Source organism: Providencia lanzhouensis (assembly GCF_050469745.1).
GTDB classification, from domain to species: domain Bacteria; phylum Pseudomonadota; class Gammaproteobacteria; order Enterobacterales; family Enterobacteriaceae; genus Providencia; species Providencia lanzhouensis.
Genome location: NZ_CP174123.1, coordinates 2,478,828 through 2,536,498 on the forward strand (window position 1 = coordinate 2,478,828; position 57,671 = coordinate 2,536,498).

At 40.9% G+C, this 57,671-nt stretch carries 55 protein-coding genes, 2 tRNA genes and 2 pseudogenes (2 of these 59 cut by a window edge); 19 read left to right on the forward strand and 40 right to left on the reverse strand.

Features of this window, described 5'->3' with window-relative positions; all coding sequences use genetic code 11:
• Together ACIH2S_RS11750 and ACIH2S_RS11755 are read left to right on the forward strand one after the other, a co-directional pair.
• A protein-coding gene (locus ACIH2S_RS11750) for a sensor histidine kinase (protein WP_036952933.1) crosses the window boundary here: on the forward strand, positions 1 to 1,051 show its 3' portion. Its footprint begins 317 nt before the window's first position; 1,051 of the gene's 1,368 nt are visible here — the last part of the coding sequence; its start codon lies beyond the left edge, outside the window; it ends in the stop codon at positions 1,049 to 1,051.
• 125 nt (positions 1,052 to 1,176) lie between these two features.
• Positions 1,177 to 1,752: a cysteine hydrolase family protein gene (locus ACIH2S_RS11755; protein ID WP_108477916.1), complete on the forward strand. Its 576-nt coding sequence runs from the start codon at positions 1,177 to 1,179 to the stop codon at positions 1,750 to 1,752.
• Positions 1,753 to 2,088: 336 nt separating this feature from the next.
• Here ACIH2S_RS11755 and ACIH2S_RS11760 read toward each other — a convergent pair whose 3' ends face one another.
• Positions 2,089 to 2,604, reverse strand: a complete 516-nt coding sequence (locus tag ACIH2S_RS11760; RefSeq protein WP_036952927.1) for an anti-virulence regulator CigR family protein — start codon at positions 2,602 to 2,604, stop codon at positions 2,089 to 2,091.
• Between the two features lie 175 nt (positions 2,605 to 2,779).
• On the opposite strand from ACIH2S_RS11760, the gene ACIH2S_RS11765 reads away from it, so the two are divergent.
• The 5 genes and pseudogenes from ACIH2S_RS11765 to ACIH2S_RS11785 all read left to right on the forward strand — a co-directional run bounded on the left by ACIH2S_RS11765 (position 2,780) and on the right by ACIH2S_RS11785 (position 8,890).
• The gene (locus tag ACIH2S_RS11765; protein ID WP_036952924.1) at positions 2,780 to 4,030 is read left to right on the forward strand and encodes a mechanosensitive ion channel family protein; all 1,251 of its coding nucleotides are present in this window, start codon (positions 2,780 to 2,782) and stop codon (positions 4,028 to 4,030) included.
• 308 nt (positions 4,031 to 4,338) lie between these two features.
• Positions 4,339 to 6,759: pseudogene (locus tag ACIH2S_RS11770) on the forward strand (DMSO/selenate family reductase complex A subunit).
• Positions 6,760 to 6,770: 11 nt separating this feature from the next.
• Entirely contained in the window at positions 6,771 to 7,388 is a 618-nt protein-coding gene (locus tag ACIH2S_RS11775) for a DMSO/selenate family reductase complex B subunit (RefSeq protein ID WP_036952921.1), read from the forward strand.
• Position 7,389: 1 nt separating this feature from the next.
• Complete coding sequence (locus ACIH2S_RS11780) at positions 7,390 to 8,166, forward strand: dimethyl sulfoxide reductase anchor subunit family protein (protein ID WP_108477915.1); 777 nt, start codon at positions 7,390 to 7,392, stop codon at positions 8,164 to 8,166.
• A 124-nt stretch (positions 8,167 to 8,290) separates the two neighbouring features.
• Positions 8,291 to 8,890 (forward strand): TorD/DmsD family molecular chaperone, encoded by a 600-nt coding sequence (locus ACIH2S_RS11785; RefSeq protein WP_108477914.1) that lies wholly within the window; start codon positions 8,291 to 8,293, stop codon positions 8,888 to 8,890.
• 61 nt (positions 8,891 to 8,951) lie between these two features.
• On the opposite strand, the gene ACIH2S_RS11790 is transcribed toward ACIH2S_RS11785, so the two are convergent.
• The gene (locus ACIH2S_RS11790; RefSeq protein ID WP_036952909.1) at positions 8,952 to 9,494 is read right to left on the reverse strand and encodes a DUF924 family protein; all 543 of its coding nucleotides are present in this window, start codon (positions 9,492 to 9,494) and stop codon (positions 8,952 to 8,954) included.
• Between the two features lie 464 nt (positions 9,495 to 9,958).
• Here ACIH2S_RS11790 and ACIH2S_RS11795 point away from each other — a divergent pair, with 464 nt between their 5' ends.
• The gene (locus tag ACIH2S_RS11795; protein ID WP_036952907.1) at positions 9,959 to 10,234 is read left to right on the forward strand and encodes a hypothetical protein; all 276 of its coding nucleotides are present in this window, start codon (positions 9,959 to 9,961) and stop codon (positions 10,232 to 10,234) included.
• Between the two features lie 68 nt (positions 10,235 to 10,302).
• Here ACIH2S_RS11795 and ACIH2S_RS11800 read toward each other — a convergent pair whose 3' ends face one another.
• The 5 genes from ACIH2S_RS11800 to ACIH2S_RS11820 are packed head-to-tail and all read right to left on the reverse strand — an operon-like array spanning position 10,303 to position 16,493.
• Positions 10,303 to 12,045 (reverse strand): acetyl/propionyl/methylcrotonyl-CoA carboxylase subunit alpha, encoded by a 1,743-nt coding sequence (locus tag ACIH2S_RS11800; protein ID WP_430247489.1) that lies wholly within the window; start codon positions 12,043 to 12,045, stop codon positions 10,303 to 10,305.
• Positions 12,032 to 13,636, reverse strand: coding sequence for an urea amidolyase family protein (locus ACIH2S_RS11805; protein WP_321146735.1), 1,605 nt, complete (start codon positions 13,634 to 13,636; stop codon positions 12,032 to 12,034). The genes ACIH2S_RS11800 and ACIH2S_RS11805 overlap by 14 nt, the downstream gene beginning before the upstream one ends.
• 8 nt (positions 13,637 to 13,644) lie before the next feature.
• The gene (locus ACIH2S_RS11810) at positions 13,645 to 14,451 is read right to left on the reverse strand and encodes a putative hydro-lyase (protein WP_430247490.1); all 807 of its coding nucleotides are present in this window, start codon (positions 14,449 to 14,451) and stop codon (positions 13,645 to 13,647) included.
• On the reverse strand, positions 14,448 to 15,227 hold the full coding sequence (locus ACIH2S_RS11815) for a LamB/YcsF family protein (protein ID WP_430247491.1): 780 nt from the start codon (positions 15,225 to 15,227) through the stop codon (positions 14,448 to 14,450). The genes ACIH2S_RS11810 and ACIH2S_RS11815 overlap by 4 nt, the downstream gene beginning before the upstream one ends.
• Before the next feature lie 27 nt (positions 15,228 to 15,254).
• Positions 15,255 to 16,493, reverse strand: coding sequence for an NRAMP family divalent metal transporter (locus ACIH2S_RS11820; protein WP_430247493.1), 1,239 nt, complete (start codon positions 16,491 to 16,493; stop codon positions 15,255 to 15,257).
• A gap of 429 nt (positions 16,494 to 16,922) precedes the next feature.
• Here ACIH2S_RS11820 and ACIH2S_RS11825 point away from each other — a divergent pair, with 429 nt between their 5' ends.
• Both ACIH2S_RS11825 and gltP read left to right on the forward strand, forming a co-directional pair.
• Positions 16,923 to 17,585 (forward strand): GntR family transcriptional regulator, encoded by a 663-nt coding sequence (locus tag ACIH2S_RS11825; protein WP_108477913.1) that lies wholly within the window; start codon positions 16,923 to 16,925, stop codon positions 17,583 to 17,585.
• Positions 17,586 to 17,980: 395 nt separating this feature from the next.
• On the forward strand, positions 17,981 to 19,288 hold the full coding sequence (gene gltP / locus ACIH2S_RS11830) for a glutamate/aspartate:proton symporter GltP (protein WP_036952889.1): 1,308 nt from the start codon (positions 17,981 to 17,983) through the stop codon (positions 19,286 to 19,288).
• A gap of 439 nt (positions 19,289 to 19,727) precedes the next feature.
• On the opposite strand, the gene ACIH2S_RS11835 is transcribed toward gltP, so the two are convergent.
• From ACIH2S_RS11835 to ACIH2S_RS11955, 25 genes are all read right to left on the reverse strand, one after another.
• The gene (locus tag ACIH2S_RS11835) at positions 19,728 to 20,015 is read right to left on the reverse strand and encodes a putative quinol monooxygenase (RefSeq protein WP_108477912.1); all 288 of its coding nucleotides are present in this window, start codon (positions 20,013 to 20,015) and stop codon (positions 19,728 to 19,730) included.
• Between the two features lie 70 nt (positions 20,016 to 20,085).
• The gene (locus ACIH2S_RS11840; protein ID WP_165906929.1) at positions 20,086 to 20,250 is read right to left on the reverse strand and encodes a hypothetical protein; all 165 of its coding nucleotides are present in this window, start codon (positions 20,248 to 20,250) and stop codon (positions 20,086 to 20,088) included.
• A 217-nt stretch (positions 20,251 to 20,467) separates the two neighbouring features.
• Positions 20,468 to 21,826: a phage baseplate protein gene (locus ACIH2S_RS11845; RefSeq protein ID WP_349487891.1), complete on the reverse strand. Its 1,359-nt coding sequence runs from the start codon at positions 21,824 to 21,826 to the stop codon at positions 20,468 to 20,470.
• A 5-nt stretch (positions 21,827 to 21,831) separates the two neighbouring features.
• Positions 21,832 to 22,491 (reverse strand): DUF2612 domain-containing protein, encoded by a 660-nt coding sequence (locus ACIH2S_RS11850; RefSeq protein WP_036952877.1) that lies wholly within the window; start codon positions 22,489 to 22,491, stop codon positions 21,832 to 21,834.
• Complete coding sequence (locus tag ACIH2S_RS11855) at positions 22,488 to 23,675, reverse strand: baseplate J/gp47 family protein (RefSeq protein WP_132495398.1); 1,188 nt, start codon at positions 23,673 to 23,675, stop codon at positions 22,488 to 22,490. The genes ACIH2S_RS11850 and ACIH2S_RS11855 overlap by 4 nt, the downstream gene beginning before the upstream one ends.
• The gene (locus ACIH2S_RS11860; protein WP_036952872.1) at positions 23,668 to 24,012 is read right to left on the reverse strand and encodes a phage related-protein; all 345 of its coding nucleotides are present in this window, start codon (positions 24,010 to 24,012) and stop codon (positions 23,668 to 23,670) included. Before ACIH2S_RS11860 ends, ACIH2S_RS11855 begins: the two co-directional genes overlap by 8 nt.
• Positions 24,009 to 24,701 (reverse strand): Gp138 family membrane-puncturing spike protein, encoded by a 693-nt coding sequence (locus ACIH2S_RS11865; RefSeq protein ID WP_036952870.1) that lies wholly within the window; start codon positions 24,699 to 24,701, stop codon positions 24,009 to 24,011. Before ACIH2S_RS11865 ends, ACIH2S_RS11860 begins: the two co-directional genes overlap by 4 nt.
• A gap of 3 nt (positions 24,702 to 24,704) precedes the next feature.
• A complete protein-coding gene (locus tag ACIH2S_RS11870; protein WP_036953392.1) occupies positions 24,705 to 25,520 on the reverse strand; it encodes a baseplate hub protein in 816 nt (271 codons plus the stop codon).
• Entirely contained in the window at positions 25,513 to 25,809 is a 297-nt protein-coding gene (locus ACIH2S_RS11875) for a phage baseplate plug family protein (protein WP_036952868.1), read from the reverse strand. The genes ACIH2S_RS11870 and ACIH2S_RS11875 overlap by 8 nt, the downstream gene beginning before the upstream one ends.
• A gap of 17 nt (positions 25,810 to 25,826) precedes the next feature.
• On the reverse strand, positions 25,827 to 26,357 hold the full coding sequence (locus tag ACIH2S_RS11880; RefSeq protein ID WP_036952866.1) for a phage baseplate protein: 531 nt from the start codon (positions 26,355 to 26,357) through the stop codon (positions 25,827 to 25,829).
• Positions 26,354 to 28,486: a hypothetical protein gene (locus ACIH2S_RS11885; RefSeq protein WP_132495402.1), complete on the reverse strand. Its 2,133-nt coding sequence runs from the start codon at positions 28,484 to 28,486 to the stop codon at positions 26,354 to 26,356. Before ACIH2S_RS11885 ends, ACIH2S_RS11880 begins: the two co-directional genes overlap by 4 nt.
• Before the next feature lie 82 nt (positions 28,487 to 28,568).
• Entirely contained in the window at positions 28,569 to 29,027 is a 459-nt protein-coding gene (locus ACIH2S_RS11890; RefSeq protein WP_132495404.1) for a hypothetical protein, read from the reverse strand.
• Between the two features lie 51 nt (positions 29,028 to 29,078).
• On the reverse strand, positions 29,079 to 29,531 hold the full coding sequence (locus ACIH2S_RS11895; RefSeq protein ID WP_036952859.1) for a phage tail fiber protein: 453 nt from the start codon (positions 29,529 to 29,531) through the stop codon (positions 29,079 to 29,081).
• Between the two features lie 10 nt (positions 29,532 to 29,541).
• Positions 29,542 to 31,029 (reverse strand): DUF3383 domain-containing protein, encoded by a 1,488-nt coding sequence (locus tag ACIH2S_RS11900; RefSeq protein WP_036952856.1) that lies wholly within the window; start codon positions 31,027 to 31,029, stop codon positions 29,542 to 29,544.
• A 9-nt stretch (positions 31,030 to 31,038) separates the two neighbouring features.
• The gene (locus tag ACIH2S_RS11905) at positions 31,039 to 31,554 is read right to left on the reverse strand and encodes a phage gateway protein (RefSeq protein WP_154636844.1); all 516 of its coding nucleotides are present in this window, start codon (positions 31,552 to 31,554) and stop codon (positions 31,039 to 31,041) included.
• A complete protein-coding gene (locus tag ACIH2S_RS11910; protein WP_036952850.1) occupies positions 31,544 to 31,912 on the reverse strand; it encodes a phage collar protein in 369 nt (122 codons plus the stop codon). Before ACIH2S_RS11910 ends, ACIH2S_RS11905 begins: the two co-directional genes overlap by 11 nt.
• Positions 31,913 to 31,987: 75 nt before the next feature.
• The gene (locus ACIH2S_RS11915; protein ID WP_349487893.1) at positions 31,988 to 32,395 is read right to left on the reverse strand and encodes a DUF4054 domain-containing protein; all 408 of its coding nucleotides are present in this window, start codon (positions 32,393 to 32,395) and stop codon (positions 31,988 to 31,990) included.
• Between the two features lie 5 nt (positions 32,396 to 32,400).
• Complete coding sequence (locus tag ACIH2S_RS11920) at positions 32,401 to 32,739, reverse strand: hypothetical protein (RefSeq protein ID WP_036952848.1); 339 nt, start codon at positions 32,737 to 32,739, stop codon at positions 32,401 to 32,403.
• 111 nt (positions 32,740 to 32,850) lie between these two features.
• A complete protein-coding gene (locus ACIH2S_RS11925; RefSeq protein ID WP_036952846.1) occupies positions 32,851 to 33,279 on the reverse strand; it encodes a lysis protein in 429 nt (142 codons plus the stop codon).
• Positions 33,266 to 33,448 (reverse strand): hypothetical protein, encoded by a 183-nt coding sequence (locus ACIH2S_RS11930; protein WP_036952843.1) that lies wholly within the window; start codon positions 33,446 to 33,448, stop codon positions 33,266 to 33,268. Before ACIH2S_RS11930 ends, ACIH2S_RS11925 begins: the two co-directional genes overlap by 14 nt.
• Positions 33,430 to 33,900 (reverse strand): lysozyme, encoded by a 471-nt coding sequence (locus tag ACIH2S_RS11935; protein WP_036952840.1) that lies wholly within the window; start codon positions 33,898 to 33,900, stop codon positions 33,430 to 33,432. Before ACIH2S_RS11935 ends, ACIH2S_RS11930 begins: the two co-directional genes overlap by 19 nt.
• Complete coding sequence (locus ACIH2S_RS11940) at positions 33,900 to 34,169, reverse strand: HP1 family phage holin (RefSeq protein ID WP_036952838.1); 270 nt, start codon at positions 34,167 to 34,169, stop codon at positions 33,900 to 33,902. Before ACIH2S_RS11940 ends, ACIH2S_RS11935 begins: the two co-directional genes overlap by 1 nt.
• 210 nt (positions 34,170 to 34,379) lie before the next feature.
• Positions 34,380 to 34,814 carry an antiterminator Q family protein gene (locus ACIH2S_RS11945; protein ID WP_036952836.1) on the reverse strand — a complete coding sequence of 145 codons (435 nt, stop codon included), beginning with the start codon at positions 34,812 to 34,814 and terminating at the stop codon, positions 34,380 to 34,382.
• Between the two features lie 266 nt (positions 34,815 to 35,080).
• Positions 35,081 to 37,339 carry a VapE domain-containing protein gene (locus ACIH2S_RS11950; RefSeq protein WP_132495408.1) on the reverse strand — a complete coding sequence of 753 codons (2,259 nt, stop codon included), beginning with the start codon at positions 37,337 to 37,339 and terminating at the stop codon, positions 35,081 to 35,083.
• Positions 37,340 to 37,342: 3 nt separating this feature from the next.
• The gene (locus ACIH2S_RS11955; RefSeq protein WP_132495410.1) at positions 37,343 to 37,555 is read right to left on the reverse strand and encodes a helix-turn-helix domain-containing protein; all 213 of its coding nucleotides are present in this window, start codon (positions 37,553 to 37,555) and stop codon (positions 37,343 to 37,345) included.
• Positions 37,556 to 37,668: 113 nt separating this feature from the next.
• Between ACIH2S_RS11955 and ACIH2S_RS11960 the strand changes: the two genes are divergently transcribed.
• Together ACIH2S_RS11960 and ACIH2S_RS11965 are read left to right on the forward strand one after the other, a co-directional pair.
• Positions 37,669 to 38,292: a LexA family protein gene (locus tag ACIH2S_RS11960; RefSeq protein ID WP_036952830.1), complete on the forward strand. Its 624-nt coding sequence runs from the start codon at positions 37,669 to 37,671 to the stop codon at positions 38,290 to 38,292.
• 674 nt (positions 38,293 to 38,966) lie between these two features.
• Positions 38,967 to 39,305 carry a hypothetical protein gene (locus ACIH2S_RS11965; RefSeq protein WP_036952828.1) on the forward strand — a complete coding sequence of 113 codons (339 nt, stop codon included), beginning with the start codon at positions 38,967 to 38,969 and terminating at the stop codon, positions 39,303 to 39,305.
• A 228-nt stretch (positions 39,306 to 39,533) separates the two neighbouring features.
• On the opposite strand, the gene ACIH2S_RS11970 is transcribed toward ACIH2S_RS11965, so the two are convergent.
• Positions 39,534 to 40,181, reverse strand: coding sequence for a hypothetical protein (locus ACIH2S_RS11970; protein ID WP_132495412.1), 648 nt, complete (start codon positions 40,179 to 40,181; stop codon positions 39,534 to 39,536).
• A 22-nt stretch (positions 40,182 to 40,203) separates the two neighbouring features.
• Here ACIH2S_RS11970 and ACIH2S_RS11975 point away from each other — a divergent pair, with 22 nt between their 5' ends.
• Positions 40,204 to 42,261 carry a DNA polymerase gene (locus tag ACIH2S_RS11975; RefSeq protein WP_036952825.1) on the forward strand — a complete coding sequence of 686 codons (2,058 nt, stop codon included), beginning with the start codon at positions 40,204 to 40,206 and terminating at the stop codon, positions 42,259 to 42,261.
• 191 nt (positions 42,262 to 42,452) lie between these two features.
• Here ACIH2S_RS11975 and ACIH2S_RS11980 read toward each other — a convergent pair whose 3' ends face one another.
• A complete protein-coding gene (locus ACIH2S_RS11980; RefSeq protein ID WP_154636840.1) occupies positions 42,453 to 42,596 on the reverse strand; it encodes a hypothetical protein in 144 nt (47 codons plus the stop codon).
• Between the two features lie 92 nt (positions 42,597 to 42,688).
• Here ACIH2S_RS11980 and ACIH2S_RS11985 point away from each other — a divergent pair, with 92 nt between their 5' ends.
• Positions 42,689 to 42,907, forward strand: a complete 219-nt coding sequence (locus ACIH2S_RS11985) for an ANR family transcriptional regulator (protein WP_036952823.1) — start codon at positions 42,689 to 42,691, stop codon at positions 42,905 to 42,907.
• A gap of 335 nt (positions 42,908 to 43,242) precedes the next feature.
• On the opposite strand, the gene ACIH2S_RS11990 is transcribed toward ACIH2S_RS11985, so the two are convergent.
• Both ACIH2S_RS11990 and ACIH2S_RS11995 read right to left on the reverse strand, forming a co-directional pair.
• Positions 43,243 to 43,503, reverse strand: a complete 261-nt coding sequence (locus ACIH2S_RS11990) for a bacteriocin immunity protein (RefSeq protein WP_036952821.1) — start codon at positions 43,501 to 43,503, stop codon at positions 43,243 to 43,245.
• Positions 43,504 to 43,505: 2 nt separating this feature from the next.
• Entirely contained in the window at positions 43,506 to 45,290 is a 1,785-nt protein-coding gene (locus ACIH2S_RS11995; RefSeq protein ID WP_349487895.1) for a colicin-like bacteriocin tRNase domain-containing protein, read from the reverse strand.
• Between the two features lie 456 nt (positions 45,291 to 45,746).
• Here ACIH2S_RS11995 and ACIH2S_RS12000 point away from each other — a divergent pair.
• Positions 45,747 to 46,545, forward strand: a pseudogene (locus ACIH2S_RS12000) (site-specific integrase); the annotation flags it as partial.
• Between the two features lie 82 nt (positions 46,546 to 46,627).
• On the opposite strand, the gene ACIH2S_RS12005 reads toward ACIH2S_RS12000, so the two are convergent.
• Positions 46,628 to 46,703: transfer RNA gene (locus ACIH2S_RS12005), tRNA-Thr, on the reverse strand.
• Positions 46,704 to 46,708: 5 nt separating this feature from the next.
• Positions 46,709 to 46,796: transfer RNA gene (locus ACIH2S_RS12010), tRNA-Ser, on the reverse strand.
• Between the two features lie 215 nt (positions 46,797 to 47,011).
• On the opposite strand from ACIH2S_RS12010, the gene rcsD reads away from it, so the two are divergent.
• Both rcsD and rcsB read left to right on the forward strand, forming a co-directional pair.
• Positions 47,012 to 49,711 carry a phosphotransferase RcsD gene (rcsD, locus tag ACIH2S_RS12015; protein ID WP_196712404.1) on the forward strand — a complete coding sequence of 900 codons (2,700 nt, stop codon included), beginning with the start codon at positions 47,012 to 47,014 and terminating at the stop codon, positions 49,709 to 49,711.
• A 1-nt stretch (position 49,712) separates the two neighbouring features.
• On the forward strand, positions 49,713 to 50,363 hold the full coding sequence (rcsB, locus tag ACIH2S_RS12020; RefSeq protein ID WP_004259923.1) for a response regulator transcription factor RcsB: 651 nt from the start codon (positions 49,713 to 49,715) through the stop codon (positions 50,361 to 50,363).
• An 84-nt stretch (positions 50,364 to 50,447) separates the two neighbouring features.
• Here rcsB and rcsC read toward each other — a convergent pair whose 3' ends face one another.
• Together rcsC and gyrA are read right to left on the reverse strand one after the other, a co-directional pair.
• Positions 50,448 to 53,300 (reverse strand): two-component system sensor histidine kinase RcsC, encoded by a 2,853-nt coding sequence (rcsC, locus tag ACIH2S_RS12025; RefSeq protein WP_108478597.1) that lies wholly within the window; start codon positions 53,298 to 53,300, stop codon positions 50,448 to 50,450.
• 147 nt (positions 53,301 to 53,447) lie between these two features.
• The gene (gene gyrA / locus ACIH2S_RS12030; protein ID WP_430247496.1) at positions 53,448 to 56,051 is read right to left on the reverse strand and encodes a DNA topoisomerase (ATP-hydrolyzing) subunit A; all 2,604 of its coding nucleotides are present in this window, start codon (positions 56,049 to 56,051) and stop codon (positions 53,448 to 53,450) included.
• A 329-nt stretch (positions 56,052 to 56,380) separates the two neighbouring features.
• Here gyrA and ubiG point away from each other — a divergent pair, with 329 nt between their 5' ends.
• Both ubiG and nrdA read left to right on the forward strand, forming a co-directional pair.
• Positions 56,381 to 57,103, forward strand: coding sequence for a bifunctional 2-polyprenyl-6-hydroxyphenol methylase/3-demethylubiquinol 3-O-methyltransferase UbiG (gene ubiG, locus ACIH2S_RS12035; RefSeq protein WP_036952802.1), 723 nt, complete (start codon positions 56,381 to 56,383; stop codon positions 57,101 to 57,103).
• Positions 57,104 to 57,438: 335 nt separating this feature from the next.
• Positions 57,439 to 57,671, forward strand: the 5' end (the start) of a protein-coding gene (nrdA, locus tag ACIH2S_RS12040; RefSeq protein ID WP_108478595.1) for a class 1a ribonucleoside-diphosphate reductase subunit alpha. The gene runs 2,059 nt beyond the window's last position; the window shows 233 of its 2,292 coding nt (coding positions 1-233); the start codon lies at positions 57,439 to 57,441; its stop codon lies off the right edge, out of view.

The following is a 57,671-nucleotide window of genomic DNA, read 5'->3' on the forward strand; positions in this document are numbered from 1 at the left end:
TCGCAATAGTGAAAAGATTTCAGACCCATCACTAAAATCAGTCGATATGCTAACTGCCCAACATAAAGATTGGCATTTCACTTCTGCATGGGATGATGACCATACCCTCGAAGTTGTGATTGCAGAATCGTATCTTGAGCGACGAAAGTTAATTGGTAATCCAGCCGAAGGCACTGCCATTCCTCTCGCCTTTATTTTGGGCATAATGTTAATCGCTATTTTGATCACTGCCTATTTTAGTATTCGCCCCATTAAACAAGTCGCTAAAATTATTTCATCGCGTCAACCGGGAAATTTAACGCCGATTGATACCAAAGATATGTATAAAGAAACTCGCCCTATTATTTCCGCGATTAACCAATTAATGGCACGAGTCGATGCCGCGAATTTACGCGAAAAACGTTTTATGGCAGATGCGGCTCATGAATTGCGGACTCCGATTGCAGCGGTAACAGCACAATTGCATGTGTTAATGCATATCGATAATCCAAAAGAAAAAGCCGAGATTATTAATGATATGAAAGAGACATTAACGCGCGCCGCCTCTTTATCTCATCAATTAATTGATCTCGCACGTTTGGAAGCGGAAGATTTTGCCATTCGTAAAGAGCAAATTGATTTACCTATGTTAATCAGTAATCTCATTTCATCCCATATTCCTTATGCTCTCAATAAACATATTGATGTGGAATTATCCAGTCCAGATTCTTTTTATGTCGAAACTGATAAGCTGGCGCTGAGTAATGTGTTCACTAATTTAATCGAAAATGCGATTAAATATTCTCCTGAAAAAGCCAAAATAAAAGTGACACTGGTCGATCTCACCCCTTTTGGTGCCACCATTACGGTTCAAGATAATGGACGCGGTATTCCGGAAGAGAGCCGAGCACATCTATTTTCTCGCTTTTACCGTGTGCCCGGAACATTAGAAACAGGAAGCGGTTTAGGATTATCTATTGCCCATAATCTGGCATCGAAAATAGGTGCAACATTAAAAGTCACTGATGGATTAGAGAATAAAGGTATTGGATTTATTATTGATTTGCCTTAATTAAAGCGGCAGTCGAGAATAATACCATTATTTAAAATAATGTTATTCAGTTAACATCCCTAGTGCATAATAAACATTACAATCCCCTTTTACGTTAAATTACTTAGCCATAAAAAGGGGCAATAATGTCACAGGCGCTAATCATCATTGATCTTATTAACGATATTGTGGGTAAAAACGGTTTATCCAATAGCAGTTATTCCCAAGTCAATTCCCGCAATATTATTGAAAAGGCGAATCAAGCCGCTAATTACGCAAGAAGTCAGCGTATTCCTGTTATTTGGGTCAAAGTTGGCTTTAGCGATAATTATCAAGATATCCCCGCTGGCTCCCCACTTTTTTCACAAGCTAAACAGAGAGGCGCATTAAAATTAAGTGGCTACGGCTGCCATTGGGTGGAAGATTTGGTCGTTCATATGCAAGACAGAGTGATCATTAAGAAAGGCGTTTCTGCATTTGCAGGCAATAAACTCCACCAATGGCTTAACGATAATAATATTACTCAGCTCTATTTCGGTGGAGTCAGTTCGGTGATGGCAATCCAAAGTAGCGTAAGACAAGCCCATGATTTAGGTTATTTTTGCCATGTCCTCGAAGATGTGTGTGCCGCTGCAACCATTGAACTGCACGAACAAAGCATGCAGGCACTGGCAGGTCTAGCCACCATTTCATCCAGCAAAACCTTTATGCAAGGTAATTAGCCGGCATGATGAGTAAGCTGTAAACAATAATTTACAAGGTTCAGCCTAAAAATTAGTTTAATATTTAAAATATCTTTTGGCTGATTATTGACTTTGATCAATAAAAAACTAGAATGCTCCTACGTGATCAAGATCACACATTAACATTCGGAGCGAACATGAAAAGCATCAAAGAATTTTTCGTTAACCTGCAAGAAGTTGTTGAATTACTGTCCAAGCGTTTTATGTAATTTGCTTTAAACTTTAGTTAGTTAAACCATAGTCAATCAAACCTTTCATTTACCTCATTCAAGTATTTGCAAATTTTTGCTAACGGCCTTTTTTAAGGCCGTTTTTTTATTCAAATACGTTCTCAATAATTTCAGCAACCACTGCCGTGCCAATCGCTACCAAAATAAGATCTTTACCACTCATTTTCCATTCATAGCCCGCATAAACAGGCAACTGATGGATAAACTTTGATGGTAGAACCTTTTTAGCTATCCCCGGAGGTAACGGTTTTCCTCTTCTTACTTGCTTTGCAATTCCTGGTGGTAGCCCTTTGTAGCCCGTAAGACCGTACTCAATGGCTAAAGGTCGAACATTCCCAAAATTCAAGCTAAAACTAATATTAGGTGAAATACGCAACGTTCCTTGAATGCCTGAATTATCACCGTTCCATTGCTTCGCTTTATAATGGTCATCATCTTTATTTTTATGGCCGTTGTTGCCTTTAAATTCTTTATTATTATGTTTGTTACCGTTTCCATGCCCGTTGTTACCACTTGGGTCAGAAAACGCAAGTGGTGATGTCCCCATGAATGCTAAAAGAACAATCAGTGGTAGACAGCTATTTTTCGTAGGCTTTTTCATCAGTATTTCCTCATAAACATGATCGTTTGAGAGTATTCCTCAAAGTATAGAGCATCAATCAGAATAACCGCCATTTTCCGTAATCTTATGTAAATATTCGGTATATTTCACAAACTTAAGTCCTATTTGCTTATACTGGGTCGTCATTTATGGATAACGCAATAAAGGAGAATTTATGCAGCAGCAACTGCTCGACTGGGCTCGCCAGTTTAATCAAGACTATGCCACCCTCGCCTCTCTCTTAATGGTTCTTGGGCTGATACTGATTGTCGCCCTGATTTTGCATCTTTTTCTGCACAAAATTTTGCTTCCCACGATTGAAAAAAGAGGATTAAAAGCGGGTTCCGGTTGGCAACATCAACTCACCCAATATAATCTGTTCAATCGAATTGCCTTTATTATTCAAGGTATTGTTGTCAACATTCAGTCCACCTTATGGCTATCTTCGGGCTCAACGACACAAATGGTATTGAATGTCGCTTCCCAAGCATGGTGCTTGCTGTTTGGCTTACTGACGATTTATTCCATTTTGGATATCACGCTGGGCGTATTACAACGTGCGGCAAAAACAGCACATCTCCCGCTACGTGGAATTTTCCAAAGCATTAAGCTTATCGCCACCGTTTTGATTTCGATTATGATCATCGCGCTACTGATTGGTAAATCTCCGTTGATTATCCTCAGTGGTTTAGGTGCGATGACCGCCGTCATGATGTTGGTGTTTAAAGATCCAATTATGGGCTTAGTCGCCGGTATTCAGCTCTCTGCAAATAACATGGTCAACATTGGTGATTGGCTGGAAATGCCTAAATACGGTGCTGATGGTGCGGTAATTGATATTGGATTGACCACAGTTAAGGTTCGAAATTGGGATAATACCGTCACCACTATTCCAACTTATGCACTGATTTCCGATTCATTTAAAAACTGGAAAGGCATGACTGAATCAGGCGGGCGCCGTATCAAGCGCAGCCTACGTATCGATGCCAATAGCATTCATTTTTTGAAACCTGAAGAAGTTAGCAACTTTGAAAAAGCCAACTTATTAGAGCCTTACATCGGGAAAAAAGTCTCTGAGATTCAGGTCTACAACTCTGCATTACCAGAGGATAAAGCGACGCCACTCAACCAGCGACGCCTTACTAATATCGGAACATTTCGCGCCTATATTGAAGCGTATCTACGCGCCCACCCGCAGATCCATAAAAATATGACCATCATGGTTCGCCAATTAGAGTCAGATTCAAACGGTATCCCAATTGAGATTTACGCGTTTACCAACACGACAGTGTGGTTAGAATACGAACGCATCCAATCGGATATTTTTGACCATATTTTTTCCATTCTGCCGCAGTTCAACTTATCAGTGCATCAATCACCTACCGGTAATGATGTTCGATTCTTAGGTCATTCAACAAATAAATAACTCATCATAGGTAACTTATAAATACTACTTAATGATTAGCAAAGATAACCTGCCTACCTAGAGGGGGAAACCCCTCTTATACTCACAGATCCCACCCTACCATTATATAATTTTGAACATAACGATTGATAATAAAAATAGAACAAAACGGACATCACTGACAAAAAAACTCCTTATAAATTAAATAAATAAAAATATTTCCCTTGGTTTTTTCAAGGATATTGTTGATGCATATCATGTTAGTGAGTGGGTATTTTTTCTAACATATTGAACATACCTAATACGTTATTTACATATAGGCAATGTCAATGCATAAAAATAAAACAAATACTCATTTCGCAGAACTGAGCAGGAGGGAGTTTCTTCAGACCTCCGCAACCGTAGCGGGTGCAGCCGCCGTTGCAGGCTCAATCACTCTGCCTTTTGCTGCTCAAGCAAAAACACCAACCATCATGCCTGACGAAGTCAGTGAGAAAATCAGTTACAGCGCTTGTTTAGTCAACTGCGGTAGTCGCTGCCCTCTAAAAGTTCATGTGAAAGATGGCGTTATCAGCCGTATTTCCAATGAAACCATGTATGACGATTCAACACTGGGAGAACACCAGATTCGCCCTTGTCTGCGTGGTCGTTCAGTTCGCTGGAAAACCTATAATCCAGACCGTTTAAAATACCCAATGGTGCGTGTGGGTAAACGTGGTGAAGGTAAGTTCAAAAAAATTAGCTGGGATGAAGCTACCACTATCATTGCTGAAAAACTGAAATACACCATCGATAAATACGGCAACGATGCCATTTATTACCAGTATGGTTCTGGTTCAACGGGTGCCAACTTGCACGGTCGTGCGGCCTGTAAACGTCTTTTAAGTTTAACGGGTGGATTTTTAGGTGACTACGGAACTTATTCCTACGCACAGTTAATGGAAATTACGCCATATGTTTACGGCAGTGTGGAAGAATCTTATTTAACGGAAATCCAAAACTCCGACCTCGTGGTGATGTTCGGTCATAACTTGGCTGAAACCCGTATGTCCGGTGGTGGTCAATTCTATGAAACACTCAATGCGCTCGATAAGAGCAAAGCAAAAGTGATCATTATTGACCCACGCCGTACCGATAGCGTCACAACATTAGGCGCTGAATGGATCCCTATTTATCCAGGTACTGACGCCGCATTAGTGGCAGCCCTGGGTTATGTGATGATCCAAGAAGGCTTAACCGACGAAGAATTCCTGAAAAATTACTGTGTAGGCTGAACCCTGCCAGCTTCAGCACCACGTAATGCCTCTTACAAAGATTACATCTTAGGCAATGGTCCTGATGGGATTGCAAAAACCCCTGAGTGGGCGAGCAAATTAACGGGTATTTCGGTTTCACGAATTATTCAATTAGCCCGTGAAATTGGTAACGCTCAACGTGCTTGGATCTCACAAGGCTGGGGCTTACAACGTACTGAAAATGGTGAGCAAGCCTGTCGCTCTATCATGATGCTGCCTATTATGTCTGGCAATATCGGTCGTTCTGGGACTAACACCGGTTTATGGGGTAACAGTTTCGCCTATCCAGTGGCTGGATTTGGCTTGCCAAACCCTGTGAAAGCGTTGATCCCTACTTATATGTGGTCAGAAGCGATTCTGCGCGGTAAAGAATTAACCGCAGAAAATGGCGGGATCAAAGGCGTTGATAAGCTGAATAATGACATCAAATTTATGTGGTGTTATTCCAGTAACGTCATCGGAAACCAGCATGGTGACTTGAATAAGACCCATGAAATTCTGTCTGATGAATCAAAATGTGAGTTTATCCTTGTTTGGGATAACCACGATACCCCATCGGCAAAATATGCGGACTTACTACTGCCAGATGTGACCACCGTCGAAACAAACGACCTGATCAATAACTCCTATGCAAGTGGGGCTTATCACTACCTAGTTCGTCTACAAAACGCCATTGAACCACTGTGGGAAAACCGTCCAAACTACGATGTATTAGTCGAAATCGCAGAGAAAATGGGCGTAAAAGATCAATTCACTGAAGGTCGTACCTACGCAGAATGGATTGAGTTTTGCTACAACAAAACCCGTGAAAAAATGCCTCATTTGCCCGAATTTAGTGAAACTGATGGCGCGGGGATCATCGACCGTAAGTTCCTTAATAGTGCTGAAAACGTGGCACTGAAAAGCTTCCGTGATGACCCAGTGAATAATCCACTGAAAACACCATCGGGCAAAATTGAAATTTACTCCGAAAAACTGGCTGAACGCGTGAAAAACTGGGAACTTCCAGAAGGTCAGCGTATTCCAGCTATTCCTGAATATTGTGTGAATAGAGAAGGTGTTGAAGCGCAATCTGCACAGAAAAAACACTCTTTATTAATGACAGGCTTCCACGATAAGGGTCATGTTCACTCAACCTATTACAACGTGGCTATGCTGCGTGAGGCTATTCCTCATCAATTCTGGTTAAACCCAATTGATGCACAAGAACGTGGCTTGAAGAACGGCGATTTAGCTGAAATCTTCAATGATCGCGGGCGTATTCAGATTAAAGTCAAAGTGACTGAGCGCGTCTTACCGGGTGTGATTGCGGTTCCTCAAGGTGCATGGCGCACATTGAATACCGAAGGTTTAGATGTTGGTGGTTGTATCAACACCCTAACCTCCCATGTCCCTTCTCCACTGGCGAAAGGCACACCACAACATACTAACCTTGTTGAAGTCAAACGCGCTTAAGGAGTTAATTGATGAAACAGTATGGCTTTTATTTTGACTCCACAAAATGCACTGGCTGTAAAACCTGTCAGGTAAGTTGTAAGGACGAAAAAGATTTAGATTTAGGTCCTAAATTCCGCCGTGTGTATGAATTCGGTGGCGGTAGCTGGCAGAAACAAGACGGTATTTGGCAACAAAACGTCTATAGCTACTACCTGTCTATTTCGTGTAACCACTGCTCGAATCCAACTTGTGTAGAAGGTTGCCCAACTGGTGCAATGCACAAACGCAGTGAAGATGGCTTAGTGGTTGTTGACCAGTCTATCTGCGTAGGCTGTCGTTACTGTGAACTGCGCTGCCCATACGGTGCGCCACAGTTTGACGAAAAGAAAAAACTGATGAGCAAATGCGATGGCTGTTATGAACGTGTCGCAAAAGGAATGAAGCCGGTTTGTGTAGAGTCTTGCCCGCAGCGCGCTTTAGATTTCGATGACATTACCGTTTTACGTGAGTTACACGGTACGGAGTGCGGCATTGCACCGATGCCAGATCCAAGCCTGACTAACCCGAATATCGTCATCAAGCCACACAAAGATGCTAAGCCATCAGGTGATAAAAGTGGCGAATTGAAAAACCCTGCGGAGGTCTAATATGCATGAGTTACCACTGGTTTTCTTTACTGTCTTAGGGCAATCCGCGGCGGGTTTATTTCTGTTAGCTTATATTGCAAAAAAAATGGGCTCAATTGACGATAAACAGCTGAAAACAGCCAATATTGTCGGGTTTATCATTGTGATGATTGGCTTAGGTATTGGCGCACTGCACGTCGGTCAACCACTGCGTTTCTTCAATATGTTGTTGGGCGTGGGCCGCTCACCAATGAGTAATGAAGCGTTCTTAAGTGGCGTATTTGTGGGTTGTGCTGCCGCTACGCTGTTTTTCACCCACTTTGTTAAACAAGCGGCTCTGCGTGAACTGTCTAACATTGCGGCGGTGATTTCAGGATTAGCGTTCGTTTGGTCAATCCCGCAAGTGTATAACATTGCAACCATTGCTAACTGGGATACCCAATTCACTACGCTGCAAATGTGGACAACCCTGTTTGTGGGTGGTGGCGCACTTGCAATGGCAATCGGCGCTCGTGGTTTAGGATTAACGGCGTTTTTAGTCGGTACCTTTGCGATTTTTGCCAGCCGTGCCAGCTACCAAGCATTTTTAAGCGAAACTGCACCCGCATTAAGCGCAGAGCAGACTGGTTTTTGGGGCTTCCAAGTGATTGTATTAGCGATTGCCTTAGCGGCATTCGTTGGGTTCGCTATCAAGCAACGTTCACCAAAAATTCCATTACTGACCTGCGCAGCAGCCGTATTACTCGCAGAATTGTCTGGCCGTATTGCCTTTTATAACCTGTGGCAAATCACCATGTAAGGTGCTATAACCACAGATTATGGTTAGCAGTATAAAATAAATAATAATATAAGAGCCTGAATTCAGGCTCTTTCTTTTAAGTTAATTGAAGCTTTAAATTAATTGCAGCTTTATAGGTAATATCATGCAAACTCTCGATACCACTCTTTTTCGTATTTTAGGGGGAATGTTTTACTACTCTCCTGAAACCCCCACATTTCAAACGTTACAACCTGTACTGCGTGAAATCCCATCCCTGTATGATTGGCAAGAACCTGCTCAGCTGATTGCCGATTGTGAGGCATTAAGTGATTACCCAGCAGATACTCTTACCTATGATTTTTCAATTCTTTTTGAAGGTCAAGGTGCAATGCCAGCACCACCGTGGGGCTCGGTGTATCTGTCTCACGACAACACCGTTATGGGGGATTCCACCAGCGCCTATCGCCAGTTTTTGATGTCCCATGGATTGGTTACCGATACAGGATTACGAGAGCCGGAAGACCAATTTGGTTTGATGTTAATGGCTATTTCAGCACTGGCAGAGCAAGGCCAAGACGATGCCATTGTGGAATTACTCGAGCAGCATTTATTACCTTGGGCGGAACGTTACTTAACGTTGGTTCAGCAAACGTCAACTGAACATGGGTTTTACCCTACCCTTGCCAAAATCACTCAGACCTATTTGGCTAGTGTGCAAAAACAGCTCGGTTTACAGCCTGCAACGGCTGAGCTTTTCCGTTAATAAACCTTGAAAGAAAATGAGTTTGCTTACGCACTAGCAAACTCATTTTTATGTAGACGAATTAGAATGACGAGTTAGGTTGCTGTAGAAAAGCAATTTCTTCTCGAGTTGATGGCCGACCGAGAATCTCATTGCGATGCGGGTAGCGCCCAAACTTATCGATAATAGCCTTATGGCGCATTTCATAATCCAGCGTACTATCATCCCCCAACATTCGGAATAGCTCCACCGCTTGCAGGTGGATAAAGCTCGATTCTGAATGCATAAACGGCATTAACATAAATTTTCGCTGAGATAGTGTAAGTAGATGATAATCCGGCTGTTTAATGGCTTCTTGTGCCAGTGCTAGCGCCATCGCATCTTGCGCGAACGCTCTTGGGGTATCTCGCCATAAATTACGGGAAAACTGGTCAAGAATAATAATTTCCGCTAAACGACCGCGAATAGAGGCTCGCCAATAAGCTAGCTCCCCTTTTGCCGCCTGTTCACTGAGCGCAGTAAAACGTTTTGCGATGGTTAAATCGAATTTCTCGCTTTTTTCAAACCACTGTTTTGGGGTCGATTCTTCAAACCAAAATGAAAGCACTTCTTCCATGGCATTCATAAGTTACCTATTTATATTATTATTGCGATTATTATTACGATATCGGGTTCATCGTAGATAAAAATAGTTCAAATTGACAGGATGGAGATCTAAAAACACAAATTTGCAGATAAAAATTTTGTTATTTGCGAGCTAGCCCTAAAATAATCGCGATAGCACTCTGTAACTCCCTACTCTTTTTTATTGCATCACGTTTTTATTGCATCAAGTTTTATTGTATCAAGATAAGTATTCTTTTTTTGATAATGATAAATGCTCGATCACACATTCTTATTTGCTGTTTAATGTGAATTTAAATTTATCTATCGTATGAATACATACATTTATTTAATCCAATGTTAGAATTTGACTTATATTTTATAGACAAAGCATTTTATAGACAAAGAACACGCCCCCATATATTAAGCGTGTTAATTTGACATCTTGGGTGTACTTCATTAGCGGTGAGTGGGAAGGCAAGATAAATGGCAGGACATATGGTACTTATCGGTTGGGCTTTGTGGGTCAGTCCTTGTGGCACTGATTCATGCGATGCATTACCCGTGACCGAAACCATTTTTACCCAAGAACAGTGCATGAGCCGAAAATCCTATTTAGAGGCAAAACGCCCTAATTTGTTTTTCTTATGTGGTGAGGTTTATCGTGATAGCGATGAAATCGCCAAAGAGGAAAAAAGTGTCGTGCCCGCACCTAATCCACCATTACCTGTACGCAACTTACCGGAACGCAAATCACGTTGAGTTACGATCAAATAGGTAAGGCGGTGGCGATTCGCCACCCCTTATTAACGATTAATCGCCATTAGCGATTAGATAATCTCCGCAATTTTATTATCTGCATTGATAAAATCCCCTTGTTTAGCCGTATATTTCAGTTCCCCTGAACGGTGGGCGATGACTTGAACTTCCATTTTCATTGCCTCCATCACGCCAATAATGTCCCCTTCTGTTACCTTATTTCCTTGAGGAACTAGCCAATTAAATAGCACACCTGAGATAGGGGCGTTCACGCTGTTAGGGTTGTTTTCAACGCTTTGAGGTGCAGAAGTTGCTGTCGTTGGGTTCACCGCCATTCCAGCAAACAATTGCGCGGGCAAACCCAGTTCGCAACGTTTTCCATCAATTTCAATAAATGACCGTGTTAACGCTTGTTCGGCTTGTGGTAATTGGCGTTTCGCAGAGGGAATTTCAACACTAAATTCCGTTTCAATCCAACGGGTATGCACCTTAAAGTTTTCACAAAAATCCGCTTGCTCCATCACCGCACGATGAAAAGGCAATACGGACGCGACCCCTTCAATCTTAAATTCAGCTAATGCGCGACGAGCACGTACAATCGCTTGTTCACGGGTTTGACCGACCACAATCAATTTTGCCATTAGCGAGTCAAAGGTACCGGGAATGATTTTGCCTGTTTCAACGCCACTATCAACACGGACGCCTGGGCCTGATGGTGCATCAAAACGTAAGATGGTTCCCGGAGTTGGTAAGAAGCCATTCCCTGCATCTTCCGCATTGATACGAAATTCAAAAGCGTGACCACGAGGTTTAGGCGTTTCTTGAATACTCAGCGGCAAACCTTCAGCAATACGTAGCTGCTCAACCACTAAGTCAATTCCTGCCGTTTCTTCTGTGACTGGGTGCTCAACCTGCAAACGAGTGTTCACTTCTAAGAAGGATAAAGTGCCTTCTTGGCTTAATAAGAACTCAACCGTTCCCGCGCCCACATAGCCGGCTTTACGGCAAATATCTGTGGAAGCGCGAATGATTTGTTGCTCCAGTTCAGGGGCTAAAAACGGGGCTGGAGACTCTTCCACTAACTTTTGGTTTCGGCGTTGCAACGAACAATCTCGCGTTCCCACGACAACAACGTTACCGTGGGTATCAGCGATGACTTGCGCTTCAATATGGCGAGGGTTATGCAAAAATTGCTCAATAAAACATTCCCCGCGACCGAATGCCGCTGTCGCCTCACGCACCGCAGAGTGGTATAACTCTTCCACTTCGTGCATCTGCCATGCCACCTTTAAACCGCGACCACCGCCGCCAAATGCAGCTTTAATTGCGATTGGTAGCCCATGTTGATGGGCAAACTGCACCACTTCCTGCGCGGTTTCAACGGGATCTTTGGTTCCCACGACAAGCGGCGCACCCACTTGTAAGGCGATATGTCGGGCTTGAACTTTATCCCCTAAAATATCAATACTCTCTGGGCTTGGACCAACCCAAATCAAGCCAGCTTGTTGTACTGCTCGCGCGAATTCAGCACGTTCAGAAAGAAAACCGTAGCCCGGATGCACCATGGTTGCACCGGATTTTTTTGCTACCTCAATCAGTTTCTCAATGTTTAAGTAGCTCTGTGCTGGGGTATTGCCACCTAACCCATAAGCTTCGTCCGCCATGTTGACATGCAATGCGTCAATATCACTATCGGCATACACCGCCACAGACGCAAAACCATAATCCCGGCAAGCACGAATAATACGTACGGCGATCTCACCACGGTTGGCAATCAATACCTTATGCTGTGCATTTTTATTATTGGTATTCATAAGCTTCATGACTCCCTTCAAGTTGATAAAATTCACGTAATGGATTAAAGCGGATTTTGCCATTCACGGGGATTTGCCCTGCAAGATCCAAATGATAGTCACACACCGCACCTATCACCGGATATCCTCCCGTCAATGGGTGGTCATTTAAAAATAAGACCGGCTGCCCATTAGCTGGGACTTGGATGGCGCCAATACAGGTGCCTTCGCTTGGTAATTCTTGTAACAGTTCACGACTTAGCGGCACTTCACCCGCAAGGCGTAACCCAATACGGTTTGAGGCGGCAGTCACTTGCCAAACTTGCTGACGCAGTAATTCGGCGGCTTGTTCAGTAAACCAATCTGTTCTGGGTCCCATTACTACATCCAATACCACCACATCATCTGCTGTCGGGTAGTCAAAGGCTGGGGATTCTGTGAGCGAAATGGCGCGATGATTCATTTTTTGATGAATCGATAAAGATTGTCCAACCATCAATGGTGCGGGTCCTACTTGGGCTAAGGTATCGAATGAGCAGCTTTCAAGAACTGGCGCCACAGAAAAGCCCCCGCGTACGGCAAAATAACTACGTACACCGTTGATTGGGCGTCCTAATTGAATGACATCCCCTTTCGCGAGGTGAATCGGTTGGTAGGTTGCTGAGGTAAATATTTGCCCGTCTTCTGTCGTGATGGTGACAGGGCACTGGGCACCTGTAATACCGACCAAAAGGTCTCGATTAGCACGGACTTTTAAGCCACCTTGTGTGACTTCCAGTACAGTGGATTGGGTACAATTACCGACCAAACGATTTGCACTGTATAGCGCCGATTTATCCATCGCTCCTGATTCGGAGATCCCTAATGCTGACTGCCCAATACGCCCTCTATCCTGAAATAAGGTTTGTAGCCCGGTCGCCAACACGGTGAGATCGTACGTTTGGTTCTCATCGATAGATTTAATGTCAGTTTGACTCGGTAAACTATAGCTCACGGAACTCTTGCTTTGGTCAACAAATTGTACCCGATAACCCGCTTGTAAAAGTGCCGGTTCTGGTCGATTAATATCCCACACGGCTAAATCAGTCTGACCTATCAGTTGCCAACCACCGGGGCTGGCTTGTGGATACACACTGCTAAATTCTCCCGCCAATGCCACTGAACCAGCGGGAATTCGCACACGAGGGGATTGGCGGCGCGGTACCTGTAATTGCGCTTGCTTCGATACCATATAACCAAATCCAGGCGCGAAACCGCTAAATGCCACCAGATATTCATTTTCCGTATGGCGACGGATCACCTCTTCGATAGTGACCCCTAAATACTCCGCCACTTCCGGTAAGTCTTCCCCGGTATAGTGCACGGGAATAGTGACTAATTTCCCCGTTTTAGCTTCGCCGCCTTCAATGTTGCGCAGAGAAATTTGCTGCACAATCGCATTAATATGCTCAATTGCTGGGTTATAACGCACTAATACCGTTCGTGCCGCTGGGGTTATCTCTTCAATGCCGTTAATTGGGCGATGCGTTAATGAGTCTGTCAGTGCCATCGTCTGTTCGAGACTCGGCAGTTCAACTATAAACGCGCTTAAATTGACAGGTAAGAAACGCATAAGTCCCCCTATACGTGATAAGCGGCGTCAGGAACATCCGTGATAAACATATATCCCGGAGCATGACTCAACGCAAAAGGAACACCTGATTTCATCACCGCCGCTTGAGGCGTCACACCACAAGCCCAAAATACAGGAATTTCACCTTGTTCAATGCGGACTGCATCCCCAAAATCAGGGCGCATAATATCTTGGATCCCCAGTAATTCAGGTGTGCCAATATGTACGGGAGAGCCATGTACCGCGGGAAAACGCCCCGATATCATGACGGCATCGGCAACACGATCGGCAGGGATTGGGCGCATGGATACCACAAGCTCGCCCTCTAGACGCCCCGCAGGACGACACAGTCGGTTTGTTTTATACATCGGCACATTGGAACCATCAGTAATGTGGCGAACATCAATACCCGCCTCTATCATCGGTGTTTCAAAGGTAAAACTGCAACCAATCAAGAAAGTGACTAAATCAGGATATTGCTGATAAATAGCCGTCGCATCCGTAATTTCATCCACCAGCTTGCCCTGTTCCCAAACGCGATAACGAGGAATATCAGTACGCAGATCGGCGCCTTCGGCTAACACAGTTTGCCAACTCCCTGATTCGCACACATCCAAGACAGGGCAACTTTTGGGATTACGTTGAGCATAAAGTAGGAAATCAAACGCCCAATCTCTCGGCAACGCAATCATATTGGCTTGAGTCATTCCCGGCGCCATACCTGCTGTGGGTTTATCATAGCCATGGCGAATCGCTTCTCTCGCTGATTTCGCCGCTTGAATAGCCTCTTTTGAGGCTTTCATTAATGCATTCATGCTTGACCTCCCTTTCCTGCAAATGCACGGATACCGATCCCCTGCAGCTCAAAGAGTTCACGCACTTTTTTCGCCATCTCTAACGCACCGGGGCTATCTCCATGTACACAAATAGAGCCCGCTTCAATAGGAGTGAATTTCCCATCAATAGCGACTACGCCACCTTCATTCACTAACTGCAACATGCGCTTAGCCACTAACTCTGGATCATGCAGAACGGAACCTGCTAACTTACGAGAAACCAGCGTACCATCGCTGTTGTAAGCTCTATCAGCAAAGGCTTCTGCGACCACCTTCAATCCGCTCTCTTTTGCCCAACCAATCAATGGGGATCCCGCTAATGCCACCAGCGTTAACTGGTTATCAATCTTCAAGATCCCATCAATGACAGCCATTGCTTGGCGTTTGTCATGGGCGATGGTGTTATATAACGCGCCGTGTGGTTTAACATATTCCACGTGGGTGCCAGCCGCCGTTGCAAGCCCCTTTAATGCGCCAATTTGATAAATCACGTCTGCGGTTAATTCGTTAGACGCAATGTCCATATTTCGACGACCAAATCCGACTAAGTCTGGATATCCCACATGCGCTCCTATCGTCACACCCTGCTTTTGCGCGGCAATGAGCGTTTGGAGGATCCCATCGGGAGAACCCGCATGAAATCCACAGGCAATGTTGGCGCTACTGACAATGCTCAACATCGCCTCATCATTGCCCATTTTCCATTGACCAAAACTTTCACCAAGGTCGCTATTTAGGTCGATTTGCTTATTCATTATTGTTCCTCAATCCTTGATAACGACTTATTTTAAGTAGTTGAAAATTGCACTCACGGACATGGCACCCATGTACCACGTTAACGCACAGGTCACGACCCCCGACCACAGTAACCAACGTGGATAATGATACCCTTCCATTAAATCTGCACGTTTCCAGCCAATATAGACAAACAGCGTCAGACCAATCGGTAAAATCAAGCCGTTAAAGCCACCGGCAAAGACCAATAGAGCGGCTGGCGCGGTTCCCATAAACAGGTAAACAGCCAATGAAACAGCGATGAACAGGATAGTGGCAATATTACGTTGTCTTTCTGTAATGGAAGATTTGAACGCTTTTAAGAAGCTCATGGAGGTGTACGCTGCGCCGATAACGCTAGTCAGTGCTGCCGCCCATAAAATTAAACCGAAAATACGTAAACCGAAATTACCCGCCGCGGCTTGGAAGGCGTGAGAGGCAGGGTTCGCCGCTTTACCTGAAATATCAATCGTCACGCCACTGGCAACCACACCTAAGATGGCTAAAAACAGGACATAGCGCATGACACCGACGACGATAATCCCTTTGGTCGCTGCGCTAGAAACCGCTTTGATGTTTTCGACACCAACTTCGCCTTTATCCAGTAAACGATGCGCCCCTGCGTAGCAGATATAACCACCGACCGTTCCGCCAACAATCGTGGTGATCATCGCAAAATCGACGGTATCAGGGAGTACGCTTTGACGTAACGCTTCACCAATTGGTGGGTTAGATGCAATCATCACAAAGAGTGTTAGACCAATCATGACCAAACCTAATGCAATGATTAATCTATCAATAAAACTACTAGCTTTGCGGGACGAGAATATATAAATCGCTAAGAGCGCACTGAGTAAACCGCCCCACTTAGGGTCGAGACCAACGAGTGCATTCAGACCTAAACCTGCCCCGGCAATGTTACCGATATTAAATATCAATCCACCAAAGATGACTAACACCGCCAGTAAATAGCCACTTCCGGGAATTGTCGCATTGGCGATATCGGATGAGTGCATTTTCGTGAGTGTCACCACTCGCCAAATATTTTGCTGTACCACGAAATCAATCACGATGGAGGCTAAAATACCAAAAGCAAACGCGGCACCTAAAGTAACGGTAAATGTCGCGGTTTGGGTGATAAATCCGGGACCAATCGCTGATGTTGCCATTAAGAAAATAGCGCCAATCAGCGAGGAACGACGTTTCTTCACATATTCTGCTGTCGAGATATTTTCATGAGCTGCCATATGCATACTCCTCTGTAGTTTTTGTTGTTATCTGTATTTTGATGTTGTGCAAGTTTTTTAATACTGAACTCATTTGTAGAGGCAATTTTCGTGCCATTGTTCTATCAATGGTATGGATTGTTAATTTATTGAATGCAGATTGTTGAACAATTAATACGGAGCGATGAATAATTAAGCAATCAAAATCGTTTCTGGTAAGTTAAAAATCAAATCTCGATCACTTTTTTAACAATTAATGTTTATCTGTAACATTAAGAATGAGAGGTGTAATACGTCAAAGCACCAATTTAGTGCTCAAAAAGGAAAATGCCCTGAATTAGTGCATAAAAGGAGTCTTGCTGCCCTACAGCGAATATGTGAAGATAGCGCTCAAATACCTGTTTTAATGAACTGTTCACCCTACTTTTCTTCAACTAGGCTCACCTTTTTATGAAAAAACAGCCCGTCGCACAAACCTTGTCAGTCACTATCGCAGAAACTATCCGCCATAAAATTACGATTGGTGAGTTAACGCCGGGACAACGTTTATCAGAAGCCGCATTGAGTGAAGAGTTGGATATTTCCCGTAATACCTTAAGGGAAGTCTTTCGTGTATTAACCCAAGAAGGTCTACTCACCTACGCTCCCAATAAAGGGGTATATGTTTCCGTCCCAGATATGGCGGCGATTATTGATATTTACCAAGTGCGTCGATTAATTGAATGTGATTCATTGACCCATGCTTATGCCCTGCATCCTGCCGTTCAAAAAATGAAACTCGCTGTCGCTGAAGCTCGAAAGCATGAAAAAACGGAAGATTGGGTAGGTGTCGGTACCGCCAATATGAAGTTTCATACCGCGATTGTGGAATTGTCGGACAGTGAAAGGTTAATTAAGCTTTATCATAATATTGCCGCTGAGCTACGTTTAGCTTTTGGTCATTTAAATGATGCCAAACTGCTCTATGCTCCCTACATTGATAAAAACCAAGCTATTTTAGAGTTACTTGATGCTGGTAAAAATCAAGAAGCGGCCGCAGCGCTTTTACACTACCTCGATTTATCTGAACGCACATTACTTGCCGCCTATAAGCGCAGCCAATCACTGCTATAAAATCCTCATTTTTACAGATGGCTCGCTTTATCCCAGGTCTTTTGTTACCCCTTTATTTTTTTAATTCAATATCTATGCAAATAACCTTGCATAGATATTGCAGAATTAAACACTCCACAGAAAATCCAACTCATAAAAATTGTATTTAACAATCTTTATAGATTAGATTAATCACTTTTTATTATCAATTCAGCAACACATATAGATACAAATAGAAATAAATATTAACAAAGCATTCAATTTCAGAAACTTAATTTACATTTTGTTATAAGTAACCATTGTAAATAACTCTACTTTCTCGAATAAATGATTGTGGTTTTTCCGAATATTGGTTATAAAACTGAGCATAATAAAAATACAATGTTAAATATTATTAATATAAACGAGAATTATTTATGACACTAAACAACATCGTTCCAAAAAAACCGTTTAAATTTGGGTTAGGGTGGCAGATTCTAGTTGCGCTTTTTTTAGGTGTTATCGTTGGTGCTTTACTGCATGAAAGCGTGGAATACAAAGATTGGTTAATACTGAATGTTCTCTCTCCCGCCGGTAAGATTTTTATTCAGTTAATCAAAATGATTGTGGTACCTATCGTCATTTCGACCTTGATTGTGGGGATCGCTGGTGTCGGGAATACAAAACAATTAGGCACATTGGGTTTCAAAACGATCCTTTACTTTGAAATCATTACTACCATTGCCATCATTGTGGGTATTTCGTTTGCCAATATCTTCCAACCAGGTGTGGGCATTGATATGTCTCAGCTCACTCAAGTGGATATTTCTCAGTACCAAAAAACGACGCAGGAGGTTGCTAGCCATCCTTCAGGGATCGTGAATACTTTATTATCTTTGGTACCGAGCAATATTTTTGCTGCCATGGCGAGTGGCGATATGCTTCCTGTTATTTTCTTCGCGGTTTTATTTGGTTTAGGATTATCTTCTCTACCAGTAGCAAAGAAACAGCCACTATTAGATGTTCTGCAAACTTTTTCTGAAACCATGTTCCGCGTGACTAACATGATCATGATGTATGCACCAATCGGGGTGTTTGCATTAATTTCCGTCACCGTTGCAAACTTTGGATTTACTTCACTGGTTCCTCTGCTGAAGTTAGTTATTTTGGTTCACTGTGCGATTATTTTCTTCGCTGTTGTGGTGCTCGGAATTGTTGCACGTTATTGCAAAATTAATATTTTTACTCTGATGAGAATATTAAAGGATGAGTTGCTGCTTGCTTATTCAACCGCTAGCTCTGAAACTGTACTTCCTCGTATTATGGATAAAATGGAGAAGTATGGTGCACCAAAATCTGTCACCAGTTTCGTTATCCCAATTGGTTATTCATTTAACTTAGATGGTTCCACCTTATATCAAAGTATCGCTGCCATTTTTATTGCTCAGCTATATGGTATTGAACTGTCATTAGGGCAAGAACTTATTTTAGTCTTTACCTTAATGATCACGTCTAAAGGTATTGCGGGGGTTCCTGGAGTTTCATTTGTCGTCTTGCTGGCAACGTTAGGCTCTGTGGGAATTCCATTAGAAGGTTTAGCATTCATTGCCGGTGTTGACCGTATTCTCGATATGGCAAGAACCGCACTTAATGTGGTTGGTAACGCATTAGCTGCCTTGATTATCGCCAAATGGGAACACAATTATGATGAGAAAAAAGCCCGAGAGTATGAGGAAAGTTTTTAATTAAAGACTAAATATCCAGGCTCTTCTTATTTCTAACCAAAGCCATCTTTAAAATATTAAAGATGGCTTTGAATATTCCTAGTTGTTTTTACGTAATTTGAAATTTAATTAGTTACTTATGTGATATTTCCTCGCAAGATTTTATTTCATTGCTACGCTAAATATACACTTTAATTTAGGTCATTCTTTATTTGGATTAGCAGCAATGAATCAAGTTAGACGCTTTCTTTTATTCTTAAAAGTTTTACAGCACCTAATGATTATCTTTGTGTTTACGCTGTCATATTTTCTGTTTCAGAATTGGCTATAATTCGATAAAGTTGAGCCCAAACCAAATCCCCCCTTTTCGAGTAAAGTAATAACCCGACTATTTAGGGGGAACTGATGAGAAGTTATTTGGATGAGTTTTACATACGATACTTAAATGAATTCTTCCGTGTTAAAACGCCGCATCCATCAAGATAAATTTAGGCTCAGCTCTTTGATAGCGGTTAATCATCGGTACTAATCGTTGGAAGTGTTCAGACGCACAATGTGAATCTAATGCAGCACGATTCGGCCACTCTTCAATAAAAACAAAATGCCCAGGATCCTTTTCATCAATATAAAGGTCATAAGCGATACATAGCGGTTCTTTCTTTGTGGCTTCAACAAGTGCCTTATAGAGTGGTAACACTATTTCTACCGCTTCCGGCTTGATAAAATCTTCAGCAATGACTTTTAGCATGGTAATCCTCTTTGTTTAGCTTGTTAAAACTCAAATCAATCCCTTTCAACTAAGCGAGCTTCAAAAGCTCTTATTGATTCAGCTTATCATCCACATTTTTAATTATCTGCGCTAATTTTGCTTTATCTTTATCAGAGAGATAGTCATGGTATTTTTCAACAAAGCGCTGGATTCGCTCTGCCCCAGCAATAATTATCTGAGCAGCCTTGTTGATGTCATCTTGATGGGTATTCATGTTGGAACCTTAACGAGATAGGCAACTAAATATAGTATTCCATAACATAGATAACATTTAAATATAGCCCCATACAACCATTTTAAATGATTACCATTAATTATATAAATAAAAACTGTCAAAAATTATACCAAATAAAAAGCCGCTTAACTTAAAGTGTCCAACTTTATAGGGTCACTTCAAAATGCGGCTTTTATTGGTACCTGAAAATGCTAAATCACGCGGTTCTATACCAGCCCATCAGCATGATGTAGGCGTTAGTTATGTTTACAGCTGTTCCTCCGCCTTTGTTTCCTGTCGTTCCTGAAACGGTATGCGCATGTGCACCGTTATTAGAAGTTGCCCCTGTCCAAGAACGTGATGCAGTAAAGTTATACACTGTACCGTCATCATCAGTCCCTGACCATGAGTTACTCGCATTCCATTTATTCAAGATCGCAAATGCCCCTTTTAAACTCGAATCTCGGTTTTGTGCAGCTCTACGAATTGCAGGAAAATCGCCGGTGATATCCATTGTTCCTCGATCATGAGTATGACCACCAGTGTTATTCGTCGTAGCTGAAAAACTATGATTATGAGCGGGCATCTGTGTTTCTGTTAATGTGACCGAATCAGAACCGCCAGTAGACAAGACATTGGCTCCACTCGCGGCTGCCAATCGAATGGTTTTATTTTCACCGATATATTGCCACTTAGTACCGGGGAATAACGTATTAGGATTCTTGTTTTGTGCAAACCAAACCACAATACCGATGGGGTAGATAGTGTTGAGATTAACCGCATTTTGCAAAGCAACAGTCACCGCATTTTGGCTCATAACATTAGTTGTTGATGTCCCTGTTCCTTGAGCTACATTACTTGTATTGAGTTTTGTATTTAGTCCGTTGGTGAGTGCCGTATTAGTTGCATAATCTCCTGAAGGCTGGTAATTCCCCTTCGCCTGATATCGCCCATCACTTTCTGCTTTAGAATAGCTGTAACCTGCTGCTAAATAGTTGCCTTTTGGCTGATAGCGACCATCCCCTTCTACTTTAGTGTAACTTTCGCCTTTCAGGGCATAATTACCTACTGGTGCATAGTTGCCTTTTGGCTGGAAGTTAGTATCAGACTCTTGCTTGGAGTAGCTATATCCAGCAGGTAGATAATTACCCAATGGCTGGAATCGTTTATCCGATTCTGTCTTGTTGTAAACGTTGATATCGCCGGCTGTTAAGTCAGCTTTTAGTTCAACCCACTGAGCACCAGTAACCGGCTCGACCTCGTTATTTTCAACTTTGGACTGCCATACCTTATTTTTGTGATAAACAACAGCTCGAATAGGATAAGGCTTACCTCCCTCATCCCATTTTGAAAAACCATAATTTTGAATTTCACCAACGGCTTCGGTGATATCGTGAAACATACTATTCATTTTTTCACGTTCGATATCCTTAGCGGCGGGATCAGAAACTTGGTCTCGCTCATAGTCGTATCCATACCCTTGCGGATAAGACACTGAACCATCGGCTTGTACTTCATTAGGAATAGAAGTTCTGTCCCCTTGTGTTGCAAAGGGGATTTTAAAAATTTTAGTCATTGTGTTTATGCTCCGAAATTACTGCTCAGGAAGTTTTTACGTAGTTTTCCGTGACCGAAAGATTGTTTCGTCACAATACGATATTTGACACCAACACCCGATGGGCGTGGCATAAGGTCGAAATTCTCTAATAAAAGCCTTAGACGTTCGTCAGGGTTGTAATTAAAAACGTAATACGTGTAAGTCATATCTAGCGGGTCTAACACAAAAACTTTGCTGTCCTCTTGCCAGAAAAATCGACGTAAAAATTCATTAATGTTGGTCACTGTAGGGCTTTGAGTCAGGTTGAAATAGCGCATACGAATAATAAGTCGCTTCTGTTCTACCGTCAGTGATAGCGTGTAATCTGAGTTTCGCCGAAAGTTAGCTTTAAAATTGGCTTTCTTTTTGCCAAAGCCAAACCCCACTTTCGTTTTATCGCTGGGTGGCACGTCAATCCCAAGAGGCACATCAAGGATACGTGACCAGATATTTAACCCAAATTCATTCGCTGTATCGATATTAAAAACATCACGGTACCAGTTACGCCAAAATTGTACTGTCGATTTATCAAAGTACGTCGATTTGTAACCTGCTAGCGCCTTTAAATTTTCAGCATCTTCATACTGCCAAAGAATGGCTTTTAATAAATCAGAATGAAAATCAAATGATTGCACTTGAGTCATACAATCACCACTTGCACGGCGCTGCCTTTTATTCGAGCCACTTCATTGAGTTTTATCGTATAATTATCTGAGGACCACGCTTTACCATCAGTTGAAAGCTCCACGCGCGTGATAAACAATCTTGGCTCTACCGTGTTTATACCGGCAGATATCTCGAAAGGAGACACATCACGCCCAACCACTAAGCCTCCATCGCCCTCCACATCACCATTTGCCCAAGATTGGACTGCTTTGGGAATAATCGTTTGAGCATCCACCGTGGCTTTTTTTACCGTCACTCGGCAAAACAACACGATTTCTTTTGCTCTATCAAATTTCACTGGGTACGTTTGAGCGCTAATTTTCTCTAACACTTCAACTTCTTCACGACCATTAAAGGCAGCGCCAAGGGTTTTGGTTCTCAGCAAAGATTGAGCAATCTGATTCTTATCCCCCCCTTCAACGCAAACGTAGATGCTATGAGGTACTAAAGTAATCCCATCAAAAATAACGGGTGTATCGCCATAATTTTCTCTAAATGCTAAAGAACGCACACCTTCCAGCTCATAGAGTGCTGATGTGATTGCTTCCCCAACACTCACCGTATTTCGCGCAAGTGTTTGTTTTCGCCTGCGTCTAGCCTGTAAATCAGACTCTTCAGCTCTACCCAACGTTGCCGATGTCGGATTATTCACGGTTTCCCAACCAAGCACTGAACTTGCGATTTTATCAAGCTGACCAACACCACACTCTATAGCGCCAGTGCCAATAGAACGCATGTCACCGGTGGTTGTGCCATCTTTACCTAAAATCAAGGCTTTGGTTGTCTCGAATAGATCACCGTCTCGTGTTGTCGCTTGTGATCCGCTAGGAATAATGGTGCCAGCGACACCGCTAAACTTAACCTGTGTCAGAAATGAGTGTGTTGAATCAAAACGTTGTCCGCCCATCAAAGCCCAAATTGCATCGAGAAAAATGCCGCCGGCTAAATCAGGGTTAATTTGATTCGCTAGTTCTGCATTGTTGCGTACAACTGCATCTCGGTTTTCCACTTCCATGGTGACCAATGCACCTTGTGGTGTTTCCGGTGAAACATCCAAATCCTGGCCAAACACATTTTTAAATTCTCTTTCGACATCATTACGTAAAGTGCTGGTATCTGGAATAACAACCCCTTGTGAGGTAATGAATTGATAATCAGCCATTGAGACTTATCTCCCCATAAATTGTTTGTATCACAGCGGTATACTTCAGCGAGTTATCTGCCAATAAAGCCGAAAAAGACAAGACGGATATCACATCATTCAGTTCACGCATCCGATCACGAAACGCAAATTCAAACAGCGGAATATCCGCTTGTCTTCCGAAAGTGGTTTTCCAATAGGGAATACCTGAATCCAGCTTATGCAGCATCTCGCCACGTAATGCTTTGGCGTAGTGCTCGCACCTTTTTTCTGACGCTCGTTCACCACTCACTATCGACAAATTTCCGTCATTACCGAGGTGAATATCATTGTTGCTATTAACGCCAAATGTCCTCATATAGGCTCTCCTGAATTACTCTCGCCACGCTGAATACCACTGTGTTTATGTGTAGACCCGATATTTTTACCGTTATGCTTCATCGTGCCACCATTTGAGTCACTGTTGCCATTCACGGCATGATTACCATTGATAGTCACATTGCCGTTAAACGTGGTTTCAGGCACGTTTGCTTCAAGAATTGGAGAATCCAGTACTGCTTTACCCTCGTGCAACGATAGGCACACAGAGCCGTCCATTGATTGGATCACTAAAGCATCCGCATTTTTTCCATCAATTAACCAACCTTTTAGCGTGTCGGGGTAAAACATGGCATCACTAAAGGTGTGCAAACGCGCAGTATTAGGTTCATCCTCTAAGCCACCACGCTGGAAAATTAAACTGACGTCTCGGTCGTTTGCTTTTAACCAACCAAAATCCCCTGGCTTAATTGGCATACGAATAAAAAATCCCCCTCCACCGAAACGAAAAACGGGGATATTTGGTACCGCCGCCCGCCCTATTTTTTGTCCTTCGGTGGAAACCATCATGATCAGCGGTTTGATAACGGCACGATTGGTTTTATCGTCATAACTCACCACCGTCGCGGGGAGCATGTCATCAATATTCATCAAAAAATTGCGAAATGCAGACGAGAGTTGTCCTGCCAAGCTGCCTTCGCTAGCAATATCACTGTTAGGTTGATTCATGATTTATACTCGTTTACAGATAGCTTGATAGAAGAAGGGGGTGTCGTGAGAAGCAATATCGAACTTTAATTGTTCAATTAAGTAATCACCATTAAGTGCAGGATTAAATTTACTCTCAAGTCGCAGCATGCCACCTAATGATGAATCCGAGTCAATCAAGTAAGTGACGTCAACGCCTTTCTCCGTAGCTTTCGGAATACCAACCATACCGGATTTTTGATTTAAGATACGCAGCCGCCCAGAGACTGCCTTATCTCTGTCTTTTACATATAATACATCATCGTCAATGAACGCTTTGACGTTACCAGCCTCTTGTAGTTTTTCGATTTGTTTAAGCATTCCCCCACAAAAATACCAGTTTGCAATATTTTTATCCGTGGCTTGAAAATCGAGCTTTACCTGACAATCTTGCGCAATGCTCTTTGCAATATCACTCAACTTATTAATTGCACCGCCAGAGGTAGAAACCATTTCCCTGGCGGTGGCATTGTTCGTTTTAGCCTTTAGGGTCAGCGTTACATCTGGCGGTGACGCTATTTCAGCACTGACAATATCGCCGATATACAATCGAAATATACCTGAACCTACACGGCCGGCTTCAACAATTAGCCTGTGGGGCTGTTTGCTTTTCGTATAAGGACTCGTTTCCGTTAACAGCATATTACGCGTATCCGCGTTTAAGCCATCAATGTTAACCGTGCATTCATTTTGCAATGGATTTGCATACTTTGTGCCACTGGCTTTGATGCGTAATCCTTCATACCACTGTAAGCGGCCATTCACCTCGATACCGACTCTGATTCGTCGTAAGTCAATCATCATCACTACTCCGCCACACAAGATATTGAGTTTTCCCAAACAGCTCCCACCACGGTAATTCGCCATTGTCTGTGATGAACGCAAAATTGCCGATACCGGATAAATAGCGATATGGGATTAATGGTTGGTTGGGCATCACGCGAATGCCCTGTATCAACATGTTGTCATTACGCTTGATATCACAACACATCATTTGTCGTGCAACTTTAATTGTTAGCTCCCAATCATTGTCATTTAGTGTTGCTCGTAACCGCTGATTGGGGATGGTACTCAATGGAATCTTTTGCATAATTAATCCTAATATTCTTACATTTTCTCTTTAATGTAGTCCCATCCTTGAGTCGCTGCCGATCCTTTCTTTTTCTCAGTTTCAGGCACAGCCACAGTCTGAACTTTCCCACGATTGACGGTACTAGACTGCTCTTTTTTAGCGACTTTTCTCGGAGGAAGCTCACCATACTCAGGTTCAACGGCTTGCCATTCAGTAAAATGTAATGAGAGGTTAATCGCATCCGCCATATCAGGTGTTTCATCATGACTAAAGCTGACTAACAACATAGGTTGATAGGTTTTTACACGCGTTTGAATGCCCACTAATTGATGGGTGTCGTAGATTTGTTGCATTCGTTCAAAAGCATTTTTCGTTTCACCCGTAAGAATGAGATCCATGTTAATTTCAATAGGCTGAACAACAACATGATCACTGCGGCTTTCCCCCGATTCAACGGCAAACTGAGTCGCTTTATGTTCATCACGAATAGTTACTTTGATCGGATTAGCAGTTTCAAATAGTGTCGTAAAATCATCTACATTGAATATTTTAACTTCAGTAATCATTTGCCCCACCCTGTACCATATTGCTGCCCAACATCCTGAAGATGTGACTCTAGAGCATCTTTAGCACCATTCGCCATGCCCTGCGCATCCGTAGCCTGAGTGGTAATTTTTATCTCACCAACGTTAACCGTACTCTCGTTAACTGTGCCGGATTGATTATTAATTGCTTGACTCGTGACAGGATTCATTGGATTGGTCGACATACCAGAAATATGCTGATTCAGCCCTTGTACCAGTAAAGCAGTATCCTCTTCGGATAGTTTTGGCGTTTCGCTGATCGTATGCTCAATAGTTCCATCTGCTGAAACTTTACGTTCTACTGTTTGAGTCACTTCTGCATCTTCAAACCCAAACCAGCCTTTAACAGTACTCCAGCCTTTTTTGATTGCATCGAGTCCATCATTAATCCAGCCGAGGTACTGCTTGATTTGAGCCCATAACCATTTAAAAATACCAACAACAGCATCAGATACGGTATTAAAAATACCCTTGAAATCCTCCCCCCAACTCACTATCGCGTTGATACTTAAAACTAACCAATCAATAAACTGATTTAACGCATTGTTCATTATGTTATAAGCATCAACGACAAGATCAGCGACAAATTTCACCATGATCATCAAATACTCAAACAGTATTTTAAATGTTTGCCAAACCTGGAGAATAACCTCCTTTAGTGCAGGATATTCATCAAGAATACGGCCAATCATAGAATCGTTACCGTCTATAAAATTCATGATGTCGTCATACACAAGTGCAAATGCGGCAGCAAGCAAGGCAATAACGGCGATGATTGCCAAAACAGGCCACGTAGCTAACAGCGTTGATTTAGCAGCCATCATCATCGCAGGAACATAATAAGCTGCAATCGCAGCACCCACGACAGTAAAAAATGAAACAACGAGTTGTTTGTTATCTATACAGAAACTAACGAATTCATTTAGCCACCCGAGTCCTTTAGCTAAAACCGGAATGACCATTTCTAAAAAGCTATTTTTCAACAAACCCGATGCCTGTGTAACGCCCTGCAACGCTTTGTTAAATTTAATAGACTGTTCAATACTTTCTTTATTAATGCCAGAGTATTCTTTTTGGATACCCATCATCCGTTCTAGCTCTTTTCTTCCTTTCATCATGAGCTCGACGGTTTTGTCATCCTTAACACCCAATCCTGAAAGAGTTACTTTAGCTTGATCAAACTTCATCCCTTTCACTTTATCGGCAGTCTGCAAAACGTTTTCCATTGAGTCTTTAGTAAAACCAAACGATTTTGCCATTGCTGATAAATCGGTTTGAGCCGCATCACGACTTCCTCCAAGTGCAGCCATAGAGCCGGCGAATGCATCTACATCAGCCGTAGTAACATTAATTTTTTGCCCCAACTTATCGAGAGATTCAATTTCAGTTGCCCGAGATATCACATCATTGACTAATGTCGCGGCATCCATTGTTATACCAACAACCCCTAATGCTTTTTTCGCAAAAGAGACCACGGTAGTTCCTACCTTTTGGTATAAACTCTCCGTGTTATCTAACGACTTTTGAACTGTTTTTTGAGCTTCAACTTCACTAACTGCCGCTTCAATTCCTTTGACGCGTATTTCATCAATAATATGGATTAATTGCCTATAATCGCCTTGTAATGATTGAATAATAGCGCTAGCAAGCTGTTTTGAGATTAAGCTTTGCTGCTCGGTAGCAATTAAATCAACCATTTCGGTAGAGTATTGGCCAATATCATTCTGTAAAAATTGATAGCTTTCATCCAAATCTTTAAGTACTGATTGCGAGGAATTCCATCCCGTGTCAACGCTCTCTCGCTGCTCATCCAATATCGCTAATGATGTTCCCGTTGAATCCAATTGTGATTTCACTGATGCAGTTTGCTCACTTACCTGTTCAGCATTAGTCAAAAAATAAATGGGATACTCGCCTGATGCTCCTTGTAACGACTGCCAGAGTTCATTCATCACAGCGCCAAATGAGAGCGAACTTTGTTCTGCTGCACCTTGAGCGCTCTTCATGCTTTCGATAATGTCATCTGTAGAGCGTTGTACTTTGTCAAAGGCTTGGTCAGCTTGCCGTGTGTCAAATTCAAAGACCTGAACAAATGTGTCTATTAACGACATTATCACTCCTTTAAAGCCGCTAACGCTTCGTTATATCGATTCGTAATTGCAATTTCCCATAGGTCCATTGCCTCTTCTAAATCTATTGAGATTTTGAGTTCCGTGAAGGTGGCGAGGTGTTCACTGATGATGACTGCAAAGAACCCATCAGCGTTTTTATAATCGACGGGAGTGAACCGCTTACCTTGCTGAGCAGGAAGTGGAAGAAACCTGGGCTCCCGTCGCCCCCGAAAAAACTAGTATTGTATTTCAACATCTCCAACTCTAAGCGAATTAGAGACTCGCCATCTGGGATATGATTATCAATTAATGTCTGTGTTTTAAGCTGAATTTCTTCTCCGTCAATCACTACACATACATAGGCCATCATTTTAAACATAGCCTCTTTACTAACTTCGTAGTCACCAATTTTGGGGGCGTTAGACAACGGATACTTGGCGAGAATTTCTCTACCTACAGTTGCAGGTAAGCGACTAATCACAAATAGCTTTTCGTTACCATCAACATCTTTAATAGCAACTTCTTTCGGTTTAATTAGCATGATATAAGCCTATAAAAAATGGCGGGAAAGCCCGCCATAAATGGAAGTAAATTAACGGATTCGGGTACTGTCAAAATCCTGAAAAACAAACGTGTATTGTTTGGACTTTAAACGCCCAGCAGAAGCGGCTGAATTACCTCGGCTACCATTGGTAATTTTACCGTTACGGGCAGTAACGGTTGAACCATCACCATAAGATGCCACCATCGTGATTTTATCACCTGCTGGACGACGACCTCTTTTTGCTGTGTTCGCCTCCAGCAAAATAGACAGGTTTTTATCTTCTTCACTACCCGCTAATACATTGATTGTAATAGATTGAGGTGTAGGTGTGGCCCAACTCACTAAGTTACCGTTTATATCCATGCCTGTTTGTGCAATATCCACCGCAGGTAAATCCAATGGGTCTGCATCATCAGCAAAAGTAGTAATTAAAATTCCCGTCGGGAATGTTTTTGTTGCCTGGATAATTAGGCCCAAGCCTGCTACAGAAATATCATTCATTATTAATTCCTTATACTAAGTTATGTGAACCTTCGACTTTACGAACCCAATCGCCTTTACCGTAAATCAGCACGTATTTCATGACATATTCAGGTAAACCGCTTTCCCCGGTACTCTCAACAATTTGTGCGTTGTACCAATAGCCTTTGTCTTGTACGTCATGCCATGCAAGATCGTCACCAGAGGCATCAGAGACTGCCAGTTTTTGGACTTCAGTCAGTGCTTTACCCGCTAAAATTGTCCCATTATCAAGGGCTTTAGTAACAGCTCCAGCAATAACCATTAATGCTCTGGCTTCACCATCTTTATTGGCGGGAATACCGCGTGTGGCGAGTAGCACACTAAACCACTGTTGAGAAATATAGGCTTTCAACCACTGCTCATTAGCATGAACACTCATATCTAATGGATTAGATGAGCTACCACATAAAAATCCACGCTGATAAAAACGAACTTGTGAACCCGCAACAGCCGTTTCTCCGTAATAGTTCACACGTAATTTATCGTAATGACTTGCAGATTTATCAGTCACCACTTGGGCTGGGAATGTAGTACTGAACTGGCGGAACATATAATTTGTCGTTGCATTAGTACGGTCATAATCTGTCGCAGCCATAATCGCCATCGGTAATGCCTGAACAAAATAATGATCTTCCGATTTAAGATTAAGTCCCACTGACGCAGTACTGATTAGCGCAGCACTGAAATCCTCTGCTTTATTTTTGCTCACATTCAAATGCAGTTGATACTTCACATTTTCACCTGCAACATACTGAGCCAACGGTACTGCCTGCTCTAACGACATTTCATCTAAGAATGTTGCGCTACCGAATGAGTCAGAGACTTGTTCAGCCACAATAAAAGCTTCGAGTGGTGTTTGTGCTGGGTTACCTTCGGATGCGGTACCAGATGATAATCCCATCGCATTCGACAGCACGGAATAAGCGACACCAATAGAGGCACGTTCTTGAACGCCACCACTTAACTCAAAGACACTATTCAATGAGTTAAACGTCAAATAGCTGCTTGAGAATTGAGGCTCCGGCTCGGCATTCAATTTCGCTTGGATCATCGATGCAATGTCTGCATACGACTTAACTTCTGATAAATCCAAGTCTTTGTAATTTTTTGTGATAGAACCAATGGTGACGGACAAGGTTCCATCAGCAATCATTTTTAGATCTGCTAATGCTGCTGCCTTGGAACCAAATAATACGGGTGCACGCCCCATCGGTTCATAGGTGGCAATTTGTAGCTCTTTGGGCTTATTAACAGGCGCAGGGCTAACATAACTAAAATATTGACGAGCAAAATGCGCTTCAGGTGAATCCACGCCTAATAATTCATCAACCTGACCACTAGTAAATTCTAAAACTTTACCGGCAGGAATTTTTGGATTTGAAGAAAATAAACGACCAGTTAACTTGCGCATCGGAACAGCAGACGCACCAATGACCGCTGATGCGATATCAACGTATCGATTTTGTTTAATTGACATAATAGAACCTTATATGCGGTGAATATCAGGATACAGTGCGCTAACGACAGCTGTATCAAGGTGTAATGTTCGAGTGAACGAAACAATGAGATCAAACGAGGGGTTTTGCTCGTAGTTACCGTAATCATTCAGAAAATAGGGATTACGAATATTGCTTGCGCGTTGAGTGCCAATACCTTGTTTTTTTAGCGCTTCAACGAAAGTTAATGAATTGGTGATCATTCTAACTATTGCAGTAATGTCACTAGCGGTAAAACACCCAAAATCAGTGATAAGAACTTGAAATTGATATGTTTTTTCAGACGGTTGTTTTTCTTGATGGTTCGCATGTTTACCTTGTACATCGTACTTTCTTTCTTGCCAACCATAACCACGCTCATCAATAGGAAAAAATATCACCATATTGTCATCGCGACCTTGCCTAGTCGCTTGAAAACCAGCTTTTACCGGAATTTCAATCTTTGCCTCCTTTAGTTGAAAAAGCAGCTGCTTACGGATAGCGATGTCAACGTCGTTATCTGTCATAAGCACCTACCTCAATGCACACCACCGATTTCCAGCCATCCTGCTCGTACCAATCCATTTCACTGGTAACCTCATATTTTTTACCGTTGAAAACGAGATAGTCCGGGGAGGTACTACGCCGAATACCTTTAATGTTGTTAGATGTATAAAATCGACGATAAATAGAACTGGAATCAAATCCCATACTTTGAGCATCTTCGGTTTCTATTGCTTGCCAGTTACCATAAATTTCAGTGGGTTCATGGTACAGGTTATGATCATGTCCTCGCTCATCGGTGACTCTATTTTTAAAACGAAACCATAAGGTTTTTTGTTGTGGAATATATCGAGATACTTGGCGATATATATTTCCAAACATAGTTATTCTCCTTGATGCAACTGAGATAAAACTGGCATTAACTGAGATAATTTAGCTATTACTACCATTCCCTTCTCATGCCCCATTTTCTACGCTACGTAATTCAGAAGACGCTTTGCTATCTGCATGTTGAGTCAGTTCACAACGCAGGAATAAAGCTAAAAATTGCTGTCCATAGGTTGTCATTTTGAACCAATACGACCAGTCGGAGCCGCTAGGAGGAGAGGTAAATGAAATACTTACTTTGTCCATTGTCACGTTTGTGATAACACCAGTTGGCGCCATCCCTTCAGTAATCCGTTGATTCAAATCCAACATGTGTGCCACAACTAGCATCCACAACTCATTGAAACAAGCATCACTAGATGGAGGGAAATAATGGAGAGCAGATTCAGCAATGATCAATACATCATCTTTAAGCAAAGCATTAAACTGCGGACGAAGAATGCGAAATTGATCAATAGGAAAGATATGCTTGTCCATAATGGCTATCCTTTTTTACTCGTTCTAGAGGTCTTTTGCGTTGTTACTTTTGATAGATTTGACTTATTCAAAGACAATTCATCGCTCGCATTTGTAGCTGGAGAATTCCTTTGAATAACATCTTGATGATGTTCAACACGAATAAATCCATTTTTCTTATGAAGTTGAAATACAGAATTATTTTTTAGTTGCACAAATTGTTCATCTGAAATTGTTGTCATACGACCAATGGAGGTATACGGAAATTCGGTCATAACGTTAGCCTGACCAGCAATAAAAATTTGACCTTCATCAACGGAATAATGCTGGTCATTTGATAACGAACAATAAACATAAAGAGCCATGTTTTTCTCCAATAAAAAAGCCCTCATCGAGGGCACTAAAAGGAAGAGCTTAAATTAAATTTAAGAATGTATAGATAAATGCTCCACTTATAGATCTATACCCATTCCTTATTACAAACACTGTGTTTTGATATAGTTCTGTAAGCCTAAAATCATTTGCTGTGACTCAGCAATTCGCTCTCTGAGTAACCAATAATTTCTGATAGCGGAGTCAGTAGGTCGGGCGGTGATTGCATCATCCATGCCGGAGGTGGTAGTGCCTTCGGCTTTTTTACAGCTTGCTTTGATGTACACCCGCTCAGGATTACGCTCAGCAGCAATACGCAACTTATCAATTTCAGCTTTTGCATTTGTTAGCTCTTGAGTATGTTTAGTATCGAGTTGGTGGAGGGAGTCAATGTGCTGCTCGTAGTTTTGAATGCTATCAATAAGCTCTGAGTTTTCTTTTTTCAGTAGCTTATTATCATCGTGAACACTAACAACCCACCAACCCAGACCAACAACCATAATGAATAGCCAGAATGATTTATCGAATTTCATAAATCACCTGCTTACCCTTGTGATAATTAATCGCACTCTGGCAACATTTTTCTAAACTGGCTTTATCGATGCTGCATGTGTTGTCTGTGAGTAAATAAAATCCACTCCCCAGAAAGGTAATCATGTAGATAATTAAGCCAATCACCGCAACTATAGATTTCCATGACATATAGCCGCCTCCGCTTCTCGGCGATTAACAAGTCCACGCCAGACCTTACCACCAGCGTAGACCCACTTTTTCAACTCTTCGCAAGCGCCATATTGATCACCCTCATTGAGCTTTTTAAGCATTGTCGATTTAGCAAATGCGCCTGTGCCAACATTAAAGGCAAATGAATACAACGCGGCCTTAGTGTGATCGTCAGTAGGCACCTTGACCAATTTATCTACCTGCTGTTTTGTGCGCTGAAAGTCTGATTCAAGCAATTCATTACATTCATCTTTGGAATAAACTTTATTGGGAGCAATGTCTTTTCCCGTATGTCCATAACAGACCGTTAATACACCGCCCACATCTTCATATGGCTCATATCTAACACCTTCAAAATGCGTAATGACTGTTAAAGCGATAGCCGTGGCCCCTGCGCTAACAAGCACAGTTAATTTTTGTTTGAGTGACATTAGATATCCTTTGGCGCTTTCGCCATAAGCTCGGCGGCTTTTCGAGCGGTGGCAGAGGGGTTTTGTGGGTCTGTCTTATTGACCAGGTCTTCAAATAGACGGGTTCGTTTTCGTTGTTCCCACCTATTCATGAAGAAAGTCGCCAAGCCTAAGATCATGCTGAACGCCATCCCGATAATAAAGCCCCATTCATAAAGCGATAGACTCGCGAAAAATGCTGTAAGCCCAGCACTACCGTAGGCTGCGTTGCTATATTTATCCATACGCACGATTTCACCCCTACGGAGTGCCTAAATTTAGATGAAAAAAAAGCCACCGAAGTGGCTGTTAGATAATGTTAAAGAAAATATCTCTTTGAGATGAGATTCTTCTATTCATAATAGTTTGTCTTGAAAATCTTCTTGATAGAAACTTCCCATACAAAAAAAGCCCTCAAACTTGAGGGCTTTCTTGTCAATAGAGAAATCATTTTAGGTAGATTAACACAGGTTTTGCGCGCGCACTAATCTAGGCGCATCGATCGAACACTTTTCGTACAATAAATCCATATCCAATTGAATATTAAGGGCTTCCAAAAAACCTAAGACGAAACTTTCTGCACTTTGCATTCTTTCACGTACTTCTCCTTCTCGTATTTTGAATTTACGTCCAATTGCACGTTTAGATTGTCCCTTAATATAATATTCTTCCAGATAAGCCCTTTCACGTTCCATACCAACTATTGATAGTTTAGCGACGCATAAATCAATCACTAACCCATCTTCGTCGCTACACGAAAGCCTATTGCTACCGCGCGAACCCATTGCATAGTGATTAAAACCTGCTGCGACAGAAGACCAACCAACCATCGCATAATGGTCACCAGCTGACCATCCTCCCCAATGCACCAAAATTTTCTGTATATCTCTGTTCATAGTTTCTAACCTGTGTTTTCAGTACCAGCGACACCCAATTTTTATGAATCAATAAAGACGCAAAATATTTAGTTGGCTGGAAAGTATAAAAAGTAAGAAATTTATTTCAGTATCGACGGGTATCAACTGTACCGACCCTTTTTAATTATTACCTTCCAAAGGTCTATCTATAGCTTATAGGGATACAACACTCTAAATGGTTGGTACGGTTGGTACGATTGATACAATCATTAAAAATCAATAAATTAATCTTACTAACCTAATCATTAGTAGTTGGTACAGGTTGCTACAGGTGACTCATATATTCGTGCAACCTTACCGTCCACACGCCGTTGTACTGATTTATACCCACAACTTTGTAAAACGTTACCAATTCGCATTTGTTCACGTCTTGAGATGTTTTTGGGATCAATATTTAGTGCTTCCTGCAAAATTTCACCTGATCGTAAAAAACGGCGGGCTCGCGGTTTTTCACCTGTCATTACGTCGGGTTCGTCCAACCAACGCTCAATAATTTCTAACCAAGCATCTTTAATAGTATGTTTATCGTGAATCTGTGTAGCTAAGTATTCAGCAGTTCGATATTGGATTCCGTCCGCTTTAAATATTTCACGCGCTTCAGCCCATAACTGAAGAGCATCACACTTAATCTTGTCTACATTGACCTTCACCACTTCAATAGGAAGCCAACGGCGATTACCCGTACGATCGGCTAAAAATTCATCCTCGTTAGTGGTTCCGATAATTAGTGAGCGACGAGGAAACTGTGTAGCGAACTCTTTAAATTTTGGAATCCAATTTTCATGGGTACGAGTAACAAATGCCTTAATAGATTCGAGATCTTTCGTGCTTAGGCCACGTAGTTCACCAATTTCCACCACAATACGACCACGCATTTTACGGGCTAAATCATCATCTTTTTCTGCAAAAGAAATTTCCACAAAGGAAGCTGGGTCTGGTGATAAAGCCGCCACACCCGAGGATTTACCACATCCTTGAGCACCAACAAGTATTGGCACCATGTCAGCTTTAATACCTGGCGCCAATACACGCCCTGCCATTGCTGTCCACATATAGAGAGAAACCGCACGGGTATAAGCCGAGTCCTCTGTGCCAAAATGCGTATGGCAGAATCTATCCACTCGCTTAGCACCATCCCATTCAAGGCTAGTTAACCATTCGATAGCGGAATCGTATTGGTTCTCCTCTGCGGCAAGTAAAACCACATCACGAACCAACTCACGTCCTACCGCTTTGAACCCACGTTTCTCCATAACAATACGTAACCGAGAATAGTCAGCATCAGAAAACGATTTCCATTCGTTAGAACCAATCGGCGAGAACATGATTTGATCGCGAAAAGCATCAAAGCGAATTTCAATATCGATAAAATCAGGGTGCATGACGGCTTTAGATGCGTTATCAATGGTGGCCTCTATCTGACCATACTTATCACGCTTGAATAATGGTTGAGACAACGATTCATTCACTTGCTGAGTATTATGAAAATCATTCACAGTAACTCGAGTCGTACTGAAGCGTTTAATACTAGGATTAACCCAACCTACTTTTTGGGCTATAGCAAATATTGCTTGATAACCCGTTCGATTCGCACAAAGTTGAGGCCACTTATTTAATGCCGCTTCCTCGTTACCTTTTTCTGCTTTAGCTGACCATTCAATCCATAATGCTTTGGCTCTATCTTCATAACGCGTATTTTTAAACCATGCCAAACGGTTCCCCATTCCCACCCAAGTTGGATAATTTTCGGCAAGACTTAATACCTCCGGGTGCCAAAGCGCAGATCGCATGTCATCAAAGGTATTCCTGTTAACGTTATGCAGGGCAGTTAAGCGCGAAGAATCATCATCAGGTACAACATTAAAATTAGAAATATCTGCTTTATTACTATGTGATGTAAGCTCTGAGGCTAGAATGGTTTTTACATGGATAACAGCCCCCTCGAACTCTAAGAATTGCGCACTCTCATGTGGTGCGAATACCATATGTGATGGCTCGTACACTGAGTGATCCCATTTAATAGGTTCATCGCTAAGTAGCTGGTAACAGTTCATGATTTCTTGTTCAACGCATGAACCTAATTCGGAATAAAGTTGAGCCGTTACACTGCTATCTAGCATAATGCCGATGCGCCAACGTTGTTCATTCTTTACGGTAACGTGCTCATGGCTAGCGGTGGTATAACAAAAGCAACAATACATACTCAGAACGCCTTTTAACGTATTCCAAGCCCCTAAAGAACATCCATCCATATCTAACCAAAGAACCTGGCGAGTCCCAGCATTGATAGCACTACGTCCTTTGGTCTCATTGTTCAGCGCTCCCCAGATATAATTAAGACGCGCCTTTTTCTCTCGCATTGTCTCAATGGAGTCAGTTGGCAAAATGTAAATCTTTTTTCTAAGCGCTTTGATAGCTAACTTGTATTCTTCAAAACTCGATGCTTGCGCTGATTGAGGGCGGTTATCCTTGGCCGAGCGCCCTACTGAATAAGTGATCCGCATAGGTTAGTCCTTCGTTAAAACTAGTGGTCCCTTTAATAGCCATTCAGGGTCACACTCTAAAACTTGTGCTAGTTCAAGGATAAAGCGAGGTCGAGAAATAGCATCACTCTCTATCCTATTGATCGCTTGCTGTGTTAAACCGATTTGCTTCGCTAAAACATATTGCGTGTAACCAAGTAGCTTGCGTCTTTGTTTTACTCTATTACCAAGTGTCATAACGTTTCCTATTAACAATTTTCATAGTATTCAATCACCACAAATATTGTTTGTCAAATACAATAAAATTAGTATTAATAGTAGGGTATGAAATATTCACAGGGGGCATAAGAATGTCATTAGCAACAAGAATACGACAGCGCAGATTAGAACTTAATTTGACTCAATCGGAATTAGCTGAACGCGCCAATATTAGCCAACAATCCGTAGAGTCAATTGAAAACGGAAGAACTAGAAAACCAAGAAATATCATAGAGCTAGCCAAAGCCCTACAGTGCCATCCAGAATGGCTACTCAACGGTAAAAGTATTATGCCAATGACTGAGGTAAACTCTCGTCGAGTGCCTTTATTAAGCTATGTCCAAGCGGGATTATTTAAGGATGCAGACCCAATTACAGATCATGAAGGTAATTTTGAGTATATATTAGTCGATGATGACATTAGCGAAAATGCTTTCGCACTGAGAATTGAGGGTGACAGTATGAATCCTGAATTTAAAGAAGGAGATATTGTTGTTATCGATACTGAGCTTTGTCCTAACCCTGGTGAATTTGTTTTTGCCAAAAATGGTGGTAACCAAGGTACATTCAAAAAATATCGTCCTTTAGGCATTGGTACCGGTGAGTTTGAGCTAGTTCCATTGAATCCAGACTATCCTACCCTAAATAGCCACGACTACCAAATAGCACTCATTGGCGTTATGGTCGAACATAGAATTTACCGCCGAAAAAGATAATTGCACTCATTATTCCTACCATTAGAGTTTTCTTGTAAGGAACCAAGAAGACTCATTTTCACATTGATATATCATTCTTACTCATTCAATTAATTTATAAAACAAATAGATAGGGATTATTCATGCAATAATACAATTTAATCTGTTTACATTTACTATTTTTATAGTATTATTATTTGCAATGGTTACTACTTAACTAGTAAAAACTTGCTCTTTAACAATATAGAAAATCGTAACAGTACAAAGCTATCTGCTGAGACCCCTACGCAAAAATGCGACGTATTAACAGGCACGATCTGTTTGTTAAGAAGGTTACTTCCATATGAGAGTAAAATGGCAAGGAATGGGCAACACTGGCAGCAAAGCATTGTACAAATGCAAATAACTAATTATAGGTCATTCAATGAGTGACCTATGGTGAGCTAAACAATGCTTGTATCATGGAGCAGAGTTATTTTCATTAATACACAATATAGCGCATCTCATCATTAGCAATATCTAAACGTCAAATCATCCACTGGAAATAATTTAATGAAAAAAGTTCAAATTTTACTCTCGGATAGATTTCCGATGAATAACAACATCCGCCTTTTACGGTATCAACAGAAAATTGAAATTCTTAAACAAAAGCCTAACACCACTTTTCCCATCACTTTGTATCTTTGAGGTATCAAATGAGTCTCGAACTAATAATTAAAGAAAATACCGAAGTCATGCGCCAACTAATTACGACAATACAATCTAACGGTATCGTACAACTTAATCCCCCTTTGAAGCCTGAAAACCTCCCCTTACCTATTAAATCTGAAATTAAGGCAACGAATGAAAGCCTAACTGATCCTAAAGCACTTTTCGCCCAAGCAGAAAAATTGATTTTACTACTAGCTAAAAATGGTTACCGCAATGAAGCCGTTGAAATTCTTACTAAGTTCGAAGCAAAAAAATTAGGGCAAGTGCCTGAAAATAAACTCGCTGAAGTGATCAATTTAGCCGAAAAAATATTGAAGGGTTAAATATATATTACTCGTAGTACATTTTAGTATAGCTATATAACTCAGATTAAACCCCTACCTTTTCGTCATATATTCTACAAATATTGCCAACAAGTGATTTATTTTTACTTTATTTTAAATAATCTATGTCAACGGATAAAAGTAATTATAATTTCGCGATAGTGACACGCTCGCAGGTTATAATTCTGCGAGCAAAAATGTATAATCAACAAGTTAACTCCATTGAAATTAACTTTCAGATATTATCTTGTTGATTTCATTAACTACAGTATTAACTTTAGATTTTCGAGGGGAATTTATAAAGAACCATATAGATGCAATCGAAATAACAAAGACAATCAAAAGTAAAAGATAATACTTCCCCGTTTCAAAAGTATCTGGTGAGTCTATATACACAAGGAGTATAAATAACGCCAACCATAATGCTAAAATACAACCCATGAATTTTTCCATCCAGTAATTCACCGTGTAAGCCGTATCTAACTTTACATACAGAATACCTTTATCAATATATAAATATCGTTTTACTTTTTTCAAAATAAACCAAATATCAGACGTAACAGTATAATTAGATAAAATTATTTTCAAGTCTCTAAAAGTTTTGTTCTTTTCTTGTGTAATATTAGCCATAACAGTATCATTTATTTTAGTTCTAATATATTCCTTATCCGTCCCACTTAGAAATTCATTGTATTGGATTAAATATTCTTTATTCCTAATCAATCTATTACTTTCACCTGACTTGAAATATTTTTGTCCAATTTTAAACAAAGTGATTAAAGATGCGATAACTGAACCTATTAGACCTAAAATAGTTTTTATCAGCTCTAAATACTCAGAAAATGGACCTAAATCTTGTGTTGAGAAAAATATCATATACCCCCTCCTCTTATAAATTATGAAAAATATACTCTGGCTCGACCTCGAAACATTCAATGAAAAGCCAATTAAATACGGTGTGCATTCTTATGCGGAAACCGCTGAAATTATGCTTTTTGCTTGGGCGTTAAACAACAATTCGGTTAACGTTTGGGATATTACAAATAAATCATCTATACCTATAGCATTAAAAGAAGCGTTAACAGACCCTAATACTATTATTTATGCACATAACAGCCATTTTGATCGCACAATACTTAAGCATCATGGCATTAAGATAGATGTCAGCCGCTGGCGAGACACGATGGTTCAAGCATTAGCACACGGCTTACCCGGGGCACTAGAAACGCTATGTGGAATACTTGATGTTCCTTTGGATCAAGCCAAAAATAAGGAAGGTAAAAAGTTAATTCAATTATTTTGTAAACCTCATCCTAAAAACGCTGCATTACATCGCGCGACAAGCAAAACTCATCCCGAAGAGTGGGAACGTTTTGTTGCCTATGCAGGATTAGATATTGAAGCCATGCGCGCAATACATAAGCGCTTACCAAGTTGGAACTATTGTGATACTGAATTAGATCACTGGCATCGAGACCAAAAAATTAATGATCGCGGTGTCTATATGGATATCCAATTAGCAACTTCCGCTATCGACGCGGTCGAAACTGAACAAAAACGCTTGGTTAAGCTCACCCAAAAACTTACAGATAATGAGGTAAAAAATGCAACACAACGTGATGCTTTACTGCAATATATTTCTGCCTCTTTTGGCGTTAACTTGCCTGATATGCAAAAAAGCACATTAGAACGTTGCATCAATGATTCCGATACCCCCTTCCCTTTGCGCGAGCTATTGGTTATTCGCTTGCAAGCAAATACAACCAGCACCAGTAAATATAGTACGTTAATAAATGGAGTAAGTTCTGATGGTCGCTTGCGCGGAACATTGCAATTTTGCGGAGCTTCTCGTACAGGGCGTTGGGCCGGTCGATTATTTCAACCGCAAAACTTGCCAAGACCGACACTTGACCAGAGTTCCATTAATATGGGTATTGAAGCATTAAAAGCAGGATGTGCAGACCTTATTTACGATGACATTATGCAGCTAACCAGTTCAGCTTTACGTGGTTGCATTATAGCACCAGAAGGTAAAAAACTTGTTGTATCCGATCTTTCCAATATTGAAGGGCGTATTCTTGCATGGCTAGCGGGTGAAACGTGGAAAATTTCAGCATTTAGCGAGTTTGATAAAGGTATTGGCACAGACTTATATAAATTGGCTTATTCTCGAGCTTTCGATATTGCCCCCGACAATATTAACAAAAATATGCGCCAAATTGGGAAAGTGATGGAACTCGGTTTAGGCTATGGTGGCGGGGTCGCTGCATTTCTAACGTTCGCACTCACCTATGGTCTAGATTTAGATGAACTCGCTGAAGCGGCGCTACCTAATATTCCCATCAAAGTTAAACAAGATGCACTGAATTGGTATCAAAAATCTGTTGAAACCAAGAAAACATTCGCTCTCAATGAAACCGTGTTTATCACCTGTGATTCACTTAAACGCATGTGGAGAAATGCACACCCTAAAACGGTGTCTTTCTGGTATGAATTGGAAGATACCGTTCGCCGAGCGATTACGTCACCAGAAGTAACCTTTTCTTGTCGCAAGCTTAAAGTCAGAAGAGATAAAGCATGGCTACGTATCGCTTTACCTTCAGGCCGTGTAATTTGTTACCCATCACCACGTAACGAGAACGGCCAAATCAGCTATATGGGCGTTAACTCTTATAGCCGTAAATGGCAACGATTGAAGACCTACGGTGGAAAACTGGTGGAAAATGTAACCCAAGCCGCAGCTCGAGATATTCTCGCGGGTAACATGTCCACGATTGAAGATCACGGTTATAAGATTGTTTTAACTATACACGATGAAGTGTTAACTGAGACTCTTGATAATTCAGCCTTCAACAGTGAACACTTATCCGAATTACTCTCTACTAACCCTCAATGGGCTTTAGATCTTCCACTTAGTGCCGCTGGTTTTGAAACTCATCGATATAGAAAGGATTGACCCAGAAGCGATGGGATTTCTAACATTGTCGTCGTTCTATGCTTTGTTTCTCTTGTTGGCATCTTCTTTATGTTTAAAAGGTCATAATAATGACCGTTAATATAAAGCATCCAATGTCTATACGGGTATTCACTTCCTTCTGGCTCTCTACAGAAACAAATATAATTTTTTCCTGGGTCCCAAGTACTGAGTCATCTTAATTGAATATAGTCAACCTTCATTAAGTCTTTTAATACTAATACCATTTGGTTAACCGTCACAAAATTATTCTTTAATACTAACTCTTTCAGTTTCATCTCTTTTTCCATTTCACTGGAACTTTTGTTAGCAAGCATCGCTAATGTGGCAATTCCACCCCTTCTTGAGAGCTTGGTTGAATCACAAACTTCATCGACTATTTATCCATTTTAATTTTAGAGAATCCTATATGACCTTTTTAAATAATGATAATCCGTTGTATTTCCGTGCAGCTCGAGATGCTGTACGCCTTGAACAAGCAGAAAAATACTTTGAAGCATCTAGAGCTTGGTCACAAGCTCATAGACTTTCCAGAACAAGAAACAATCAAATATGGAGTGAACGCCGCTCTGAGTTTTGTTTTATGCAAATTCAACGTGAAAAATACAAACACACCGAATTTGAGTAAATTGTGTCAACGTTGATTAATAGGTATATAGTCATTATTTGATAGACAACATCATTTCTTATATGCAAAAAAGATCAATCTGATACAAAAAATACGTAACTCACACTATTTTTCACATTACAGCCTCACTGCATTGATACAGGAGCATCCCGATCCTATTTTTTATTCACCAGTTCTAGTACTTTGATTTCTATAATCCATAGATTACTAAACACGATCTTTCTGTCTTTGATGTTGAATAAGTCCATTACCTGAAATGGTAGGCGGGTAAGCATCAACAATTCATCCTTAAATCATTGATGCTTGATGTTAAGCTATTCCATTAGCAGTAGCTCTTAACCTTTTTTGAAGCCCGGCTTACCATTTTTAGCCCGCCACTCTTTAACTATTTTTAAAATACCAACTGGGGAATCATCATCACCATCCTCTGGGTAGTAAATAAGATCACTTCCACTCGGATGTTCTGTTACATTTTCAAAATGAGTCACAAGCTTAATTTGTTCTTCCTCATTTGCTGTATCTGCATTACAAATAATTGTTAAAAGCTTTAAAAATTCAGATTCTGTATAATCAGTAATATTATTTTTTAATTCCATTCTTATTTACCTCTATGGATATCAATGTGTCTTTTAGGGGTCGTAACTCTTAAATTGTCCATATCATAGACTTCTCCCCCTTCACTAATTGGGTTGTCATGGTGCAATTCATGTACCTTTCTACCACCAACTTGATCTTTTTTCCTAGCAAAAGGCGAGTATCCTTTAGAAACAAGAGTTTTATTATTCTTACTAAGGTTTTTAATCAATTCTGGAAATTTTGATATCTCATCCCAGATGGCCTTCCTTAACTCATCAAAACTGTTGAATTTCTTCCCTCGTAATTTATTAGCTACTTGCTCTGGAATAGGAGCACCATTTTCTTTGCCGGCATCATTAAGCCATTTATCCCCCACTTTTTTACCTTTACCAGTAGCGGTTCCCGGCTTTTTACGCTTTTCTTCCTTTTCTTTTTTATCCTTCGCTTTTTTCTTTTTATCTTCCGCTTTATCTTTATTTTTTTTAGCTAATACCAGATTATTTTCTGCATCTTTTATTGACTGCTGCCCCTGCAATATTTGCTTTTTAATTGCTTCAAATATATTTAGGATTTCATTGCGAACAGATACTGCAAAATCTAGTCCTTCCTTAGTAGGAGCCTCTATATGAGAGTAACCAAGATAGTCCCAAACATAAGCTCTAGCCCCCTCAGTCAATAAAAATGACATTTTCTCTTTACTATCAATTACATCCGCGTACCCAAAACCATTTTTTTTAATATTAATGTTGTATGGATGTAACTTAGCATCAGTAAACGCCAGCGCTTCTGGTGTTTTTTTTGCCATTTCCAGTGCTTTTTGTTTCACTAGCACTTGATTAACAGCTTCGTCATACTCCTTTGATGCTAAAGCTAAATTCACTTCAGCTGCCTCAATTGGATTATGAATTTCCCAATCAATTCTCGTCGTTTCCGCTTGTTTCTTTTCCTCTTCCGCAGTTAGGTTTTTTGAGATAGAAATATAAATAGGAGTATGATCACCACCGAAATCAACAATACCCTGATATGTCTCAGAAGTTATACTTGGAATAACTGATTCAGGCTTAATATTGTCATATGATGGCGTTTTAAACGACTTACTCGGTTTTTTATCACTAAATCCAATCTGTAATGCTGGTTTACCTGGCGCAATTTCAACAGAATACACACCCGGTCGCCCAGTTTTTTTGGCTTGCACTACATTGACTTGCTGAGGATTTTTAGTCATTGCAGGTGTAACTTTATTCTTTTCTGGCGAAACAACCTGTTCAACAACAACCTTAGCCGGCACTGTTTTTTGACGAGAAATGTCTTTAACTGGCGTATCTGTCACGATGCTGACAGGAAGCGCCGTTAATGAATATGTTTGACTTTGTAATTTCTGATTAGTGACTAAATTGGCTAATTGCTGTTGATGTTCCCGAAAAGCGGGATCAATGGTATCTAAAGCAATTGGAGAAGGTGAAAGTAAAGCTCCAACAGCAGTTAAACGGCCAGCCATAGGTAAGCTGCTCTCTAATAATCCAGCCAAACGAGCAAAAGGTGATGTGAGCACGGTCGTATTAATTGTGATACCCCACGTCCCCTCAACAATCGCAATTTGCTGCGGAATTGTCATCAGCATGGCTGAGGCGACGGCTTGTTTTTCAGGAGTTTTACTAAAATTTACTGATGTGTTGTTCCCACCAGCACCTGAGTTACCACCATTCCCGTTACCTTCTGGTCCAGTACCTTTTCCATTACTGTCATTTCCACCAAACGGATCATTCTCAGAACTCCATCCTGAGCCATCTGAAGCATGTACACCCATAAAATATTCCTTTTTAAGTTATAATTCCAGTTAATTTACTGTGTATATATACAGTAAATTAACTATAACCCCATATTCTAGATATGTAAAAATACTTATGATAACTATTCGCATTTATATTATTGTATTTCTACACCCTTTCTCTTTCATCCGTTCTTCACGGAATAAACCATCAAGCGCAAAAATAGCCGCATCAAACTCTCTACGATTTATCGATGTAGGTTTTGATATTTGTGATGATTTTTTTCATCGGGTTAGTTTCCTTATTGGTTTTAACTTCGTACTCTGTTTGCTTGTGCACAACGTCGATAGGCTCTCACCAACGAGTTCGACTAGGTCGTTTTCGTCGATAAGGTATTCTTGCTGGTAGGTTTTACCTAATTTGTGAGAGATGAATTTATCAGATCATACCATTTCGGGATAAAACCAATCATCGCCACTAGAAGAGTTACGTTTAGCAAACTTACAAATAAAAAGCATGAAGAAAACAGGAGCAGACATAATTCAGGAAAAAGAAAAATAAAGGTTAAAGATGTTGATATTAAAGTTTCAGTTTCAACAAAATTTGCTTACCTGTCTTTTATTAAATCATTGTTGAGAGCAGCAGAAAGGGAATGGAAGTATCTAGATAAATCACCAAATATTAAAGCTCCAAAACCAAGAAATAATCGCATACGCTGGTTGGAGCCTTTCGAAGCAAGGCGATTGATTGATGAATGTAGCTAGCCATTAAAATCCGTAGTTGCATTTGCTATTACAACTTGGTTGCGACGCTCAAACATAATCAACTTAGAGTGGAATCAAGTTGATATGCAGCGAAAGGTTCCATGGTTTAACCTTGAAGATAGTAAATCAGGAAAGGCAATGGCATAGCCCTAAATGATACAGCATGCAAGGTTCTTAGAGACCAAATAGGTAACCATCAAAAATACGTATTCGTCCATATGGAGGCTAAAAATAGAGCTGACGGAACAACAACCCCAGCGGTAAAAAAGATGAGGGTTGATTCGAATACCGCATTTCGTAGTGCACTAAAACGAGCTGGTATAGAAAACTGCAGATTCCATGATTTAAGGTACACATCGGTAGTTGGTTAGCTCAGGCTGGAGTTCCATTGACAGTATCGCAAAAAATGGGGGCTTGGTAATCGATTGAAATGGTACAGCGATATGCACATTTAGCACCAAATCATTTTGTTGAACATGCAAAACGGATCGACGAGCTAATGTCACACGATGACACAAATACGGCACAGCCACTACTTAGTAGCATTATAATTATGCACACATATAAAAAGAAAAAACCCGCTATATCTTTCGATATAGCGGGTTCTTATTTGGTGCCGGCTACCGGAGTCGAACTGGTGACCTACTGATTACAAGTCAGTTGCTCTACCAACTGAGCTAAGCCGGCTAATTTGGCGGAGAGATAGAGATTCGAACTCTAGGATGGTTTCCCATCGGCGGTTTTCAAGACCGCTGCCTTCAGCCGCTCGGCCATCTCTCCATGGGGCGCGATTATGGAGGAATCCCGGGGGCTTGTCTACCCCTGATAGTAAAATAATTGCATTTTTTTGTTCGTTTGACTAATCTTCACTCAATTGTTCTCTATTGCCCTAAAAAAATGCTAATATCTGTGCAAAATCGGTGTCTATAACGTACCTAGGCGTATGATTTTTAATCTGATTAATCTAATTTGCCAGTGTGACGGCGTGGGACTGTATGTACAAACAATCATTATTAAAACCGAATGTTCTTTCTCGCATTTTTATTGCCTTTATTGTGCTGCTCGTCACAATGCTGTCGTTGTCCCTCTATAATTATTATCACGCATGGATGTTAGCGCACCAAACGGCCATCAACACTCTCGCTAATCGACTCGCTTATCAAATTGAAGATTATCGCTATCAAGCGGGTCACATCTATAAGCTTGCCAATGATAAAACTACACCTGACTCTGTTAACGACATTTCCGTGACTGAAATGCGCCACGATGTTTATTGGCTAAGTAGCAATAACCAGACCATTGATTCCATTGTGTTTGGTCTCAATAAACCAAGCAGTAAAGTCTTAGCGACAAAGCTCGCAAACTATATGGAGATTGTATGGGGGGCACGGAATGAATTTAACTCCATGTACTACCTTAATGGTCAAGACAACTCCTTAGTTCTGGTAACTACCCATTCCATTCTAAAACCAGAGTTACGCTATAAAGAAAGCTATTTAACACTAACAGCGGAAGATAAGCGCTCTGATATGATCACCCAATCGACATTATTAGATCGCCGTGAAGTTATCTCCAATATGCAGAAAAATGCCCAAGATAATGTTTACTTCTATACCTATCGCTTAGTCTTTAACTCGCCAGGCCGCCTTAGTAGTGTGATCTCCTTTGATATTTCTATCAATTCAATCCTCCCCTTTACATTACAGGGCGATGATATTTCGATTTCACAGCGACCAAACAATCAAGAAAATAGCCAAGCGGCCAGCGAACTCGTTGGCACCAGCCTGATGCTCTCTCAACCCATTGAAGGCACTAATTACCAGATTAGCTATACCCTTTCTCTGAAAAGTATTATTTTCGGGGTGCTAAGTTACAATTTTTGGCTAATTACCTGCATGATTGCGGTCAGTATTTTGGCGCTGATCACCACCATGTTTATTCGCAAGCGAATTATTTCACCCAATGCTTCAATGCTGGATGAGCTCCAGTTTAAAGATGCCCTCAATAATGACATTCTTAACCATATTTCTTATGGCATCCTAGTCTTTGATTTTAATAGCAATAAAAAATTATTAAGTAACAGTATCGCGAATCACTTATTACCATCTATGGATCTGATACATATCAAAGAAATGGCAACCGATCATAATGATGTCATTCAAGTTTCCATAGAAAATAATATCTATGAAATCATTTTGGTGAAAAGCTTAATTAAAGAAAACACCATTTTGTTTATCATCATAGATAAAGATAAAGAAGTTCTGACGCAAAAACGCCAAGAAATGGCTACGCGTGAGCACCAACGAAATATTCAACTTAGAAAAGTGGTTTTCGAAAATATTTGCCAGGAAATTCTACCCGCTGTTAACCAAATTGATGCCAAATTTAACCAATTAAGCTCTTCACTCGGCGAGCCTAAAAATCCATTATTATCTGAAATTCAAAACCAACTGTTTTATATCAATAATTGGTTTAGAAATATCGAACTTATTAGTCAATTAGAAACTCAACAGATTGAGTTTAAAACAGAAAAATTTGCTATTGGTCAGATGATTAACCAATATCTTAAACAAAATTTAGCACATTTAAATCGAAAAGGACTTTCGTTCTATTTTTATAACAACATTAATCCTGACTCATTAATTGAAAATAACCCAGATTATTTCCAGATTTTATTTCAATCAATTTGGGAATACTCAATAGAAACTACAGCCTTTGGTAAAATTACCGTTTCAATTGACTATATTGAAGAAAAAAGTGAAGTTTCTATTGATATAAAAGACAGCGGAATTGGGTTAACTCATATTGAATTGAATAACTTGCAAAGCCCATTCACAGGGAAAGCACAAAGTTCAAATCAATTTAAGCGTTCAGGCATGACCTTTTACCTCTGCAAATTATTAACGAAAAAAATGCAGGGAACATTTAGTATCAAGTCAAGTGATGCCATCGGTAGCCATTATCAAATTAAGCTCCCTGCGCAATCCCAGATGCAAAGCCATGAATACCCTGCTCTGCTTGAAGATATGTATATTCGCTTGAATATTCAGAATATTGATACTCGTCGCATTGTTAAACAGACCTTATCGCATTATGGTGCAGAGTTTCTTGATATCGATGAGAGCTCACCACATAGCCACTGGGATCTCTTGATCGCCGACAATGATGACGTTTCCTTTAATAACATAATTAAAATTAAGGGAAATCTATCTTCAATAAATTGTATTAACCCAAATTATATTGAAGTTAACTACAATTTCGCGGATGAACTTATCGATGCTATCTCATTATTGATAGAACAAGCGAATGAGACAGAAGATAATAATGAATCCAACCTATCTTCATCACTCGTTCTACGAGAAAATAACTCTCAGTCGAATAATTCTGTCGATAATATTATTTCAGGCTATCATTTAATTCTGTCGAAGAGCGATTATAAAGATTTGTTTATCTCAACAGTACCGATAGATATTAATAAACTGTATAATAGTGAAAGTGTTGCGAATTTAACCGAATTAAAAGACACTGCACATCGTTTAAAAGGAGTTTTTGCTATGCTTGAATTCCATTATCTTCATAAACTTTGTGAAGATTTGGAACATTACATAGCAGATGAAAACGGATTTGAAATAAAAAATTGCATTAGAGAACTGGATGTCTCAGTGAAAAGACTAATGCCAGAAGGTAACCAATAATATGAATAACCTAAATGTCATTGTTGCCGATGATCATCCTATTGTTCTTTTCGGTATCAGAAAGTCGCTTGAACAGATTGAATGGGTAAACATCGTCGGTGAATTTGAAGATTCTACTTCTTTAATTAATAACTTAGCGCGCCTGAATGCAGACGTTCTGGTTACTGATTTGTCTATGCCTGGCGATAAATACGGCGATGGTATTACATTAATTAAATACATTAAGCGTCACTACCCTGACTTATCGATTATTGTCCTCACCATGAACAATAATCCGGCGATCTTAAGCGCTATTCTTGAGCTTGATATTGAAGGTATCGTACTAAAACAAGGTGCGCCTGCTGACTTACCAAAAGCGCTAGCTGCCTTACAAAAAGGGAAGAAATTTACCCCTGAAAGCGTCAGTAAATTGCTTGAAAAAGTGAATGCGAGTGGATATGGCGATAAGCGTTTATCACCAAAAGAAAGTGAAGTGCTACGCTTATTTGCAGAAGGATTCTTAGTCACTGAGATTGCTAAAAAACTAAATCGCAGCATCAAAACCATTAGTAGCCAGAAAAAATCGGCGATGTTAAAGCTGGGTGTTGAAAATGATATCGCACTGCTGAATTACCTTTCATCAGTCAGTATCGACAATTCCCCTTCTGAATAATCGTTTTTTGGCACTAAAATAGAAGCCCGTTTAGGGCTTTTATTTTTTCTATTCAATATGTTAACTGTTTAATAAATAATTTATTCACTCATTAGGTTTAACATATTTCACCAACGACTCCCGTAGCACACTGATCGATGTAGGCTTCGAGAGACAATCATTCATACCCGCATCAAGACAACGCTGCTTCTCTTCTGCCATCGCATTTGCCGTTAATGCTACAATAGGCTGCCTAAAACCTTGTTCTCGCAACGTGCGCGCCAATTGATAACCGTCCATATTGGGCATATTCACATCAGAAAGAACAATGTCCGCATGATTATGCTCAAGGAATTTCAACGCATCTAATCCATCAACTGCCGTGCTTGTCATAAAGCCAATGCTTGCCAACTGCTCTGTCAATAGCATTCGGTTAATAGGATGGTCATCAACAATTAAGACTTTAAACGTATTCAAATCTGCATCGGCATCTTCAAGGTCATGGTTCTCTAAACTCTCTTTAGTACCTTGAACCAACTTAACAATGATTTTATCAATCAACATTGGCAGCTTATCGAGCTGATAAGTGTTATAGAGCCAATTACTTGGTTGAGTTTCAAATAATTCACCTGAATATAAACTACTGAGTTTCAGCAAGTTTCTATTCTGTAAGGCAACACTTTCTTGGGTATCCGTAATCAACAAGTCATACGTCTCATTGATATCAATGGATGAGCCCGTTACCACATTAAAATGATGGTGTTCGAGCAATCTTACAAGAAAATCAATTAAGAATGCATTTTGACCCGTCACGGCGACACGGTAATTTTTTCGGTACTCAGGAATAACGGGTTCTAAATATTGCTGGTCATAGAGTGGAATGCGGATCGTAAACGTACTCCCCAGCCCCGCTTGAGAATCCACACCAATATCACCATCCATCAAGTTGATGAGTTTCTCACAAATAGCGAGCCCTAACCCTGTCCCTTTGTGTCCATTATTTTGATCGTATACTTGGAAGAATGGGTCAAATAATTGCATAACCACTGCTGGGGTCATTCCAATCCCCGAATCCTTGATTTCAATTTTTAAATAATTTTCATCTTTCCAAACATGCAGCATCACAAAACCAGAGTCTGTGAACTTTATGCTGTTATTCACAATATTGGAGATAACTTGTTGTAGGCGTACTGGGTCGCTAAGCATCATGTCTGGAATGTTCGGCTCAATATAAGAGTAAAGTGACACTTGTTTTTTAGTTGCTAAAGGGACGTAGTTAGCAAGAACATAAGCAAATACATTGCGGCAATTGAATAATTTATTTTCTATTTTTAATTGTTTGGATTCAATTTTGGAGAAATCCAAAATATCACTGATAATCTGCAACAATAGCGATGACGAATTATCCATTGTAGAAACTAATCGAAGCGCTTTATCTGATAAATCATACCGTTGCAATAACTCAATATTACCGATGATCCCATACAACGGTGTTCTTAATTCATGGCTCACCGTGGCTAAGAACATCGATTTCGCTTGGTTCGCCTGATCCGCTGCATCTGCGACATCCTGCAATGATTTTTCCATCTGCACACGAATACTAATGTCGATCAATACGCAGATAGCCACATCTTCATTTTGATAACGTGAATTCACAAAACTAATTTGTAGATGGGTGCCATTCGTTGCAACAACATCAATATAGTTGCTAGATTTTTGACGAATAATCGTCAAAATTCGCTGTTTATCATCTTCACTCAGTAAACGGAAATAGTTATGTGCGAGCTCATTACTCAGAATATTGCCGCCATCACTTAGCCTTAGGATAATGATCCCAACAGGAGCTGATGCCACAATTTTATGGTTAAATTGTTCATGCTCTTCAAGACGAATCGCCGTATTGGCTGCAGGCTCTAACATTCGTCTTTCTAATAACCAAATTAAAAAGAAAATTAACGTACCAGACAAAATATTAATTAATATTGCGTAAATTATTGATGTTTTTAGGTTGCTGATTAAATACGATGTCTCAATTGAATAAATAACCGTTAGTTGCGAAGGTGCTAAACGCTTCTTAAAAAACAGCTGAGTATAATCAGAGTTAAAACCGAAATAATTTATCTCTCCAGATGTCAGCAATGGTGAATTTTTAATATTCGAATCTGATGAAGTGTAGAGAACAGGTTGATTTGATGAGTTAATTAATGTGATTTCAACGGCTGGATTATTACGTAAATTAAACTGATTTAAGTTTATCGCTCGCTCAATCCCAATAAAACCAACAATTAAGCTTTTCTCATAGATAGGGATCATCAAATAGAGTTGACCATTTGATGGTTGAGAACTGTGGGTGATGGTATATAAATTGCGCTCTTGACCCTGCTGTCTTAACTGTTTGTAGATCCGCGCATTGTCATAGACCACTTTTTTTAGCGTATCAATATCAGAAACTGCAGCACGAATTGAATAATCCATCATGCAGTAACTGCCTGTTCCAAAGACAAATACGTGATTTAAGCCTTGGGGGACCGCAATGCTGTCTTTCCAGAAAATATTGAGTTGTTCAAAAGCAGAAAGATAATTCTGAGTTCGCTGCTTAAATACATCACAATCTGCCGATGGCATGAGTGGATATAGCGAGTATGACGTGGATGCGGGTAAAGTGATATCTTCTTGTTGAATACCCACTTTTTGTTGATGTTCTTCGTCTTTGAGTCGTTGCTGCTCCGTCATGGAATGAATAAGGCGAAGTGTAGCATTTGACTGCTGAATATAAACTTGCAGGTTTTCATAACCAGAATGGAATTGCTGGCGCAGATCAGATTTATGTTCATTGAATTGCATATAAAGGAAAAACAGAGTGATGAAAAGCCCCATTCCCCATAGCATAACGCCTAGGACACGAAAAAGATCTCTAGATAATCTGAGGGATGTTTTAAACGAGGGTAAATATCTCAATCCGTTACCTACAAGTACATTATCACTAATACTGAGTATACTCGATTAACTCGATGAAAAGCGACAACCAATAACTTCCATGTATATTGCTAGTGTAAAGATACAAAAACGGGCGGATAATCCGCCCGTTTCATTGATGAATGATACTTACTCTTCGGTATCTGCATCAGCTTGTGCTTCACCGTCAACATCAATACCCTCTTCATCGGTATTTTCATCGTCTTCAGTTTCAGCAACACGTTGTAAACCAACTACTTTTTCATCTTCAGCAGTACGGATCAGCGTCACACCTTGAGTATTACGTCCAACGACGCTAACTTCAGAAACGCGGGTACGAACCAGAGTCCCAGCATCCGTAATCATCATAATTTGGTTGGTATCCTCAACTTGGATAGCGCCAACAACTTGACCATTACGCTCGCTCACTTTAATAGAGATAACCCCTTGAGTTGCACGAGATTTTGTTGGGTATTCTGCTTCTTCAGTACGCTTACCGAAGCCGTTTTCAGTCACGGTCAGAATATGGCCTTCACCACGAGGAATAATTAAAGAAACAACTTTATCGTCGTCCATTAATTTAATACCGCGAACACCTGTCGCTGTACGTCCCATCGCACGAACCGCATCTTCTGCAAAGCGCACCACTTTACCTTGCGCAGAGAACAGCATGACTTCATTGCTACCGTTGGTTAAATCAACACCAATCAGCTCATCGCCTTCATTCAAGTTCACGGCAATAATACCGGCACTTCTTGGGCGACTGAAATCTTGCAGAGGGGTTTTCTTCACGGTACCGCTCGCGGTCGCCATAAAGACATAATAGCCCTCTTCGTATTCACGCACTGGTAAAATCGCGGTGATACGTTCATCTTGCTCAAGTGGCAGTAAGTTCACAATTGGACGTCCACGAGCACCACGGCTAGCTTCAGGCAATTGATAGACTTTCATCCAATATAAGCGACCACGACTGGAGAAACACAAGATAGTATCGTGGGTATTCGCCACCAGCAGACGCTCAATAAAGTCTTCTTCTTTAATACGCGCTGCGGATTTACCTTTACCACCACGGCGTTGTGCTTCGTAGTCAGACAATGGCTGATACTTCACATAACCTTGGTGAGATAGCGTTACCACCACATCTTCTTGGTTGATCAAATCTTCAATATTGATATCTGCGGTATTTTCAGTGATCTCAGTACGACGCGGGTCGTTATAAGCATCACGAATTGCTTCTAACTCTTCACGAATAACTTCCATTAAACGCTCAGGGCTACGCAGAATAAACAGTAATTCTTCGATTTGTTTCAGAAGTTCACGGTACTCTTCCAGCAGTTTTTCATGCTCAAGACCGGTTAATTTCTGTAAACGCAGATCCAAAATTGCTTGTGCTTGCTGTTCAGTCAGGAAATATTGACCTTCATGAACACCATATTGTGGCTCTAACCACTCCGGACGTGCAGCATCATCACCTGAACGTTCCAGCATCGCAGCAACATTACCCAGAGCCCAAGAACGGGCAATCAGCCCAGCTTTTGCTTCAGCTGGTGTTGGTGCTTTACGGATCAATTCGATAATTGGGTCGATATTCGCCAGTGCCACCGCCAACGCTTCAAGGATGTGCGCACGGTCACGGGCTTTACGCAGTTCGAAAATAGTACGGCGTGTAACAACTTCACGACGATGGCGAACAAACGCGGCAATAATATCTTTCAGGTTCAAGATTTTTGGTTGACCCTGATGCAGTGCCACCATGTTGATACCGAAAGAAACTTGCAATTGCGTCAGTGAATACAGGTTATTTAGTACTACTTCGCCGACTGCATCGCGCTTAATTTCAATGACAATACGCATACCGTCTTTATCAGACTCATCACGCAGTGCACTGATACCTTCAACGCGTTTTTCTTTAACTAATTCCGCAATTTTTTCAATCAAGCGCGCTTTGTTCACTTGATACGGAATTTCGTTGACGATAATGGTTTCTCGACCATTTTTCTCATCAACTTCAACCTCGGCACGTGCACGAATGTACACTTTACCGCGACCGGTACGATACGCATCGATAATACCACGACGGCCATTGATGATAGCGGCGGTCGGGAAATCTGGGCCTGGGATATGTTCCATCAAGCCTTCGATACTAATATCTTCGTCTTCTATATAAGCTAAGCAACCATTAATCACTTCCCCTAAGTTGTGCGGAGGAATGTTAGTGGCCATCCCGACAGCAATCCCTGAAGAACCATTGACCAAAAGGTTAGGTATCTTCGTTGGCATCACTTCTGGGATTTGCTCTGTACCATCATAGTTAGGAACAAAGTCTACGGTTTCTTTTTCTAAATCAGCCAGCATTTCATGGGCAATTTTCGCCATACGGATTTCCGTATAACGCATTGCAGCGGCGGAGTCTCCGTCAACTGAACCAAAGTTCCCCTGACCATCTACCAGCATGTAACGCATAGAGAAAGGCTGTGCGAGACGAACGATGGTCTCATAAACGGCAATGTCTCCATGTGGATGGTATTTACCGATGACGTCCCCGACGATACGGGCAGACTTTTTATAGGGTTTATTCCAATCATTTCCCAGTACATTCATCGCAAATAACACTCGGCGGTGTACTGGCTTCAGCCCATCTCGAACATCTGGAAGTGCACGGCCGACGATAACGGACATTGCATAATCCAAATAGGAACTTTTCAGTTCTTCTTCGATATTGACTGGGGTGATTTCTCTGGCAATCTCGCTCATGGAACCACTGTCCCTCATAACTTCAGATTCAAAGTGTAAACTATACCACAACTCCCTTATTTAATTAAGAGATAAGAGAAGTGAGTATTTGTCTTTCAAGCTATGTATAATAGCGGAAAAATGCGCTTATGTGTCCGAATCTTGTAGATTTTCAAGCAATAGTCTCTCAAGGATTTTCATATTTGGTCCATAATCCCAATAAATTAACTCACGGGCGACTATCGTCCCATTACGAATTCCAACCTGTTTTTGCATTTTGCAAAATAAATATAGTCCAATAGGTAAAAATAAGTAATGCGAGGATAGAAATAGATATAGGAGTTCCTCAGATGAATGATACCCAAGACCAAACGTACCTAAACGTCGACAAACAAGAGATTGAAAAGTTTGAATCGATAGCGTCACGTTGGTGGGATCTTGAAGGCGAGTTTGCCCCATTACACCGCATTAATCCGCTGCGTTTAGGCTACATCATGCAACGTGTAGACGGCATTTTTGGTAAGAAAATCCTCGACGTTGGCTGCGGTGGCGGTATTTTATCTGAAAGCATGGCGCGCGAAGGTGCGGATGTCACGGGTTTAGATATGGGCGCAGATCCGTTAATGGTCGCTCGTCTACACTCTCTGGAATCGGGTATTCCTGTGGAATACGTCCAAGAAACCGTCGAACAGCATGCGGATAAACACCCTCAGAGCTACGATATCGTCACTTGCATGGAAATGCTTGAGCACGTTCCAGACCCAGAGTCTGTAGTAAGAGCCTGCGCGAAGTTAGTTAAACCTGGCGGACATGTTATTTTTTCCACCATTAATCGCAACAGAAAAGCATGGCTAATGGCTGTCGTGGCAGCGGAATATGTGATGAAAATGGTTCCAAAAGGCACGCATGATGCTAATAAGTTTATCCGCCCATCCGAATTAATTAGCTGGGTCGATAAAACGCAATTAAAAGAACAACATATGATGGGACTGCATTATAATCCAATCACCGATAAATTTTGGTTAGGTCCTAACGTTGATGTGAACTATATGCTGCATACGATCAGCGAATAAATAGCAAGCGGTACGTTTAAGAAAACAGCAAACGGTCTCAACTTTACAAAATAATTTTTAGGTTAATGTCGGTAAGTCAATTTTTGGCAACTCCACTTCTCATGCTGCTTACCGACATGATCAATTTTTCTTATCCAGTTGTTATCCACAAAAACTATCAGATTTGTACACTTGATAAAATCGCACATTAACATTATCTTGTTATTAGATTCTTAACAAACTACTACATATAGTGGTCATCACAAATATAATATACAAGTCTCATGATTCTTCATCATGAGCTTTTTTACGTTTGGGAGACTCTATTTTGTAACTCAACCAAGGTGTACTTGCTCATGAACCAGAGTCTGTTAGTCACAAAACGTGATGGACATAAAGAACGCATTGACCTCGACAAAATCCATAAAGTTATTACATGGGCGGCGGAAGGTCTTAGTAACGTATCAGTTTCACAGGTGGAGTTACGTTCTCAGATTCAGTTTTATGATGGGATCAGAACTTCTGATATTCACGAAACGATGATTAAAGCCGCTGCTGACTTAATCACCGGTGAAACACCAGATTACCA

Coding starts and splice junctions, on each gene's coding strand:
- ACIH2S_RS11755 (WP_108477916.1), top strand. CDS start 1,177: ATGTCACAGGCGCTAATCATCATTGATCTTATTAACGATATTGTGGGT.
- ACIH2S_RS11760 (WP_036952927.1), bottom strand. CDS start 2,604: ATGAAAAAGCCTACGAAAAATAGCTGTCTACCACTGATTGTTCTTTTA.
- ACIH2S_RS11765 (WP_036952924.1), top strand. CDS start 2,780: ATGCAGCAGCAACTGCTCGACTGGGCTCGCCAGTTTAATCAAGACTAT.
- ACIH2S_RS11775 (WP_036952921.1), top strand. CDS start 6,771: ATGAAACAGTATGGCTTTTATTTTGACTCCACAAAATGCACTGGCTGT.
- ACIH2S_RS11780 (WP_108477915.1), top strand. CDS start 7,390: ATGCATGAGTTACCACTGGTTTTCTTTACTGTCTTAGGGCAATCCGCG.
- ACIH2S_RS11785 (WP_108477914.1), top strand. CDS start 8,291: ATGCAAACTCTCGATACCACTCTTTTTCGTATTTTAGGGGGAATGTTT.
- ACIH2S_RS11790 (WP_036952909.1), bottom strand. CDS start 9,494: ATGAATGCCATGGAAGAAGTGCTTTCATTTTGGTTTGAAGAATCGACC.
- ACIH2S_RS11795 (WP_036952907.1), top strand. CDS start 9,959: ATGGCAGGACATATGGTACTTATCGGTTGGGCTTTGTGGGTCAGTCCT.
- ACIH2S_RS11800 (WP_430247489.1), bottom strand. CDS start 12,045: ATGAATACCAATAATAAAAATGCACAGCATAAGGTATTGATTGCCAAC.
- ACIH2S_RS11805 (WP_321146735.1), bottom strand. CDS start 13,636: ATGCGTTTCTTACCTGTCAATTTAAGCGCGTTTATAGTTGAACTGCCG.
- ACIH2S_RS11810 (WP_430247490.1), bottom strand. CDS start 14,451: ATGAATGCATTAATGAAAGCCTCAAAAGAGGCTATTCAAGCGGCGAAA.
- ACIH2S_RS11815 (WP_430247491.1), bottom strand. CDS start 15,227: ATGAATAAGCAAATCGACCTAAATAGCGACCTTGGTGAAAGTTTTGGT.
- ACIH2S_RS11820 (WP_430247493.1), bottom strand. CDS start 16,493: ATGGCAGCTCATGAAAATATCTCGACAGCAGAATATGTGAAGAAACGT.
- ACIH2S_RS11825 (WP_108477913.1), top strand. CDS start 16,923: ATGAAAAAACAGCCCGTCGCACAAACCTTGTCAGTCACTATCGCAGAA.
- gltP (WP_036952889.1), top strand. CDS start 17,981: ATGACACTAAACAACATCGTTCCAAAAAAACCGTTTAAATTTGGGTTA.
- ACIH2S_RS11835 (WP_108477912.1), bottom strand. CDS start 20,015: ATGCTAAAAGTCATTGCTGAAGATTTTATCAAGCCGGAAGCGGTAGAA.
- ACIH2S_RS11840 (WP_165906929.1), bottom strand. CDS start 20,250: ATGAATACCCATCAAGATGACATCAACAAGGCTGCTCAGATAATTATT.
- ACIH2S_RS11845 (WP_349487891.1), bottom strand. CDS start 21,826: ATGACTAAAATTTTTAAAATCCCCTTTGCAACACAAGGGGACAGAACT.
- ACIH2S_RS11850 (WP_036952877.1), bottom strand. CDS start 22,491: ATGACTCAAGTGCAATCATTTGATTTTCATTCTGATTTATTAAAAGCC.
- ACIH2S_RS11855 (WP_132495398.1), bottom strand. CDS start 23,675: ATGGCTGATTATCAATTCATTACCTCACAAGGGGTTGTTATTCCAGAT.
- ACIH2S_RS11860 (WP_036952872.1), bottom strand. CDS start 24,012: ATGAGGACATTTGGCGTTAATAGCAACAATGATATTCACCTCGGTAAT.
- ACIH2S_RS11865 (WP_036952870.1), bottom strand. CDS start 24,701: ATGAATCAACCTAACAGTGATATTGCTAGCGAAGGCAGCTTGGCAGGA.
- ACIH2S_RS11870 (WP_036953392.1), bottom strand. CDS start 25,520: ATGATTGACTTACGACGAATCAGAGTCGGTATCGAGGTGAATGGCCGC.
- ACIH2S_RS11875 (WP_036952868.1), bottom strand. CDS start 25,809: ATGCAAAAGATTCCATTGAGTACCATCCCCAATCAGCGGTTACGAGCA.
- ACIH2S_RS11880 (WP_036952866.1), bottom strand. CDS start 26,357: ATGATTACTGAAGTTAAAATATTCAATGTAGATGATTTTACGACACTA.
- ACIH2S_RS11885 (WP_132495402.1), bottom strand. CDS start 28,486: ATGTCGTTAATAGACACATTTGTTCAGGTCTTTGAATTTGACACACGG.
- ACIH2S_RS11890 (WP_132495404.1), bottom strand. CDS start 29,027: ATGCTAATTAAACCGAAAGAAGTTGCTATTAAAGATGTTGATGGTAAC.
- ACIH2S_RS11895 (WP_036952859.1), bottom strand. CDS start 29,531: ATGAATGATATTTCTGTAGCAGGCTTGGGCCTAATTATCCAGGCAACA.
- ACIH2S_RS11900 (WP_036952856.1), bottom strand. CDS start 31,029: ATGTCAATTAAACAAAATCGATACGTTGATATCGCATCAGCGGTCATT.
- ACIH2S_RS11905 (WP_154636844.1), bottom strand. CDS start 31,554: ATGACAGATAACGACGTTGACATCGCTATCCGTAAGCAGCTGCTTTTT.
- ACIH2S_RS11910 (WP_036952850.1), bottom strand. CDS start 31,912: ATGTTTGGAAATATATATCGCCAAGTATCTCGATATATTCCACAACAA.
- ACIH2S_RS11915 (WP_349487893.1), bottom strand. CDS start 32,395: ATGGACAAGCATATCTTTCCTATTGATCAATTTCGCATTCTTCGTCCG.
- ACIH2S_RS11920 (WP_036952848.1), bottom strand. CDS start 32,739: ATGGCTCTTTATGTTTATTGTTCGTTATCAAATGACCAGCATTATTCC.
- ACIH2S_RS11925 (WP_036952846.1), bottom strand. CDS start 33,279: ATGAAATTCGATAAATCATTCTGGCTATTCATTATGGTTGTTGGTCTG.
- ACIH2S_RS11930 (WP_036952843.1), bottom strand. CDS start 33,448: ATGTCATGGAAATCTATAGTTGCGGTGATTGGCTTAATTATCTACATG.
- ACIH2S_RS11935 (WP_036952840.1), bottom strand. CDS start 33,900: ATGTCACTCAAACAAAAATTAACTGTGCTTGTTAGCGCAGGGGCCACG.
- ACIH2S_RS11945 (WP_036952836.1), bottom strand. CDS start 34,814: ATGAACAGAGATATACAGAAAATTTTGGTGCATTGGGGAGGATGGTCA.
- ACIH2S_RS11950 (WP_132495408.1), bottom strand. CDS start 37,339: ATGCGGATCACTTATTCAGTAGGGCGCTCGGCCAAGGATAACCGCCCT.
- ACIH2S_RS11955 (WP_132495410.1), bottom strand. CDS start 37,555: ATGACACTTGGTAATAGAGTAAAACAAAGACGCAAGCTACTTGGTTAC.
- ACIH2S_RS11960 (WP_036952830.1), top strand. CDS start 37,669: ATGTCATTAGCAACAAGAATACGACAGCGCAGATTAGAACTTAATTTG.
- ACIH2S_RS11965 (WP_036952828.1), top strand. CDS start 38,967: ATGAGTCTCGAACTAATAATTAAAGAAAATACCGAAGTCATGCGCCAA.
- ACIH2S_RS11970 (WP_132495412.1), bottom strand. CDS start 40,181: ATGATATTTTTCTCAACACAAGATTTAGGTCCATTTTCTGAGTATTTA.
- ACIH2S_RS11975 (WP_036952825.1), top strand. CDS start 40,204: ATGAAAAATATACTCTGGCTCGACCTCGAAACATTCAATGAAAAGCCA.
- ACIH2S_RS11980 (WP_154636840.1), bottom strand. CDS start 42,596: ATGCTTGCTAACAAAAGTTCCAGTGAAATGGAAAAAGAGATGAAACTG.
- ACIH2S_RS11985 (WP_036952823.1), top strand. CDS start 42,689: ATGACCTTTTTAAATAATGATAATCCGTTGTATTTCCGTGCAGCTCGA.
- ACIH2S_RS11990 (WP_036952821.1), bottom strand. CDS start 43,503: ATGGAATTAAAAAATAATATTACTGATTATACAGAATCTGAATTTTTA.
- ACIH2S_RS11995 (WP_349487895.1), bottom strand. CDS start 45,290: ATGGGTGTACATGCTTCAGATGGCTCAGGATGGAGTTCTGAGAATGAT.
- rcsD (WP_196712404.1), top strand. CDS start 47,012: ATGTACAAACAATCATTATTAAAACCGAATGTTCTTTCTCGCATTTTT.
- rcsB (WP_004259923.1), top strand. CDS start 49,713: ATGAATAACCTAAATGTCATTGTTGCCGATGATCATCCTATTGTTCTT.
- gyrA (WP_430247496.1), bottom strand. CDS start 56,051: ATGAGCGAGATTGCCAGAGAAATCACCCCAGTCAATATCGAAGAAGAA.
- ubiG (WP_036952802.1), top strand. CDS start 56,381: ATGAATGATACCCAAGACCAAACGTACCTAAACGTCGACAAACAAGAG.